This window comes from Thalassotalea insulae, from assembly GCF_030161395.1.
GTDB lineage: Bacteria > Pseudomonadota > Gammaproteobacteria > Enterobacterales > Alteromonadaceae > Thalassotalea_E > Thalassotalea_E insulae.
The window spans coordinates 402,738-460,408 of sequence record NZ_BSST01000001.1 but is presented as its reverse complement, the minus strand read 5'-3'; the positions used below and the strand labels follow the sequence as shown (position 1 = coordinate 460,408).

Below are 57,671 nucleotides of genomic sequence, written 5' to 3'. Positions count from 1 at the left end.
AACCGCGCATTTCATTGCTGAGCTTGCCAATAAATACCAAGTTAATATTTCTCGTATCGCTCATGGCGTGCCCGTGGGCGGTGAACTGGAATATGTTGATGGCAACACTTTGTCACACGCCTTATCTGGACGGAAACACTATAGTTTTTAGTGGATGAGATTTATTTGATTAGATTGTTTTTCGATTTTTTAGTTATTTAACATTTTGATTTTTCTTTTGATTTTAAATAGTAATGCAATAAACCGTATTTTATTCTCAACCTTAAGTTTTATTTAAGCTTGGATTTTTATAGTTAACATAACCTCGTAATTTAGGAGTCAGTTATGTTAACTACCCATGCAGCACACAATGAAACATGTGCATACAACTCTCGTAAAGTAACCTCAACTCCAGTTACCGTAGCGCTGGTTGCTCAACAGGACTCAGCCAGACAATCTGTTGAACAGTTTATTCTTCAAGGCTATCAAAAAGCATTTAGAGCCTGCTTTTCTGAATTTATGCCGCAACTTATTACCCTTACTAAAGGTAAGCATTGTGCGGCGCTAGGACTAAGAAACGCTCAACAACCATTATTTATTGAACAATATTTAGCTGCACCGATAGAAACATTAACACTGTTTAGTTCACAACAGGTAGCGCGCAGTCAAATTGTTGAAATCGGTAACCTTTATAGCAATGCTAAGCCGTTAACTTTACCCTTGTTTTTACTGACAGCAGTTGCCCTTTTTATCAACGAGCAACGCTATATGGTATTTGCTGGCACTGAGCAGGTACTGAGTTTAATTCAAAGTACCGGGATTACGCCGACAGTTATTTGCCCGGCAAAAGCTGAGTATATTCAAAATCGTGAAGACAACTGGGGACGTTATTACGAGACAAATCCGAATGTTGTCGCGGTTGATTTGCAACAAGTGGTCAAGGTGATTAACCGCACGCCTAGATATAGCAAAATGTTTGAGCAGCTTAGTGATGAAATCGCACAACTAAGTCAAACGTTATCGTTACATTTACCTTTTAAACATACAGGGAAGTAAAGCTATGTCGTTAATCGATAGTATTAAGCAACACCAACAAAAATCTGTTGCACTCAGTGAGGAGTCTAGGGCGCTTAATTATCAGCAATTGATTAGCGCGGTTAATGAATTGTCAGCATGGTTAGTAGCGCAGAAAGTCACTAATGTCGTTCTGATTGCTGATAATTCAATTGACTGGGTTTTAGTGGATTTGGCGTGTCAGGAAAGTGCTGTCTGTTTAACGCCGATACCGACATTTTTTAGTGGGCAACAGCAACAACACGTGTTGTCTTCGGTAAAGCCTGAATTAGTAATTTCAGCACAGGGTGATGGGCTCAATCAAGTTATAGATTTTCCATTGTGTGAGCTTAACGCTTTTAGGGTTAAACAAGTTGAAACGCCTTTGTTACCAAAGGGCACGACTAAAGTTACTTTTACTTCTGGTTCTACCGGGCAACCGAAAGGCGTCTGTTTAGATTATCAACAGCAGCTCAATGTGGCTAATGCCTTGCGTAAAACTATTGATATTGAGCAACCGTGTCATTTATCACTGTTACCTTTTTCGCTATTGCTGGAAAATATTGCTGGTATCTACGCGCCATTATTAGCTGGTGGCATTGTGAAGATAGCGAACGAGCACCAACGGGGCTTTAATGGTTGTCAGTTACAGTCAGTTGAGCGGTTATTAGCACTGATCAGCCAAAGTAACCCGAACAGTTTTATCTTGGTTCCTGAATTGTTGTTAGTGCTGATTGGCGCGAGTAAGCAAGGCTGGCAAGCGCCACAAAATTTAAGCTTTATTGCCGTTGGTGGTAGTAAAACGTCTGCTAGCGTATTAGCGCAAGCGAGGGAGCTTGGTTTACCCGTTTATCAGGGCTACGGTCTATCAGAGGTGAGTTCGGTTGTGAGCTTGCAATCACCGAAGCAAATGTTAGATAACGCATCCGTTGGTCAACTGTTACCGCATATTAATGCAGAAATCCGAAATGACGAACTGGTGGTGACAGGCAATTGCTTTCTTGGTTATCTCGGCCAGCCTGAAAGCTGGTGTCCACAAGAAGTGGCTACAGGTGACTTGATGTCTATGAAAGGGAAGCAGTTGTTTTATCAAGGACGTAAAAAAAATCTGCTGGTTAATTCTTATGGTCGTAACATCTCTCCTGAATGGCTCGAAAGTGAGCTACTTGCCAGTGGACTCTTTAGCCAGGTATTAGTGCTAGGGGATAATCAGCCCTACTGCGTTGCTTTACTGGTACCAGTTAACTCTGCGGTTAGTACTAATAGTGTGGCGCAATTTATTATGCAAGTAAATCAAGGCTTACCCCAGTATGCAAAGATCGAAAACTACCTTTGCCTAACACAGGCTTTTTCTCCGCTAGATAATTTACTGACTACTACCGGAAAGTTGAAACGCGCCAATATTGCTCGTTTTTACCAAAATGAAATTTACCAACTTTATCAACAACCGACATTGAGCGAGCAAACCGCTGCTTAAGATTATTCCTTTTATTTAACGTCGAGGCCGAATATGACACTTTATCAACGATTAATTAGCGAAACGCAAACCGAACGCGAATACTTACTATCTGCTCCTATGATAGTGCAATGTATGGAAGGCAGTTTTTGTTTGGACGATTATGTCGCATTTCTAACCCAAGCTTATCATCACGTAAAACATACGGTCCCATTGTTAATGAATGTCGGGGCTAAGTTAACTGAAGAGAAAGAGTGGCTCAGAGAAGCGGTTGCCGAATACATCGAAGAAGAACTCGGTCACCAAGAGTGGATTTTAAATGACATTCAGCATTGTGGTTTTGATAAGGAAACAGCACGTCATAGTCAGCCCTCTGCGGCAACTGAGCTTATGGTGGCGTATGCATACGACATGATTAACCGCTTGAATCCTTTAGGTTTTTTCGGCATGGTCCATGTGCTTGAAGGTACCAGTATCGCGATGGCGGATGCGGCTGCAGATAGTATTGAGCAAAAATTGCAGTTACCTAAACAGGCTTTTAGTTATTTACGCTCTCATGGTGCTCTTGATCAAGAGCATGTGAAGTTTTTCCAGTCTTTGATGGCAAAAATATATGACGAACACGAACAGCAAGTGATTATTCATGCCGCCAAACGTTTCTTTGTCTTATATGGCGATATTTTCAGAACCTTAAATCCACAACATGGTATTGCCAAAGCAGCATAGGAGGCAGAATGACACAAATAACTAAGTGTTTACTTACTGGCGCAACTGGGGGGATTGGTAAAGCTATTGCCCATAGATTAGCTAATGCCGGTTACTCTCTCATTTTGCACGGCAGAGACAGCAACAAACTTAAACAACTTCAACTTGAGTTAACCGGTACTCATGAAGTTTTGGCCTGTGACTTATTAGTTGCTGAGCAGCGTCAAAAGCTATTAACTCAGCTGAAACAGCGCGCGGATATTAGCGTCTTGATCAACAATGCTGGCATTAGCGCATTTGGCTTATTTGAGCATCAAGATAGTCAAGAAATAGCGCGACAACTGACCATGAACTTGACCATTCCAATGCAGTTAACTCATGCCTTACTGTCTCAAATAGAGTTTCATCAAGGCAGTATTATTAATATAGGTTCGGCATTTGGAGCGATAGCTTTTCCTTGTTTTACCAGCTACAGCGCAAGTAAGTTTGGCTTACGTGGATTTAGTGAGGCACTGTCACGTGAGCTGGCTAACCGTTCGGTTCATGTCGGCTACTTTGCCCCGCGTACTACCGCAACAGCAATTAATTGTGCACATGTTGATGAAATGAATTTTGCCTTAGGTAACAGTGTTGATAGTCCGGAATATGTTGCTCAACAATTATTGACGTTTATCACCAAAAAGCAAAAACGGATGAGTATTGGCTGGCCGGAAAAGTTTTTTGCTCGACTAAACGGATTTTTGCCTGAACTGGTTGATAACGCATTAGCTAAAAAATTAAAGGTAATTTGTCATTACTTGCCGCAATTGTCACTGACTCAAAAAAAGAGTCATCAACAACAGGAGTCATCAAATGAAATTGTTAAATAAATCACTATTATTTATAGTGTTATCTACGTTAATTAATGTTGCTGTTAGCGCGAAAGCTGATGGTTTAGATAATAATGAGTTATTAGATATTCAGCATAAATGGGCAGAGGTCAATTATCAATTAAGCGATAAAGCTCAGCTTAAAGGTTTTGAGCAATTGATTGCTCAAGTAGAAATATCACTGAAGCAGCAGCCAGATAATGCGGAAAATTGGGTCTGGCTTGGTATCATTCAATCAAGTTATGCTGGGGCGAAAGGGGGGCTAGGAGCTTTGTCTTTTGCTAAAAAGGCGAAAAAATCGTTAGAAAAAGCGCTGTCTATCAATGATACTGTCTTAGACGGTTCTGCCTATACCAGTTTAGGAACCTTGTATTATAAAGTGCCTGGCTGGCCAATCGGTTTTGGCGATGATGATAAAGCAAAAGAGTTGCTTGAGCGGGCATTAGTGTTAAACCCTGATGGAATAGATCCCAATTATTTTATGTCTGAATATTGGTTTGAAGAGCGCAAATATGAGAAAGCTAAAATGTTTTTAGAGCGCGCGCAGCAGGCGCCAACGAGAGAAAATCGCCCACTTGCCGATAAATCTCGACATTATGAAATTACCCAACTGATGGCTAAAATTGATAGAAAGTTAAAGAAAAAACATCATTAATACGCCCTAATAACAAAGAATAATGAGAAGAAACAGAGAGCATAGATGAGAGTATTATTGGTAGAAGACGATATCGCCTTAGCGCAAGGGTTACAGCAGTCACTAAGGAGAGAAGGCTATAGTATCGACTGTGTTCATGATGGAAAATCGGCATTGCTGGCTATTTCAGCAGGCTCGGTGGAAATGGTGATCTTGGATTTAGGCTTACCAGATATGGATGGTTTGCAGGTGTTAAAACAAGCTAAGGCGAAATATAAACAGCTACCAATCTTAATTTTAACTGCCAGAGACAGCTCAGATGATAAAGTCGAAGGGCTGGATTATGGTGCGGACGATTACTTAGTCAAGCCGTTTGACATGGCTGAGTTATTTGCCCGATTACGGGTGATTGAACGCCGCTTAGGTACCGCAGACAGTGCTCGAATTACTCACAATAACGTTATTTTAGATACTAAGGCGAATCAGGTTTTCCTTGATGGTGAGGCAGTGAGCTTTTCTCGTCGTGAATATATGATAGTGAAATCATTGATGGAAAATATTGGCCGAATACAGTCAAAAGAGCAGCTGGAAAATAAGCTTTATGAATGGGGAGAAGAAGTCGCCAGTAATACCATTGAAGTGCATGTTCACCATGTCAGGAAAAAGTTACCGAAAGATTTTATTAAAACGGTGCGAGGTGTCGGTTATATCGTGAGTAAGCGCTAGATGTCGATCCAGCGTTATTTGTTTTTACTGATCATTTCCATTGTTACGTTAGCAACGTTTGGTGCTGCTTTGCATGGCTATCGGGCAGCAATGAGTGAACTGGAAATGATCTTAGATCAGGAACTGGTGAGCCTTGCTCATTCACTTACCAGCGTTAAATCCACTGAGGTTGTAGTAAAGCAAGAAAATCAGACACCGTTTGCTTATCAGGTTTGGCAAAATCAGCAATTAGTCGTGCGCTCCAGCAATAGCCCTGAGATTCCATTAACTGGCTTTACTCAGGGCTTTGGTTATAAAAATTTTTTAGGTGCCCGTTGGCGGGTTTATTGTCAGCAATTTGCTCAGCGGTGGGTAATGGTGGCACAACGACAAAATCAACGTATTGTCTCTGCAGAGCGGGTGCTGTTGACTTCAATTACTCCCGTTGTGATCACTATCCCTTTGATTGGTTTGTTGGTACTGCTGGCGGTGAGGACAAGTTTGTCACCATTAAGAAATTTGTCAAAACAATTGAAAGCTAAGTCGGCGGATGAACTTGAGCCGGTGGCGTTGGTGAAAAACTCAAAAGAACTTGAACCTATCGTTGATACGATCAATTCTGTTTTGGCGCGATTGAAATCGTCATTTGCCCGCGAAAAACGATTAGCCTCTGATGCCGCTCATGAACTTAGAACCCCGATCAGCGTTTTGAATATTGCTGCTCATAACTTAGTTTCGTCGTACCAAAATAACAGTTTAACTACAGACTCATTTGAAGAATTACAACAAGGGGTTGAGCGTATGGCCCATGTGGTTGAACAGATCCTCGCACTTAATCGCACCTCACCTGAAAATTTTAATCATTGCCTTGTAGCACTTGATATCCAGTCTATTTTACAAAGTGTTATTGCTAAACTCTATGTTAGGATCGAAGATAAACAACAAACGGTGTCGTTAGACAGCCAATCATATTGGGTTAAAGGGGACGAGTTCTCTTTGCAAACCTTGTTTGAAAACTTGGTCAGTAATGCCAATAAATATGCTGGAAAGGGCTGTGAAATCAAGCTGTCGACACAGTTAAACGGGCAAGAACTCTGTGTCATAGTTGAAGATAATGGGCCTGGTATTGCAGTGGCGGAGCGAGAAAAAATCTTCGATCGTTTCTATCGTTTAGAGCAGGCCAGACAAAATACCGGAGTAACAGGGTGTGGTTTAGGGATGTCAATTGTTAAGCATATTGTTGAATTGCACCAAGGTCGCATTGCACTTGAACAGTCTGTACTAGGTGGGTTAAAAGTGCTGGTTTTTATTCCGCTAGCACAAGGGGCACAACGACAGAGCAATGGAAGTTAACATGCGAATAAATATCAGCACTCTTTTATTGTTTGCCGGCTTGTTATTGCTCAACAGTATTCGGCTGTGGGCAAAAGAGATCCCGGAATTTCATTTGACCTTGGAAAATCATTTATTTTTTCCGGCAGAAATTGAGATACCAGCAGGAAAAAAGGTCAAACTCATCATCTTTAATAAGGATGCCGAGGCTGAAGAATTTGATAGTTTTGATCTGAATCGGGAAAAGGTGATTTTTCCCGGACGTAAATCAACGATTTATATTGGCCCTTTACCACCGGGCGATTATGAGTTTTTTGGTGAATATAACCCGAATACAGCAACAGGAAAAGTGATAGTAAAAGGGGACTCTGATGCTGATTAATACGGTTATATTGGTGTTAAGAGACTTATTGCCACTGGCTATTTTATTGGTTTGGATAATGGCCTGTATCAACCCTTCGTTTATCTCATTTAAGCGCGTTATTGCTGTGCTGATGATCAGCATTATCGGCGGTATTATATTTTTTGAATTAGCCCCATATTTTAGCGAGAATTTTCAGGGAGCAGGGTTGGAACTAGCCTTTGCTGCGCTAATGTTAAGTTCATATTTTGCTTTACTTTATGCTAGTGTCAGCTCGTTGCACGGTGGTCAACATCAGCTAATGACCTACATAGGACTTTTTATTGGTTTATCTTGTCAGTTCATTATTAAAGGCACTTACTTTTTAATTTACTTTAATGGTTATATTAATCGCAGCACCAATGAAATGAGTCTATTACTTGGGGTGTTGGTTGCTGCTGGTATCGGCCTGAGCTTTAGTATCTTATTGTTCTTTCTCTTACGCTGGCTGGCGAATAATCATTATCGCATCTACTGGCAGGCACTGTGGGCATGCTTTCTCGCTGGACTGGTGGCGCAAATGGTGCATTTATTGTCGCAGGTAGACTTGCTCAGTGACAGTTCCGCGTTATGGAACAGTGGTTGGTTAATAGAAGACAGTTCTGAGTATGGCCATGTTTTTCAAGCGTTAATAGGCTATGAAGCAACGCCATCAATGAGCTATCTCATCATTTATCTAAGTGCGATAGCCCTTTTTTATCTGGGTAAATTTATTATGGGTAAGTATTCGTTTAACAAAGTGGCGGATGTCAGTGTAGGTAAGGTAGATAACAGATGAAGCAATTAATTTTTATCTGGGCTGTGTTAACGATTTCATTTCAATCTATTGCGGATGGGGTAGTGGTTGATAAAGTTTATTCCCCTCATTTGTTGCCACAAGAGCAGCGAGTTGAGTGGCGTTTTATGTCAAGACAGTCTGATACGAAAGGTAATCAGTTAGGGCAGCGGCTGGGTTATGGTTACTCGATGTCTGAGTATGTTACGGTTGAGCTCTATTTGTTAGGTGAGCGTGAACTTGATACTGATGATTTTGGTTTGGCAGGTTATGAATTTGAAACTCGCTGGATGTTAACCGATCAGGGGCAGTATTGGGCGGATTGGGGCCTGCTGTTTGAAGTAGAAAAAGAGCATATCAACGATAACTGGGAAGTAGCTACAGGTTTACTTGTTGAAAAAGAGTTTGGCAAAACCAGTTTAACGGTCAACTTATTTGCTATCTATGAATGGGGGCATACTCGCGAAAATGAGTGGGAAAGTGAAGCCCGTATCAAACTAAGGTATCGATATACACCAATGTTACAGCCAGCGATTGAACTTTATGCGGGGGAAGATTTTCTAGGCATAGGTCCTGCGTTTCAAGGGATACATCGATATAAAGGACAAAAACAGTTGAAATGGGAAGCGGCATTTATTAGCGAAATCACCCAGTCAGGAAAAGATCATACCTTACGTTTTGCCATAGAATATGAGTTTTAAACGTTAAGGGCACAGCTAAAGATTTACAAGTGTTTAATATGTTAGTTATTTTGGGTGGCAGCCTAGCTAAGTAAGTTACTGACGTATTAGCGACGGTCGCGAGCTTTTCTATTGCGGACTTTGAAAAGCGTTTTACTTTAGTCTGTGTTAGCGTGCTTGCACCTCACGTGTCGTAAAATTTTATACCTGTGGAGTTGTCATCCATTACATACCATTCCATTCTGGAGCAACCTGACGTTAAAGTGAACTGTGCAAGTTGTCCAAGTGCTTTAGCAGCAATGCCTTGTCGGCGAAATTCAGATTTAATATAAATCGCCTGCATAAATAGTTCTCTGGTACCAAAAAAAGTGGCAAATTTCCAGCTATGAATGACAAATCCGGCAATGATATTATTGCAGGTGATTAGTTTGGCAAACGCAATGGGGGCTTGGAGAGAATGTTGGTTAATCACTGCTTTTTGCTAATTGATACGTGCTTTATATTGTCGCTTTCTGCGAGCGGGTAAATCAGTGCTAGTAAAATATCTATCATCTATTTTGTTTTTATATTTAGAATCAAGTCCGGCTATTGCTTGGGAGTATTCTTTACAAATTGGCGCGAAGCCATGAAAATGTTATTTTTGGAAGCTGTGATACCAACACCTGCCGAGAGTCATACTGCGATCAACAAACAGTGTTGCTAATAGAGAAAATTTAAGTAAAAGATTAAAAATTTATTATTTGAAGCCTAATTGCGCTTGAATTCAGATCTGTTATCCCCATATTTCTATTTATCCTAAGGTTTTACCTTATCAATTCGTAATTTTAAGATATTCAGATAGGAGATGGCTCAGATGTCTGAGACAGGTCAAAAAGAAGTTCATGGCTTTCAAACTGAAGTAAAACAATTACTTCAATTAATGATTCACTCACTTTATTCCAATAAAGAAATTTTCTTACGTGAATTAGTATCCAATGCTGCTGATGCGTCGGATAAATTACGTTTTCAGGCATTATCAAATGCTGATTTATTTGAAGGCGATGGTGATTTACGTGTTCGTGTTAGCGCAGATAAAGACGCGAATACTGTCACTATCTCTGATAACGGTATTGGTATGACTCATGACCAAATCGTTGAGCATTTAGGTACTATTGCTAAATCTGGTACTGCGGAATTTTTCTCTAAGCTGTCGGGAGATCAAGCGGCTGACTCACAATTAATTGGTCAGTTTGGTGTTGGTTTTTACTCTGCGTTTATCGTTGCTGATAAAGTGACCGTACGCTCTCGAGCTGCTGGCGTACCAGCCTCAGAAGGGGTGGAGTGGCAAAGTGAAGGGGAAGGTGAATTCACCACCTCAAAAATTGAAAAAGCCAATCGTGGTACCGACATTATTCTTCATTTAAAAGAAGATGAAAAAGAGTTTGCTGATGACTGGCGCTTAAAATCAATCGTCACTAAATATTCAGATCATATTTCCGTAGCGGTTGAAATGTTAACACCTGAAGTACCTGCGGTTGAAGCACAAGAAGAAGTGAAAGACGAAGAGGGTAATGTGACTACCCCTGCGGTTGAAGCACGTGATGCGATACCTGCTAAATGGGAAGCGGTTAACAAAGCAACAGCGCTTTGGACGCGTGAAAAAGCTGATGTTAGTGAAGAAGAGTATAAAGAATTCTATAAGCATGTTTCACACGATTTTGCCGATCCATTATTGTGGGAACACAACAAGGTAGAAGGTAAAACAGAGTATACATCATTGCTTTACATTCCAAGCAAGGCACCGTTTGATTTATATAATCGTGAAAAACAACATGGTTTAAAACTGTACGTGCAACGCGTTTTTATTATGGATGATGCTGAACAGTTTATGCCAACTTACCTGCGTTTCGTTAAAGGTTTATTAGATTCTAATGATTTACCGCTAAACGTATCGCGTGAAATTTTACAAGACAATAAAGTGACACAAGCAATTCGTAAAGGTTGTACTAAACGTGTACTTAAAATGCTTGAAAAATTAGGTAATAAGGACAAAGAGCAATATCAAACATTCTGGAATGAATTTGGTCAAGTACTAAAAGAAGGTCCGGCAGAAGATTTTGCTAATAAAGAAGCGATTGGAAAACTGTTACGTTTTGCATCAACGCATGAAGATACGCCTGAGCAAAATGTATCATTGACTGACTACATCGAGCGGATGAAAGAAGGTCAGGATAAAATTTACTATGTGGTTGCTGATAGCTTTGAAGCAGCGAAAAACAGCCCGCATTTAGAAGTATTCCGTAAGAAAGGCATTGAAGTGTTACTAATGTCTGACCGTATTGATGAATGGTTAGTCAGTCATTTAACTGAGTTTGACGGCAAGCAGTTGCAATCTGTTGCTCGAGGCGGTTTAGACTTAGGTGAGATGGAAGATGAAGAATCGAAAGAAGCGCAAGAAAAACTTGAGCAAGAATTCGATACTGTCGTCAAACGGATGAAAGAAGCGTTAGGCGATAAAGTTAAAGACGTAAAACTATCAAGCCGTTTAACAGATTCACCTGCGGTTATTGTCACCGCTGATGATGACATGAGTATTCAGATGCAAAAATTGATGGCATCGGTTGGTCAGGATGTTCCTGAATCTAAACCAATTTTTGAGATCAATGGTGAGCACGAATTAGTTAAACATGTTGCCGATGAGCAAGATGATGATAAATTCAAACAATGGGTTGACGTGTTATTTGAACAAGCAACATTAGCAGAACGTGGCAGCTTAAAAGATCCGGCAAGCTTTGTTGCACGTTTGAACCAATTGATGCTGAGCTTAACAAAATAATATTGTTAGCTGAAAAAAGTCACTATTTAAACCTCGGTTTAATTAGACTTTAGTAGAAAAAAGGGGCTTTTTGCCCCTTTTTTGTTAGATGTTCATAAATGTGACTTGTTTGCCAAGTTGTGACTAGGTATAGTGTGGCACCTTAAATTACGAATTACAGCTACTCATTTGGCGGTTGAATTTTTCAACATCTTTAGCACAGTTTAACAGCCAAATTAGTATATAAAATAGAAAGGCGAGACAATATGCGCATTATTCTTTTAGGTGCTCCGGGCGCTGGTAAAGGCACTCAAGCACAATTTTTAATGGCTAAATATGGCATTCCACAAATTTCTACTGGTGATATGTTACGAGCAGCAATTAAAGCGGGTACTGAGTTAGGCAAAAAAGCGAAAGCAGTAATGGACGCTGGCCAGTTAGTTTCTGACGAACTGATCATTGGCCTCGTTAAAGAGCGTATCGCTCAGGACGATTGCCAGGGCGGCTTTTTATTGGATGGCTTTCCTCGTACTATTCCACAAGCGGATGCAATGAAAGAAAACGGTGTTGCTGTTGATAGCGTTATCGAATTTGATGTACCGGATGAAGTGATTGTCGAACGTATGGCAGGGCGCCGTGTACATGCCGGTTCTGGCCGTGTTTATCATGTAGTCTATAATCCACCCAAAGTGGAAGGTAAAGACGATGAAACAGGCGAAGAGTTATCTATTCGTCCTGATGATGAAGAAGCAACCGTACGTAAGCGTTTAAGCATCTATCACGAGCAAACAAAGCCATTGGTTGATTACTATAAAGCGGAAGCACAGGCGGGCGCTTGTCAATATTTAACCATTGACGGCACACAACCGGTTGAACAAGTCAGTACGCTGATAGCGGAAAAACTTGGCTAGTTGCTAAAAAGAAATAAATATTAAAGGCTTGCATCTGCAAGCCTTTTTTATTGTCTGCGCTCGTGTTAATTTGAACGCAGGTTTTGCCTGCTATTAATTGAGGAACCGCATGGCACAATTATCAATTACTGGTCTTTATTTATCTTTATTGGGATTGCTTTATGTCGTATTGGCACTAAAAGTTGTTAAATTACGCACCCATTTTAAAGTTGGTATTGGCGACGGTGGCCAGGGGGCATTAGCAAGAGCAATTAGAGTGCATGGTAACTTTGCCGAATACACACCGATCGTTATATTGTTACTTGCCTGTGCTGAATTAAATGGCAGTCATCCAATGATTATTCATTTTGTTGGAGCCGCTTTTTTTATTAGCCGGATCATACATAGTATTGGTATTACCAAGTCTCAGGGAGTCACCAGTTTTCGCAGCTGGGGCATGATTGTTAGTTTTCTATCGATAATAGTACTAGCGCTTGAAAATATTCGACTGTTTCTGTTTGCATAACGGTGATAAACCATTCATTAAGCTATGGCTTGCACCATAGAAATATGAGGAATGCCATCTTCTAAATACATTGCAGAGCACGTCTCAAAACCATGCTGTAGGTAAAATTTTTCTAAATGCTGCTGGGCGGAGATTTTAATTGCTTGCTGAGCGAAACGTTGCTTACATAGATCAAGCGCCTTTTCTATCAATTGATGGCCTAGGCCTGTCCCGCGCGCTGATTCTGCTACGACAACACGACCAATAGCCGGGTGTGTAGGATAGGCAACTCCTTTCGCTAATATGCGTAAGTAGCTGGTCATTTCATTTTGTTGGTAACAATAAAGGTGCAAGGTTTCCGGGTGGCGATCTAAACCGTCTAGCTCAGGGTAATAACATGCTTGCTCAACGACAAAAACGTCAACACGCAGTTTTAACAAATCGTAAAGTTCATCTGTAGTGAGTTCAGTAAAGGTTTTAATTTGCCAGCTAATATCTTGTGCCATAAAAAAAGTTAAATAAGCAATAATTGCTTATTTAACCATGTATTATAATACTTGTATAGTGGAATTAGTCAGCGTTAACCTATTGCAATACCTGTAAATAACCGCTGTAACTTTTACCTTCTAAATAGGATAAAATTTCGCGTTTATAGTCAGCAATATTAATTTGCGGGAATTCTTTTGCCATAATTCCTTGCAAGGCTTCAGGCGCTGCAAACAATATATAACCGAGTGGTAAAAACTTAGGATTAAAATCTTTCCGGTAAACAATCGTTCTAATTTGTGAGGGTGAATAATATGCCTGTTGACCATAATGTTTGATCAACTGAGGTAATAATTTGTTGCCGTATTTTTTTAGTGACCAATAGGTAAACATAAGCTATTCCTTAGCTGTTAAAAACAAGTCCATATAATAGGGCGCATATATTACCGTTTTGTTAATTGAGAATCAACGATTGTTGACAATACTGCGGCCGTTAGCGAGCAAAAATACGTAGTTTAAGAAGATTGGTATTAGTTATTTATTTGTAAAATATTGAATTTTTCTCGCACCTAACAGTTGAACCAAGGTGCGAGAAATTATTGGTTAAAGTAAAAGTTAAGGGGGGCTATGTTTTATTATGGCGTTGCTGCAATACAGTCATCACTTCGCTGAGTTCGATGTTTTGATCTTGTAATAGCACTAAGGTGTGATAAAACAAATCTGCACATTCCCCCAATAAGTCATCTTTGGTTTCCGCAACGGCTGCTAATGCGACCTCGACGCCTTCTTCTCCTACTTTCTGCGCTATTTTGGTCGTGCCTCGGCCAAATAGTTGTGCAGTATAACTATTTTCTGGGGCATCATTTTTACGTTCAGTTATTACTTGCTCTAATTGACTGAGAAAATTTTGTTTGGTTAACTTTTGCTCAGGAAAGCAAGACTCAGTGCCTAAATGACAGCTTGGCCCAAGTGGCTGGCAAGCAATTAGTAAACAGTCGCTATCGCAATCAGCAATGACTTGTTTAACGATTAAAAAATTGCCTGAGGTTTCACCTTTGAGCCAAAGCGCCTGTTTCGAGCGACTAAAGAAGGTTGCTTTACCTGAAGTTAACGTTTGTCTTAGTGACTCGCTATTCATATAAGCTTGCATTAATACTGCGCCGGTTTTGTGGTGCTGAATAATTGCGGGCAATAAACCATTCATTTTCTGCCACGCTAATTGCTCTATATTTTCTTCGGTGACTAACATAATCGGATCTCAATATTGTGTTGTTTTAACGTTTGTTTTAATTCACTGATGGCAATAATGCCTTTGTGAAAAACACTGGCAGCAAGCGCACCATCTACGTCTGCTTGCTTAAATACATCGCTAAAGTGCTGCATTTCGCCTGCACCACCAGAGGCAATTAATGGGACTTGGCATATTTGACGCGCTTTTTTAAGTTGCACTAAATCATAGCCCTGTCTGACGCCGTCCTGATTCATACAATTAAGTACAATTTCACCCGCGCCACGTTGTTGTACTTGCTCTATCCAGTCAAAGGTCGACCAGGTAGTTTGCTGGCTGCGGCTTTCATCACCAGTGAACTGATATACTTGATATTCTCCGGTGGATTGATCAAAAAAGCTGTCGATACCAACTACAACGCACTGTTGACCAAAAACATCTGCCAGACGAGAAATTAACGTCGGATCACGTAACGCGGGGGAGTTAATACTGACTTTATCTGCCCCCATCATTAAAATTTCTTTCGCGTCCGTTTCACTTTTAATCCCCCCGGCGACACAAAACGGAATATCGATTACCTGGGCAATACGACTGACCCAGCTTTTGTCTACCACTCTATCATCTGAACTGGCAGTGATATCGTAAAAAACCAACTCATCCGCCCCGGCTTCAGCGTATTGTTGTGCTAGTGGCACGATATCGCCAATAATTTCGTGATTACGAAACTGTACCCCTTTGACTACTTTACCGTCCCTGACATCCAGACAAGGAATTATGCGTTTGGCCAGCATGCGATCGCCTCCTCTAGTGTGAATTTACCTTCGAGTAATGAGCGACCCAAAATGACACCTTTTACCCCGGTTGGAATTAACGCTTTGATATCCGCTAAGCTGCCAATACCGCCAGAAGCTTGCCAGTGAATTTTTGGATATTTCTGACAAAGTTCACGATATAACTCGACGTTAGTGCCGGATAAAGTACCGTCTTTGCTAATATCGGTACATAAAACGTGCTTAACACCTGCATCTTGATATTTGCTCAGTAACTGCTCCAGATTAACACCACTGTCTTTAAGCCAGCCATGGGTTGGCAGTGTTTTATTGCCATTGGCATCAATTTTAATATCGAGAGCGAGCACTATTTTTTCACTGCCATAAGTCATTAACCACTGGCGTACTAACTCTGGTTGTTTAATCGCTAAACTGCCAATGACAACGCGATCTGCTCCTAGCTCTAATAGCTGTTTAACATCTTCTTCACAGCGTACGCCACCACCGACCTGAATGATCATTTCAGCATGATTAACCAGACTTTTTAATGTTTTCAGTTGACGTTGATTACTGTCTTTTGCGCCATCGAGATCAACAAAATGCATCACTTTTGCACCGGAAGCTGCATAAGCTTGCTGACGCTCTAATGGAGAGTATTGATAATTGGTTTTTTGCTGATAATCACCCTGAAATAGGCGTACCACTTGACCGCCAATTAAATCGATTGCTGGGATCATCATAATTGTAATTCCTTAGCTGATAATGTCAGAAAATTCTTAATAATTTGGCTACCGATATCGCCGGATCTTTCCGGGTGAAACTGGCAGCCGATAAAGTTATCTTTGGCAATCGCGGCCGAAAATTCAGCGCCATATTGGCAACTGGCAATGGTATATTCGCTTATCGGCGCCCCATAACTATGAACAAAATAAACATAGTCACCGTCTTTTATGCCATGCAATATCGGATGTGGCTGCTTTATGGCTAAGGTATTCCAGCCCATATGAGGTAATCGTAAGCCTTGAGCGTTTAACGGCTTGACCTCAGTTGGGATCAAATTCAGGCATTGAATCGCTGTATTGTCGCGATCCGTGACTCGTAACCCTTCTAAAGAACAACGCGTCATCAGTTGCATACCAAGGCAAAAGCCTAACACTGGTTGAGTTAATTGCTGTAAGGTGTTAGTCAGCTGTTTCGATGTGATATTTAGCATTGCGTGTTTGGCACTGCCAACACCAGGTAAAATCACCTTATCTGCATCTCGAATTTGATCGTTATCATCTGTAATAAGTGCCTGAAAGCCTAAACGTTCGATGGCAAATTTTACTGAAGATAAATTGGCACATCCGGTATCGACGATAACGATTTTTTGCTGCTTTATCCCTGTCATAATGCACCTTTAGAGCTTGGCAAAACATCACCACTGACAGCAATAGCTTGTCGTAGTGCACGGCCAAAAACTTTAAACAAGCTTTCTACCTGGTGGTGACAGTTTCCTTCTGTGGTAGACAGGTGCAAAGTGATCGCCATGGCATCAGCTAATGAGCGAAAAAAGTGTGACACCATTTGTGTTGACATCTGGCCAACCTGATTGTCGGTGAATGTTGCATCAAACGCTAACCATGGGCGTCCTGATAGATCGAGCGAACATTCTGCCCGACATTCGTCCATTGGCAGCACAAAACCAAAACGGCCAATACCACGCTTATCGCCAAGTGCTTGCTTTAGCGCTTGTCCAAGTGCTAAAGCCGTATCTTCAACACTGTGGTGCTCATCAATGTGATAATCACCATCGACAGTTACTTGCATGGAGAACCCGCCGTGGGTAGCAATTTGTTCGAGCATGTGATCGAAAAATCCTAAACCGGTGTGAATATTAACCTCACCGACTTTATCGAGGTTAATCGCCACACTGATATCGGTTTCTTTTGTTGTGCGAATGACCTTAGCCGTGCGGGGCTGAGTGAGTAATTGCTCGGCGATTGCTTGCCAGTTATTTGTTACTCTGTGGTATTTTATGCCGGGAATACCCATATTGGCAGCCAGCTGAATATCGGTATCACGGTCACCGATGACATAGGAGTTGGCAAAGTTAATCTTACCTTGTTGCAAATAGTCACTGACCAAGCCTAACTTAGGTTTGCGACAACTGCAGTTATCTTGTTCAAAGTGCGGGCATAATAATACCTCATCAAAGATCACTCCTTGCGAGTTAAATAATGCCATCATTTTATTGTGCGGCAGATCAAAGTCAGCTTGTGGGTAGCTACTGGTGCCAAGTCCGTCCTGATTAGAAACCATGACCAGGCGGTAGCCCTTTTTTTGTAACTTCAACAACACAGGGATCACGTCAGGCTCAAACGCTAATTTCTCCAAACTATCTACTTGTTTATCGCTGATAGGTTCCTCAATCAAGGTGCCGTCGCGATCAATGAATAATATATTTTGTTGGGATTGACTCAGTGCCATATTAGTTCTCATTCTGTAAAATATTTTGCGTGTTTTTGCGATTAGCAAATGCCATGGTAATTGTTTGTTTAAGCTTTAATAATTCATCATCACTGCCAATGCTGATCCGTAGGCAGTTGGTCAGGTTTAACTGCGCCGATTGGTCGCGAATTAAAATGTCTTGTGCCACTAATGAATTAAAAATAAAGTGTTTTTCATCAGTAGATGATGTTTGAAACAAGATAAAATTGGCGTCACTGGCAAATACCTTAGTGCACCAGTCTTGATTTTCCAGCCAATCTGCTAATTGCTGGCGTAAAAAATTGCTTTGCTGAACCCGGGTGTTCATTTGCTGTACGCCAGATGCAGCCAAGTTGCTACTAGCTATTTCCGCTACCGGTAAAGCAATAGGGTAGGGAGCGATCACTTTACTTAACATCGTAATAATGTCAGCGTTTGCTAGAGTAAATCCACAACGCAACCCTGCGAGTGCAAATGCTTTAGATAAAGTACGTAAAACGACTAATTGTGGATACTGTGCAAGCCAGCTGGCGACTGATTGTTCTGGGCTGAATTCAATATAGGCTTCATCTACGACTACCACTGCACTATCACTGAACATATCCAGCGTCGCCTTTATCGATGAAGCAGATAGCAAGTTGCCTGTTGGATTACCTGGGGAACATAAAAATACCAGTTTCGCTTTGCCTACTTGTTGTGCCATTGCGTCTAAATCGAGCTGGCAATCTTCAGTTAACGGCACCTTGATAATACCGGCACCGTGATTTTCTGCACTGATGCTATACATGCCGTAAGTTGGCGGACAGATCAGAATATTATCTTGATAGGCGGTACAAAAAGTACGAATTAATAATTCGATACCTTCGTCGGCGCCGCGGGTGGCAAGAATATTTTCTCGTGCCAGCTTGCTATATTCACTATAGGCGGAGATTAAATTTTCCGGTTGAAAGTCTGGGTAGCGATTAATGCAATCACTATTAAGTTGATAAATACCTTGGCCAGACGCTTCATTAGCATTGAGCCAGATTTTTTGCTTAACCTCATTACCACCAGAGTATAATCTGCGTGCCGATTGATAGGGCACCATATCAATTAATTCTTTTCGTGCAAGTTGCTTGGCTACTGACATCGAGAATTCTCCCCTTGCTCATCAGACAGGCGAATCGTAACCGCCCGTTTATGCCCATCAAGTCCTTCGGCATCGGTCAGTTCAATAATACAAGGAGCAATATTCGCTAGGCCTTGTTTGGTAATGTGTTGTACGGTATAGCGACGTGAGAAGTCAGCTAACGATAGACTGGAAATCACTTTAGAGTAACCATAAGTCGGCAATACGTGGTTGGTGCCACTGGCGTAATCTCCGGCCGATTCCGGCGTATAGGCACCGACAAAAATAGAGCCGGCGTTGCGTAGATTTTGCAGTAAGCTTTGGGCATTTTCTGTTTGAACAATTAAATGTTCAGGACCGTAACTATTAGAAATAGTAACGGCTTGTGATAAATCTTCTGTTAAGATCAAGCGGCTCTGGATTAATGCTTGCTCGGCTATTACTTGGCGTGACAGCGTTGTGATTTGTGTTGCCAACTCATTATAAACTGCGTCGATTAACGATTTACTGTCAGATAACAAGATCACTTGACTGTCCGGACCGTGCTCTGCCTGAGAGAGTAAATCAGCAGCAACAAAGCTAGCGTTGGCATTAGCATCAGCGATCACTAATACCTCTGAAGGGCCGGCTGGCATATCGATAGCAAAGCCAGGTACTTGCTGCGCCAACTGTTTCTTCGCTTCGGTCACATACTTATTACCCGGGCCAAATATTTTATTAACTGCCGCTATCGTTTCAGTACCAAAAGCAAGTGCTGCACAAGCCTGAGCGCCGCCAATGGCATAAATTTCGTTAATGCCACATAAATCTGCTGCAGCTAATACTTCAGGAGCTAAGTTACCGCTTTTATCGGGAGGGCTGACTAACACCACCCGCTGACACTCTGCAAGCTGTGCTGGAACGCCAAGCATTAAGACCGTTGAAGGCAAAGGTGCACTACCGGCAGGGATGTATAAACCGACACTTTCTATTGCTTCAGTTTTTAAGGTACAAACTACACCAGGTGAAGTTTCGACTGTGATATCTTCAGGTTTTTGTGCTTGATGGAAACGCTTAATTTGCTGATAGGCAGCATTGATTGCATCAAGTCTTGCTTGACTTAATGACGCTTTAGCTACGGCGATTTGTTCATTAGTGACTCTCAGGCTTTTCAGATCACAGCCATCAAAGCGCTCAGTTAAATCAAACAGCGCACTATCGCCTTTTTGTCTGACGGTATTAAGAATATTACCTACTTGGGTCGCCAGCAGTTCACTTTCGGCAATCGCTGGTCGTGCTAAGGCGTTTATTTGTTCCTGTGGCGATAATGCTGCCCAGTTAATTGTTCTGATCTTCATAGCTCTACTATTAACCCATCATTTTTTCTATTGGCATCACTAAGATAGAGTTACAACCTAGTGCATTAAGTTTTTCCATGGTTTCCCAGAAAAAAGTTTCAGTAGCTACTACGTGTACTGCCACTAAATCATCACGACCTGCAAGAGGTAAAATAGTGGGGGTTTCCGAACCTGGCATTAGGGCGCACACTTCTGAGATCTTATCTTTTGGCGCGTGTAGCATAATGTATTTGCTTTCTTTCGCTTTCATTACTCCCTGAATACGCGGCAATAACGTATCTAAGATACTTTGTTTTTCACTATTAAGTGGTGTTGCTGTTTGGATCAGTGAGGCTTTTGAACGGAAAATTTCTTCAACTTCCACTAAACCATTGGCTTCAAGTGTGGCACCGGTAGAAACCAGATCACAGATTCCATCGGCTAAACCAACACGAGGTGCGACTTCTACCGAACCTTTAAGCAAACAAAATTCGATATTAATGCCATTTTCTTTGGCAAAGCGATTCAATAATTGTGGATATGTAGTGGCAAAACGTAAGCCATTCAAACTGTCTATGCCTTGGTAGTTAAACTCTTCTGGCATAGCTATCGACAAGCGACAGCCACCAAAATTCAGCTGTGTGGTTTTAAAGTATTGTGATTTTTGCCCCATTAACTCACGCTCTAACGCAGTTTCTTCTAAGGTGTTATCACCAACAATACCGAGATCACAGACGCCATCCATAACTAAGCCTGGAATATCGGAACTGCGCACTCGCATTATGTCGATTGGCATATTGGCGACATGAGCGAGTAAGCGTCGATCCGAAACATTGAGCTTTAAGCCACAACGTTTAAGTAATGCTTGGGTATCGTCACTTAAGCGACCTGATTTTTGCATTGCGATGCGTAGGCGTGTTTCAGTCGTCATCTTTTTTTCCTATTAAAAGTTAAATCTTGTTGTTTAAAAAAGTGTTTACTCAAAATTCCTGTATATACAATTCTCTCGCCCTAAAAAGCGAAAAACCCCCGAAAGAGGTGGACTCTTTCGGGGGTTTTAGAAACTACTTTTATAAACGCCGCTGAAAGGTCCATAGCCCCTCAGCGAACAAACCTGAGTGGCTAATCCGTATGATGGTGATGATGATGGATAACAGTCAGGTTTATTGTCATAATTTGCTCTATATATCAATTAGCAGTGCTAAGTATGTAAAAATAACTTGACGAAGCAATTGGTAATTCCGTCGGTTATTTCTTAATTACTATTTACATTACTGATAATTTGCTAGTGTAGCAAGTATTAAATGTGATTGTTTTATGACAATATCGTCTAATAGATAAACATTTTGTTATCGGCTTATAAAATGTTGGCACTTGCCGATACAAGGTTATCATCAGGAAGTAATTTGATAAGGTCTCAGGTGATTAGATGGATATTTTTACTACAGCGTTAGCCAAGATAAGAGCAAACCCGATCAGGCCAGATAAGCTTAGGGTTAAGGCGTTACGTAAAGAGTCGGCAACTAACGAGTTGACGGATGATATTAATCATCTTGAAGATCACCAGTTGTATTTTATTGATGAGAAAACTCATCAGCAAAATAAGGGAAAACAGCAACAAACTAAGCCTCAACAAACAGAAGAAGGCGTTAAGGCGAGTGAAGACGTCATTTTGCATAAACAAGATATTTTGCACCCTCAGCCAGCAAAAGATAATGACGATGATGAAATAGAACACCTAGATATTTTTATTTAAGTAAAATTTATTCATTACGAAGTTTTTAGTATTAAATGTTGATTAACAATTAAGCTACTGATATAACAAGAAGAAGCAAAGGAGGCATGATGCTGATTCAAAAGTTATTGAGGGTAGAATACTTACAGTCAAATCAATCAAGTATTAAATCTTGGTTGTCATTAAATTTAGTTGCTAACCTCATAAAGGCTGTCGTTGTTGTTTTTATTTTGCTGTACCTTACAGCTAGATATCAGCAATATAATGCAGAACAAAATGCCACTGAGCAGCTGTTAACATCGCCAAAGGTCAATGATATCTACTTTCTTGATTTTCGTTTGATTTCCGATAATTTGCGGCCAAATGAAAAATATCGTGTTGCTAAAATCTTTGATATTACCGGTGATATCGTAACTTTGCGTTATGGCGATTTATTGTTTGCTAACAAACATTCGGCAGAAGATAGCGTCAGGTTTGGACAATTACGTTACCAAGATTATTTTCAACCAGAACGTATTAATCTTACTGTTCAAGAACTGCAGCAGTGGCGAGCTAAGGAAGCTATTTACCTGGTGAAACGTCCTAAACTGAATAAACTTTTTGGTAACTATGTTGGGCCTGTGAATCAAAGCCAGCCAAGTATGCAGTTTATCCAAGGACGCCGTGAATATTATACTGGACGAGCGCATCTGGCTAATAGCCTTAGTGAAACTAGTATTGAAGATGCCTTTTATTATTTTGAAAAATCTGCCACATTGGGTTATTCGCTAGGGCAAGTCAGTTTAGCAGAGCTTTATTTAACCGACGAATATGGCCATGATTTAGAATCGTCTTTGTATTGGTTGGAACGGGCGGCTTTACAAAGTCATAAGCCAGCAATATTGAAGTACGGCATCATATGCCAACAAGTAGAAAACTGTAACTTAGGGGATTTTTATCAGATGCTGATTGAAAATGGCGTCAACCTTAAGGTCAGGGAAATGCCGGTAAAATTGATGCCAGCCAGTGTGCAGTGATTAGGTGGTAACACCGTAATTATCACTTTCTTTCTGCCGACGGGCTTATATAATAGCGCCATCTTCGTTTAATAATAAGCCCTATGTCGCCGGTCGAACACGCCTTTTCTCAACATGGTATTCTAGCTAAAGTCCTAACAGGCTATTCACCAAGACAAGCACAACTGGATATGGCGCTTGAAGTTGAATTGGCGATCAAACAGCAGTCATCTTTAGTGGTAGAAGCGGGGACAGGTACTGGGAAAACTTTTGCTTATTTAATCCCTGCGCTGCTCTCTGAAAAGAAAGTGATCGTTTCAACGGGTACCAAAAACTTACAGGAACAGTTGTTTCATAAGGATATTCCTCTATTACGCAAAGCGATGGCAACCAATGCCCAAATTGCTTTATTAAAGGGGCGTGCTAATTATTTATGTTTATATCGACTGGAATTATATCGTCAGGAGCGCGGCCAATTAGATGCCGCTATGCTGGCCGATTTTGTTAATGTCAGCAGCTGGTCAACATCAACTCATAGTGGGGATATAGGTGAGTTAGTCAATGTCGCGGAAGACTCTGCTATTTTTCCTTATGTCACCAGTACCTTGGATAACTGTCTCGCGAAAGATTGTCCACATATTGAAGACTGTTATCTAGTCAAAGCACGTAAAAAAGCGATAGATGCGGATGTGGTTGTGGTTAATCATCATTTGTTTTTTGCCGATATGGCATTAAAAGATACTGGTTTTGGTGAATTGATCCCCAAGGCTGACATAGTCGTTTTTGATGAAGCGCATCAAATACCAGATATCGCCAGTGAGTATTTTGGTGAAGCGTTTTCTTCACGGCAAATTCTTGATCTATGTTCAGATGTGTTACAACTGTTTCATACCAGCTTAACCGATGTTAAACAGCTTGGTAAAGCGGCTGAAAAATTGCAAAAAACGGCACAGGAATTCCGTTTATTATTTAACTATGACCCTGAACGGGGCAACTGGCGAGAAAAATTACGGCATCCCGCGATTGCTAGAGCATTTGGTAATATAAAAACAGACTTAGATTTTTTATATCAGGTGATCAAGTTATGTTTATCGCGTAATGATGCCATTGATAACTGCTTTGAGCGAGCGCTGGCAATTTTAGCTAAGTACGACATTATGGCGAATGTTGAACAAAATGGCATGAGTTTTTGGTATGAAACGACCCGTCGACATGTCGTATTACATTTAACACCATTAAGCGTTGCCGATAAGTTCAGTGAATTTATTCAGCAATCGAATGCTGGCTGGGTGTTTACCTCTGCAACGATTGCTGTTAATGAAGGTTTTACTCACTTTACGGAGCAGTTAGGCTTAACTGATGCACAAACGCTACTAGTCGATAGCCCGTTTGATTACCTTAATCAGTCGCAATTGGTGGTGCCTCGATATTTACCCGATGCCAATCAAAAAGGGCGGGCGCAAGCATTGGCGGATCTAGCTCAGCCATTAATTGAAGCCAGTCATGGCGCCTGTTTTATGCTGTTTACCAGTTATCGGATGTTAAATCAGGTTGCAGATATTTTAGCTGAACAAATTAGTAACCCATTATTAGTGCAAGGACAAATGAGTAAGGGGAAGTTGCTGGAAGATTTTATTACGCGCAGTGATGCAGTCTTATTGGCGACAGCAAGCTTTTGGGAAGGGGTTGATGTTCGGGGAGATAAATTAACCTGTGTCATCATAGATAAGCTGCCATTTGCCTCTCCTGACGATCCTATGTTACAGGCCCGTAGTGAAGATGTTCGCCGCCAGGGCGGAGATCCATTTAGTGAAATTCAGCTTCCGCAGGCCATTATTGCGCTTAAACAAGGTGTTGGTAGATTAATTCGCGATGTTACCGATCAGGGAGTCATGGTAATATGCGATGATAGACTAGTGAATCGCCCTTATGGGCAAATGTTTTTAAAAAGTCTGCCGGATATGCGTCGTAGTCGAGATATCAATAACGCGAGTACGTTTTTAACGTCACTTCATGCGCATAGTGAACAAGAGCAGCATATATAGAAAGAATTTATGGTAAATTATTTAGCAATCGATGCATCTACAGAAGCCTGTTCCGCGGCGTTAATGTTTAATGGGCAGTTATATCAGCAGTTTGAGCTTTGTCCTCAGTCTCATAGTTTAGTGTTATTGCCTATGGTGGATAAGTTACTCACTCAGGCGGGATGCCAGTTAACGGATCTGGATGGCTTAGTGTTTGGTCAGGGACCGGGCAGCTTTACCGGCGTACGTATCGGTATTGGTGTGGCACAGGGATTAGCGTTTGCCGCTGATCTACCTGTGGTTGGCGTATCAACATTACAGGCGATGGCACAAGTCGCTTATCAGCAGCATCAGCAAACTGAAGTGATTGCCGCAATTGATGCCCGAATGTCAGAGGTTTATTTAGGCTATTTTCGATTAGACGCAAATGGCATCATGGCACCTATTGTTGAAGAAGCGGTTTTACCCCCTGAGCAAGTTCGTCATTATTTAACCGAGCGTGATCTGTTAGCAGATGATACTAAGCCTTATGGTGTCGGTACTGGCTGGGATGCTTATCAGGAAAAATTAGCGGGTTTGACGGTCAATCAGACCAGTCCTGAGGTGTTATATCCTCATGCTGAGGCTATGCTCACTATTGCTGAAGCTGATTTTGACAACGGAAACGCCGTTAGTGCAGAGTTGGCACAACCTGTGTATGTAAGAGATACTGTGTCATGGAAAAAGTTACCGGGTCGAGAATAACACAGTATTATTTTGTGATTTGGTAAAAGTTTGATAGATTTAATATATGCAAGTTAATAGCGCCAGTTCATTTACGCCACAAGCAGCGAGTTCTTTAGCCGTTGATAATCAAGTGCGGGTCAATGAAAATAATGACAGATTAACGGCACGTCAACAACAGCAGAAAACGCCGCAAAAAAGTGCTGAGCAGCAACGAGCTAATCGTCTGGATATTGACGAACAGGCAATTGCCATCGTTGAGCGTGAACAGCAAAATCTGTCGGTAAATAATCAGGCGTCAAATAGTTCAAATACCTCTTATGATCAACCCTCTCAGGCAAATCAAACGGCGGTCTCTACCTATCAATCAGTGGACAATATAGTTAAACGCGAAACCATTGAGCAAGCGTTTGGTGTTGATTTATATGCCTAATGGCTTTCGTTGTGCTGATACAATATTGTAGTTATGTCTGATATTACAACTTCCGAGACTATGAAGTTTAGTGAAAAATATCGCTTTGCTATAGTGTTAATTATGGCGGCGTTCATTATGCAAATCCCTTATCTTTCTATCCCACTAAAATGGTTTGAAAGCTACTTTCATGAAATGAGTCATGGTTTAGCTGCCCTGGCTACTGGTGGCAGTATTGTCAGCATTCAGTTATTCCCTAATGGCGCTGGGCTTTGTACAACTCGTGGCGGTAGCAGCTTTGTTATTAGTTTTTTTGGTTATGCTGGTGCCAGTTTATGGGGCATGATCATTTATCGGGTGGCTGCAATGCATCAGCGAATGGCGCAGTTATTCAGCGGTATCATCGCCTTAGTGATTATTATTACTATGGTATTTTGGCTCGCTGATTGGTTAACTTTTGTTATTTTATCCGTGTTGCTGACAATAGTGTTGCTAAAGTTCAAATTGAAAAACTTGAATTATTTTCAATGGTTGTTACAAATAATTGCTGCAGTGGTGTTGCTTAATAGCGTCAAAAGTCCTTTATATTTAATTGATGGTCGAATGCTAGGAGATGGCGCATCGTTGGCGCAGTTAACCTTGATACCTGAGATTATCTGGGTAGCAATATGGTGTGCTTTAGGCATGTTAGCGATTTGGACATTGATGAAAACTAAAATTTAACTGCGCGGTCTTATAGTTAGAATTGCGATTAAGAAGAACATAGTACGAGGAAGATAATTATGTTGAAAAAATTGATAGGGCTATCAGTGGTTGCATTGTTCACAACTGCTTGTGTGCATATTCCTGAGTCAGTAAGAGTAGATGAATCAACACCATTAACAGAATTTTATCAAGTGCGTGATAATGCTAAATTACATTTAGGTGAAATGGCCCGTTGGGGAGGGGTCATTGCAAAAGTCGAAAATCACGCTAATAACACTATGTTGGAAGTGGTTAATTTTGAGCTTAAATCATCAACTCGCCCGAGTGTAAAAGATGAAACTCAAGGGCGTTTTCGTATTTATTATCATGGCTTGTTAGACCCTGTTATTTATAAAGAAGGTCGCAGCATTACCGCGTTAGGTAAAGTTGCGCCGTCAGAGCAGGGGGTGATAGGTGAGCATGAGTATTTGTACCCTGTGCTAAACGCCAGTGCAGTGCATTTATGGAAAAAGGTACAGAAAGTAGATGCTTATGTTTTTCATCAGCCTTTCTGGTATACCCCATCGTTATGGTACTACCCTAGACCCTACTACGGCGGGCGATATTATTATGCTCAACCAAACGTTAAGGCTAAGGCAAAAGCCAAGAAGTAATTATCGAGTATGAGTAGTACTGATAGATTGCGGGAAGTCAGTTTTGATTTAAGGGAGTTGACGTTATCCGGCTTAGCAAAAGGCGACAGTAATGCGCCTTTAGTATTATGTCTTCATGGCTGGCTCGATAATGCGGCGAGTTTTACGCCGTTAATGCAGACATTAAATGACTATCAATTGATCGCGCTTGATTGGCCGGGGCACGGTCATTCCGAACATCGTGGTCAGGACGCTCATTATCATTTTATTGATTATGTCTATGATCTTTTGCTGTTGTTTGAAACGCAGCAATGGCCAGCTATTGATATTGTCGCTCATTCGATGGGTGGCATGATTGCCTCTGCTTTTGCCGCGGCATTTCCTGAAAAAGTAAAAAGTCTGACATTAATAGATTCAATCGGTTTTATTAGCGCTAAGGCCGAACAAACCACTGAGCAGTTGCGCTCAGGTATGCTCAGTCGGTTAAAATTAAAAGGTAAGCGCAAACCTGTTCATCCATCATTGGAGTCGGCGATTACTGCGCGCAGGCAAGTATCAGATTTACGTTATCAGGACGCAAAACTCATAGTGGAACGAGGACTGGTTGAATATTTGGGCGGTGTTACCTGGCGGGCGGATAGCCGTTTACGAAATACATCTCCTTATCGACTGACACTTGAGCAAGCGAAGCAATTTATCAAGGATATTCAGGCACCGGTGCAACTGATTTATGGTGATCAGGGGCTGGTGCTAGTTGAGTATGGATTAGCTGAATATGGTCCTTTATTTCAAAATTTTATCGCGCATCAGTTACCTGGCGGTCATCATATTCATATGGAACAAGCGGAAAAAGTAAGCAGCTTGATTCAGTCATTTATTGAAAATGCTGTTGAAGTTTAATCATTATCTCAACTCGGTTTGAGCAGTATTTAATAAGTTGAAATATAATAAGTTTATATTTTTTATCATCTGTAATTAGATCATTTTGCTGAACGCAAGGCAAATTTACACACTAGTTGTGGCTCTACTACAAGTGAATTTAATGCAGAAGTCAGTAAAAATAGTAGCTATAGAAAGATTTATTAAGCTGACTTGAGGTTAATTATGCAACAAAAGCGTCAAAAGACGGTAAAAATGATAGACATTAGACCAGTATTGAAGTAAAACTTCCAAATTCAAACATCTGTTTAAAAAATTAGGCGCTATCATTAAAGCTAAGATCTTTGTGATAGAAAAATAATTAAAATCACATCGCGTGAATACCGTCTAAAGTTAAAGTTGCAAGTATAAAGAGGAGAGCAAAGTGCAGAGTGCTGAGCGAAAGATTTGGTTGGAAAAAAGTTATCCCCCCGGCGTGCCATTTGAAATAGACCCAGACAAATATTCCTCTTTAGTTGAGTTGTTTAATAAATACGCAGGCATTTATGCTAATCGTGCTGCGTTTATTAACATGGGAGTTGAGATCAGCTATGCCGAATTGGAGCAACAAGCTAAAGCATTTGCTGCTTACTTACAACAAGAGCTGGGATTAAAAAAAGGCGACAAATTCGCGATTATGGTGCCTAATTGCTTGCAATATCCAATAGCTTTATTTGGCGCATTACTAGCAGGTTTAACGGTAGTTAATGTTAATCCTTTATATACCGCACGTGAGCTTGAACATCAGCTCAATGATTCAGGCACCAAGGCGATGCTGATCATTGAAAACTTTGCCCATACCTTAGAGCAAGTAATTGATAACACAAAAGTTGAACGAGTTATCTTAACCTCGTTAGGCGATCGTCTGGGGATGATTAAGGGCACTGTAGTAAACTTTGTCGTTAAGCATGTTAAGAAAATGGTGCCGTCATTTAAACTGGCGAAGACCATACGTTTTAATCAAGTGATCACTAAAGGCAGTAGCTTACCTTATACGCCAGTATTACTTAATGGCGATGATTTAGCGTTTTTACAATATACCGGTGGCACCACAGGCGTCTCGAAAGGGGCTATGCTTACTCATCGTAATATGGTGGCAAATCTGCAACAAGCAAAAGCAGCGATTAAACCTCAGCTTGAAGAAGGTAAAGAGCTGGTAGTCACGGCATTACCGCTTTATCACATCTTTGCATTAACCGCTAATTGCCTGACGTTTATTACCTTAGGTGGTACTAATTTACTGATCACTAACCCTCGTGATATGCCGGGTTTTGTTAAAGAGCTAGCCAAATATCCATTTACCGCATTAACCGGGGTGAATACTTTATTTAATGGCTTACTCAATACGCCAGGTTTTGATCAATTGGACTTTAGTCATCTCAAAGTATCATTAGGTGGCGGTATGGCGGTGCAGCGTCCGGTGGCAGAACGCTGGGAAAAAGTCACCAATACTCGTTTACTTGAAGGATATGGCTTAACTGAATGTGCACCACTAGTTACTTTGTGTCCTTATAATCAGCAACATTACACAGGTAGTATTGGTTTACCGGCGTCTTCGACCGATATTCGTATTGTTAAAGAGGATGGTACAGATGCTGCTGTCGGCGAGTCAGGGGAAATGTGGGTCAATGGTCCACAAGTGATGGCAGGTTATTATAATCGTCCGGAAGCTACAGCTGAAGTACTGAAAGATGGCTGGTTAGCTACTGGGGATATCGCTGAAATGGATGAAAACGGCTTTTTCCGCATAGTTGACCGGAAGAAAGATATGATAATAGTCTCTGGTTTTAATGTTTTTCCAAATGAGATTGAAGAAATTATTGTCAGCCATGATAAGGTACTAGAAGCCGCAGCCATTGGCGTGCCACACGAAATTTGTGGTGAAGAAGTGAAAGTCTTTGTCGTTGCTAAAGATAAGACATTGACCCAAGAAGAAGTCATCGAGCATTGTCGTGAAAACCTCACTAACTACAAAGTGCCAAAGCATGTTGAGTTCCGTGATGAACTGCCAAAAACTAATGTCGGTAAAATCTTGCGTCGGGAGTTGAGGTGATTTTAAATCAGTTTTAGTTATGATAGAGCCGAACAGTTAAGCTGGTCGGCTTTTTTAGTTTTTAGGGCGCATAGATAGGGCATTTACCTTTGATTTATCGTGGTAATAACAAGTCCTGAAGTGATAAAAGTAAGCCCCGCACCTATATTTAACCCAGACACTAGTTTAGGGCGGTTTTGCAGCCAGTGGGTTAACTGAGATGCGAATACGCCCATTAAGCTAAAGCCAATGGCCGTTAATATGGCAAACCATATGCCATAAGCTATCATCTGGGCGGTAATCGAGCCCAATTCTGGATTAACAAACTGAGGTATAAAGGCTAAAACAAACATACCTGGTTTAGGGTTAAGGGCGGCCGATAAAAAGCCGGTTGAGAAAATTGTCTTTAATGGTTGTTTTGTCGCTGGCTCAAGTGAAAATAAATTTTTTGCCCGTAATACTTTAACTCCTAACCAAATCAAGTAAGCCGCACCGATAAACTTAACCAGATAAAACGCAAATATTGATGTTTGTATCAGTAAGGTTAAACCAAACGTGGCGGCGAGTACATGAAATAGAATCCCGGAGCCGGAGGAAAGCCCTGAAACGAGCGCGGCTAACTTGCCTTGGCTTAAACCTCTACCTATAGCAAGTAAATTGTCCGGGCCAGGGGAGATTACTAATAACAAACAAGCCGCGGTGTAAGTAATAAATACGTCGAGTGGAAACATCCTTTTCTCCTAACTATTAATTGGTAATTTAGTTATCGGTTGGCCGGTTGCGGCATAATAAGCATTGCAAATAGCCGGTATGGTTGCCGGTACTACTTTTTCACCAACACCTGAGGGGATTTCCGCACTTGGCATAATAAAGCAGTCAATTTGTGGAATATCAGGCATACGTGGCAGTCGATAATCATGAAAATTACTTTGTTCAACTTGCCCATTGCTTATGGTAATTTTATCATATAGCGTTAATGACATGCCGAAAACTACCCCGCCTTCCATTTGGTTGAACACTAGGTCGGGATGAATAATTCGACCGAAATCTCCTACACTAATGACGCGATGCAATTTAGGACGGTTGTTGATGATTGAAAGTTCAACTATTTGTGCGTTGCAGGCGTAGTAATTTTCCTCGGGATAATTTTCTTCAAATAGCGCACAGCCAAGAAAATGACCTTTGGCTAAAGGCTTACCCCAATTGGCCAGTTGTGCAGCTTTTTCCAGAACGGCTTTTGCTCTGTGGTTGTTAGTTAACAAGGCTAAGCGGTAATTCAGTGGATCTGTATTACTGTATGCTGCCAGTTGATCGATAAAACATTCTCTGACAAAGCAGGAAGTGGAATGGCCGATTGAACGTAAGATTCCGACGGCAGGTCCTTTAGGTTCATTGTCGGTATAAGCATGGTTACTGATATTTGCGATATTGTAGGGCGAGCTGTCGATACCGGCAAAGGTCAGGTAATCAACCGCTTCCACTGTGTTGTTTACTTTTGGGTATTGATAAAACTGTAATATTGACGGGCCAGCCGCCTGCTGGCTTAACCCTGTTAATTCCCCGTTAGCCGTTAATGCCGCTTTTGCTTGGTAGACGGTTGCAGGTCGTAACATATCATAGCGAATATCATTTTCCCGGTTGTAAATCAGTTTGACAGGTTGAGCTGCTTTCTTGGCGATTAATACCGCGTCGATAATAAAATCGCGATAAGATTTTCTGCCAAAGCCGCCGCCAAGTAGAGTGACATTTACCGTGACTTTTTCTTTTGGTAAACCGAGTAACTCACTAACATCTTGTTGAACTTTATCGGGCGCCTGTGTCGGTGCAAAAATTTCGCAATGCTTATCGCTAACAATAGCCGTAGCATTGAGAGGTTCCATGGTGGCATGTGCCATATAGGGAGTTTCAAATTGTGCTTCTACAATGTGTTCAGCTTCAGCAACAGCTTGAGAAAAATTACCATTTTTATTGACTGTGGTGGTATTTGCTAGCTGATTTCGATATTTATCCATAAGAGCGTGACTGGATATTTTTGAATAACCGTTAACTGACCAGTTTACTTCCAGCTGCCTGGCGGCCTGCTGTACATGCCAGAAGTTATTACCGATAACGGCGAGTCCTGCTACCGTCGCTATTATTTCTACTTTGGAGGTGTTAGCTGGCGCACGCCAATCTATCAGCTTTGCGTCTCTTACCGGTGGTTTAATTATAGTGGCGATTTTGGCACCATTAACATTGACATCAATACCATACTGCGCTTGTCCAGTGACTTTATCTGATAGTTGTAGTTGAGGAACTGATTTGCCTATCAGAGTGAAATTTTCTGGAGATTTCAGTTTAGCATTTTTCGGTGCTGGTAATTGTGCTGCTATTTTAGCTAGACGACCAAAGCTGATTTTAAGTCCATGTGGGCCATAAATGAAGCTTTGACTGGCTTTACACTCCGATTGCTTAACTTGCCAGCGTTGAGCCGCCGCAGCTATTAATAATTGTTTAACTCGGGCGCCTGCCATTCGGGCAAAGGTCCAGCCACTATGGATACTGATACTGGCGGTAGTGGTTTGAATGCCGTATTTATCTTCATCTGCCTTGGCTTGCTCAACCCTGATCGATTGCCAATCTGCTTCGAGTTCTTCCGCGATTAGCATTGGTAGTCCAGTTAGTATGCCTTGCCCCATTTCCACTCGGTTAAGTATGATGGTGACATTGTTATCGGCGCTAATGTGAATTAACGCGTCTAATTCATGCCATTTCGATAATGTATTTGGTGACAGTAATTGCTGAGAATTACTTTGTAACGAAAAACCAAAGAGCAAGCCGCCACTCGCTAACGCACTTAGCTTTAAAAAACTTCGTTTATTCATTTTTATTTACTCGGTAAGTTTGCTAGCGCTGTGTTGTATTGCTTTGCGTATGCGTTGATAAGTGCCACAGCGACAAATGTTACCGGACATACTGTGTTTGATTTCTTCGCTATTTGGCGCGCTATTTGTTATTAACAAAGCGGTTGCTGACATTATTTGGCCTGATTGGCAATAGCCACACTGCGGTACGTTTAGCGCTTGCCATGATTGTTGAACCTTTCGACCAACAGGCTTATCATCGATGACTAGCGTGTCAATGGCTTCTATGGTGGTGACTTGTAGGTTTTCAATTTGTTTAATTGGCGTGATGCAAGAACGGATAGCCTTTTTATTAACTAAGACGGTGCAGGCGCCACACAAACCTTTGCCACAACCAAACTTAGTGCCCGTAAGTTTAAATTCGTCACGTAACAGCCAAAGTAATGGCATATTACTATCAATGTTCGTTTGTAAGTTTTTACCATTAAGAGTGAAGTGAATCAAAAGCGTTATCCTTGGCTGTACCAGTATTTAAACTGTGACAAAGGATAACGATTATCTTGATTTATTTTAAATGAGTAATTTTCAACGGTATGAAAATAATTCATTCTTTTATTGTATTAAACCGATAGTAATGACATCAGCCAATGGCGTATTAAAGTGATGTTAGCATCTTTGGCTCGCTTTTTATGGTAAGAGAAGTAATAACCATCTTGGGGGAAACTAACATACTTATCTGATAACTTAATCAGCTGCTGGTTTGCTAATTCCGGCTCAATTAAAGATTCCCCTAATAGGGCAATACCTTGGCCTGCTAATGCTGCTTTTAATATCAGTATGCTATGGCTAAATTCTTGCTGCTGTTTTTGGGGAAAAGTGACATTTTGCTCTTCTTGCCACTTTTTCCACGAACCGCCGCTTGGCAAATCGATAAGCTTAATGCTGTCATCTTGTAAAAGTGATGACAAAGTCGCGCCTTGCGGGCAAAGCGCAGTGCTAAATACCGGGAAATATCGTTCTTTTTTCAAGCAAATACATTGATAGGCCAAATCGTTAACTGGTTTGTCAGATAGTATAATGTCTAGGCCAAGCCCTGTTTCAGGTTCTCCTCGCTGTAACATTTTTAGCCGTAAATCAAGCTCTGGTGTTTTGGCGAGTAATTCATTTAATGCTGGTGTTAATCTATGTATAGCAAAGGCACTATACACGCCAAAATGTATACAAGGGTCTACTGTTCCTTGAATGGTGCTGACGGCATTTTCGATAAGAGACAGCCCTTGATTTACTGCAATTGCTAACTGTTCTCCTTGTTCTGTTAGTTCCGTTTTATTCGCGCTTCGAATAAATAATTTACAGCCAAGAAAGTTTTCTAGATTTATGATTTGATGGCTAACAGCACTTTGAGTGAGCGATAGTTTAATCGCGGCCTCACTAAAATTACTTGATTTTGATGCGATAGCAAATACGCTGAGTGATTTTAGTGGTGGCAGTGCTTTAGGATTAAGCATGTATCTGAATTACTATGAATAATATTAATGATTGTAGCGTTCGATAAAGCTCATGGTCAATGTTAATAGTCTTAGTATGTCATATCTTCAGTAAAGCGTGTGCCAACTCTGTGTCGGCACTTATATAGTATCTTTTATTGATTATTGTGCTTTTAATACTTGTCCGTTAACGCCTTTACTGTCGTCTGCCATTAAATAAACATACAGTGGCATAATTTGTTCTGCTGTTGGCAGTTTACTTTGATCTTCTGCCGGATAGGCTTTAGCACGCATTGGCGTTGCAGTGGCCCCCGGATTAATTGCATTTACCCGTAGGCTAGATTCATCATATTCGTCTGCGATCACTTGCATTAGACCTTCAGTAGCAAATTTAGAAACGCTGTACGGCCCCCAAAAAGCACGACCTTGGCTGCCAACTGTTGAGCTGGTAAATATTAAAGAGGCAGACGGCGCCTTTAATAGCGTTGGAATTAAGGCTTGCGCCATCAAATGCTGTGCCGTCAGGTTGACCTGAATTACGTCATTCCAAACCTGTTCATGAATATGAGTATAAGGAGTGAGTTCACCTAACATAGACGCGTTAAATAAGGCACCGTCGAGTTTACCAAATTGGTTTGCGATAGTTGCCGACATATCGATATAATTTTGTTTGGTCGCGCCTTTGAGATCTAATGGAATAATGGCAGGTTCAGGCCCCTCATTTGTAACTATTTCGTCATAAACGTTTTCTAATTTTTCAACGGTTTTACCAAGTAATATTACTGTAGCGCCTAACTGTGCATAGGTAAGTGCAGCTTGGCGACCTATACCGTCACCGGCGCCGACAACTAGTATGGTTTTATTGGATAAGCAGTTTTCTTTAGTAGTGTAATCAAACATAAAAATGAAAAATTATGGAAATAATAATTATATTCTACTTGCTGCAAAATAAGCTGGCGAGCAAAAGTTAGCGAATATGCGAGAAATTTGGATAAAATGTTAATAATGCGAAAAAACCACTGGCACATCTAATCATCTTGGGTTAAGTTTAACTGGTCATACTTGTTAAAAATTCATAAAAATAATGAGTGATCTATCAAGTAAAAAATAGCAAAGAATAAAGACTAGTATCTGGGGAGAAAGAATGAAAAAGCTAGTGCTAAGTATTGCAATTGCTTCAACTTTAGGGTTGAGTGCCTGTGATAGTGAAACCGTCAAAGATGTAAAAAAAGAAGTTGTTGAAAATGGTCCTGTGGTAATGGAACCAGCCCGAGTGGTATTTGATCCGGCTAAAGGAATTGCTGGTTTGTCAGTGCCCAATGATTTAGTGTTTCAAGGCACAAAAGACGGGACACTTGAAATACCTGTTGAAGACCCAACTAATGGTGCCGACCCTTTTGTTGCTGCCAGTGCATTAGACGGCTGGTCAACAGCGCAACCTTTTATCCTAAATATTGATTTTCCAGAAGATCGTTCTTTAGATGCCAGTAGTGTATTAAATGCTGAGTCTGTTCGTATTTTTGAAACCACTATGGGTGGTGATGCCAGCGATGCTGATTGTGCAACTGTCGAACGTGGTCTGGCGTGTAAAGTGGTCAAAGAATTAGTGTTTTCGCAAGATTTTATAACTCAGCCTTCAGGTAATGCGATTGCGATAGTACCGTTAAAACCACTTAAAAGCTCAACAACTTACGTCATAGCGTTAACGAATAGTTTGCAAGATAATTTAGGGGAAGCAGTTGCCGGCTCCAGTACGTATGAATTAATGCGTCAGGATATAACAACTCATCCTTTGGGCGATGCTAGTCAGCTTGGCTTACAAGCGGTTATTAATAGTTATGAAAAAGCCGCGGTAGGTGCTGGCGTTGAAAGTGACTCTTTAATTTACACTATGGCGATGACCACCCAGTCTACGACAGATGTTTCCTATACCTTAAAGAGTTTAATGGCGAATAATTTACAGCAGAACATAGTGCCTAGTATTAGCATGGCTGATACGGGTATGTCGGTAGCTGATGTGCTGGACGGGCAAATTCCAGCTGAAACAGTACCCTTATATTCAGCGGCTAATTATATGAAAGGTAGCATTACCTTACCTTATTATTTAGGCGTACCAACCGCGGATAACTTATTGGCACCAGTGAATACCTGGTGGACAGGCTTATGTGATTCAGGTGCGATGTTAGCGGGGTTAGCTGCAGCTGATCCTACGGCTATTCCAACAGAAGCGGTTAGTGAAACCGATGCTATGTGTATGGCTATTTCTCAGGCGAGCGGTTTAGCCGCGCCGGGATTACGCGATATTGGTATCGACACAGAGCGTAACTTAACGCGTTATAATCCGGTGCCAAAACAAATGGCGATGATGCCAATTGATGTGCAGATGACAACGCCAGATTTAGCTTGGGCGAATCCTGTGCGAGCAAGCTTAGGTATGGAGCCGATAGCTGAGCCAGAAGGTGGTTGGCCTGTAGTGATTTTACAGCACGGTATTACCAGTTATAAAGAAGTGATGCTGGCTGTTACCGGCATGTTATCGGTTAATGGTTTTGCAACTGTTGCCATTGATCATCCATTGCACGGCAGCCGCGGCTTTGATTTAAATGGTGATGGTGTTGACGAGATTAATGCAACAACTGCTAGTGCTTTACATTATGTCAATTTGGCCAGTATGTTAACCATGCGTGATAACACCCGCCAAAGTGCGATTGATATTGTTGGTTTACGTTTAGGGTTAAATTTCTTCGGTGGCGTCGATAGTAATGGCAACCCGATAAATATTAATAGCTCTGAAGTACACTTCTTAGGGCATTCCTTAGGCGCTATTTATGGAATGAATGCAATCGCTTTAGCAAATACGCCATTAGCACCTCAGGTTGACCCATTATTTCATATCACCAGTAGTGTACTTGCCTCTCCCGGATTGATGTTAGCGAATTTTGGTATTGAATCACCGGCATTTGAGAATTTAATTAAGTCGAACTTAACTTATGAATCATTGCCTGAATTTAAAGCCTTTGTCGATACTAACTACCCTGATGGCTATACCCAAGAGCAATTAAATGCCTTGTATGAAGGTTTTTATGCCAGTTTAACCGATGCTCAGCGCGCGGAACTTGATGGTGTCTTTGCACAATTCACCTTGATTTCACAAACTGTGACAGACTCTGGCGACCCGATTAACTATGTCAATGCATTAGCGGCAACTCAGACTCCAACCTTGTTGTTTGAAATTATTGGTAATGGAGGTGATAACCTGTCAGATCAAGTAGTTACTAATACTGCACCAAACACTCCTCTTGGTGGTACAGAGCCAGCAATTGCGCTATTAGGTTTACCTGGTGTTAATGAAACGACACAAGGCTCAGGTGCAGTGAGATTTGTTAATGGTCATCATAGTTCATTATTAGACCCTAGGTCGAATGATGCGTCACCTGATGCTGAGAAAAGCGCCCGTGTGACACAGGAAATGCAATCACAAATGGCGGCTTTCTTTGCCACTAAAGGTCAAATGATCATGGTGAATGATTCTGAAGTGATTCATTAATCGATAAAGTAAACTCGAACAAAATTAAGCCTTCAATAATGAAGGCTTTTTTTATGGAAATTGATCCCCATTTACTAGTAAGTTAATAGTTGAAATAATTGCCTATGGAGCGTGGTTTTGGAATTTTTATATGAATACGGCTTATTCTTAGCAAAAGCGGTGACCTTTGTTTTAGCGTTTGCAGCGATTGTTGCCGTGATCGCATCTTCTGCGATGAAGCAAGGAGCTAAAAAGGGAGAGCTAGAGATCACAGATATCTCAGAGCAACTCAAAGACATTGAAGATGAGATGACTCATCACTTGCTGACGAAAGAACAGTTAAAAGAAAAAGAAAAGCAGGATAAAAAAGCGGCGAAAGTGAAGGCCAAAGCGGATAAAGCTGCCGCAAAAAAAGCAACGGGGCAAGACGAGCCTGCGCACGAACCTAAGCTTTTTGTCATTGACTTTAAAGGCAGTATCGACGCCAAAGAGGTGTCAGCGCTCCGCGAAGAAGTCACCGCGATTTTATTAGTGGCAACAGAGAAAGATGAAGTATTAGTGCGTTTAGAAAGCGGTGGTGGCATGGCACATTGTTATGGCTTGGCTGCATCTCAGTTAGATAGACTTCGTCAAGCTAATATTCCGTTAACTGTAGCGGTTGATAAGGTTGCTGCTAGTGGCGGTTATATGATGGCTTGTGTTGCGAATAAGGTGTTATCTGCGCCATTTGCGATTTTAGGCTCTATTGGCGTTATTGCTCAAATTCCTAACTTTAACAAAGTGTTAAAGAAGAATGATGTCGAGTTTGAACAGTTAACTGCGGGTAAGTTTAAGCGGACCTTGACCATGTTTGGCGAAAATACGCAAGAAGGTCGAGAAAAGTTCATTGAAGAAATAGAAGAAATGCATGACTTATTTAAAGGTCATGTTGTTGAGCATCGTCCGACATTGGATATTGAAAAAGTGGCAACAGGTGAAACCTGGTCTGGTAAGAAAGCGATAGAGATGGGCTTAGTGGATGCGATCATTACCAGTGATGATTATATTTGTCAGGCGAGTAAAAACAGCAAGATCATCGGAATAAAATACGAGGTGAAAAAAGGTTTAGCAGAGAAACTTTCAAAAGCGGCATCGCTATCGGCGGAGTCTTTTCTTGGCAAGCTATGGCAAAATAACCGTATTTTTCCTAGCTAACATCGGTAGTGCACAATGAAAGCATCGTTTTGGCATGCCTGCTGGGAGCGTAATAGTTTAGGGTTTCACCAAACGGCGTTTCATCCTTTTTTGGCGCAATATTTATTGCCACGAATAACGGCGGAACATCAATCGGTATTTGTGCCGTTATGCGGTAAATCGGATGATATGGTTTGGCTTGCTGAGTATATGGAAGTTGTTGGCTCAGAGTTAAGTGATATTGCATGTCGTGATTTTTTTGCTGAAAAACAATTGCCGGTTACGCTAACTGAACATGGTGGGTTTAAGTGCTATCAACATCAAAATGTTAGCTTATGGCAGGGGGATTTTTTTCAGCTTGAGGCAAAGTCGTTTCGGCCATTTGACTGGATTTATGATCGCGCGGCATTGATCGCTTTGCCTCAGGAAATGCAACAGGTCTATGTCGAACATTTAACTTCTTTTATGGGGCCTGAAACGACACTATTTTTGATCAGTGTTGAATTTCCACAGCAGGAGATGTCAGGACCACCATTTGCGGTAGGTGCTGATGAGATAAATAGCTTGTTTGCCGATTTTGAAGTTGAATGTCTTACTCGGCATCCGCTACCCGATAAAGTGTTTGCTCAACGGGTATTTGACGTTAGCTATTTAACTGAAACACTTTATATTATTCGACAAAAAGCCCGTTAATTTTACGGGCTTTTTGTTATTTATTCTTTAACTAAAGTGTTTGTAACTTATTTAGCAGTCGATTAAATTGCAGGCTTTGTACTTTATCTACAATTGGGGCGAGTTTATCTAGCCCTTGCTCAGTAAAGCCAGATACCTGATAGTGCAGAATAATTTCGGTGTGATAGTTATCTAAAGGGGTAAATGACCACGACATGCCACCGTGAACCCCCAGCATTTGCAGTGGCCCTAATCCGCCTATCAGGCGAATTTCTTTATTAGGTTCAACATAAGAAACCGTCATATGCAGCGCCTGTTTATCACCGTTTATTTCACAAAAGCAACTGCCTACTTTTGGCGTAAGTGATAACTTCGTTGCATCACCAAACCAGGTGTGATCACTGTGCCACCATTGCCCAATATGGATAAATTGCTGGTATGCTTTTTCTGGTGTAGTTTTTACTTGCTGTACTAGTTTAATGATAAAACCATGTTTATCACTACCGAGCACTTCAGCCCAGCTTTGCATACTAACGAATAAAGATAACAGCGAAAAAATTATTGTCACCTGTTTCATAAATTACCTTAAATTGGGATCACTAAAAACAACTATTAGTATAGAATAGGTTGATAGCTAATCGATTAAAATCAATAAGTAGCACATATTTTATGAAAAAAATTACAGTAAACGGAACTGAGCTTACTCCTTCTAAAATTGTTTGCATCGGTCGTAATTATGTCGAGCATATAAAAGAACTTGGGAATGAAGTGCCACAGGAAATGGTGGTATTTAATAAACCGAATTCGGCACTATCTTCTCAGTTAAATGCTTTTGCTCAAGAAACACTTCATTATGAAGGTGAAATTTGTTTTGTCGTCCAAGGTGGGAAGTTTACGGCCGTTGGCTTTGGTCTGGATTTAACTAAACGAGAGTTACAGAGTAAGTTGAAGGAGAAAGGCTTACCCTGGGAACGGGCAAAAGCATTTGACGGCTCTGCAGTATTAAGTGATTTTGTCAGTATTGCTGATACGGATATCAATCAAGAGTTAACACTCAGTTTATCTATAGACGACGTTGAAATACAGTCGGGTGGTGTCGCTTTGATGATGTATAAGCCAGCGGCTATTTTAGCAGAGCTTAGTAGTTTTATGACATTAGTCGATGGTGATATCGTGATGACGGGCACACCGAAAGGGGTGGGAGAAGTGCGCTCTGGTGCAAAATTTACCGGCCAAATTTTATTGGCTGATAAGGTGCTGGTTGAACAAAGCTGGCGTGCACGATAATAGCAATTGAATTAGATATTTATTTCAATTGCAATAACTTTATGGCGTAGGGCTAATGGCTGTTGAACGCATCATTAGCTTTGAAAGTTAGGTTAAAGATAAGTTGTTAAATTAGTATGTCGGAAGGAAGCCGATTAATCGCTACTGGAAATAAGATCGAAGCCGGCAAGTTCAGGGATTTGTTGTATCAACTGTGCTTCTATGCCGTTTATTTCTTTGAGTTTGTCGCAAAATTTATCCGCTTGGGCTTCTAATGCATTAACTTTACTGCTCATTTCTAATTCTAATTCACTCCCCATTTGTTCTATGCGCTGTTCAAAGCTATAACCTGGTTCCTGCTCTTTGGCTCGTTCATGGTTTTCAATGGCTTCGCCAACGGTAAATAAAATGCTGCCGATAGATTCAGTGATCAATGATTCGATTTCTTTTTCAAATTGATCAGCAAACATTTCCCCAAAGTCGTCGAACTCTTGTGGCGCGATATAAAAGTTTTCCGCACTTTGATTGAGGCGCATACGTAGCTGCCATTTTAGCTGTTCAAATTTTTTCTGTAACTTTTGATGTGAACTGCTGTTCTCTCCGGTGACACCGGCGATCACTTTATTTATTGCCTTTAAACCGACATCAACCCCTTCAATAGCCAGAGAAACGATTTCAGGAAATTGCTGCCGAATATCACTGGCATATTGGCTAAGTGTTGCCTGTTGTGATGACGATAAGGGCACTTCTCGCCCTTGAATAAACAGCTGGTTATCATGGTTGATTTGGATATAGGTGATGCCTTGTTCAAGCACACGGATATGAACCGGGTCGATTACTACGCCATAATTGATATTAATGTCACATTGCTCTGCGTGCGCAAGTGGTAGGGCGAGCAAGCTAAATATTGGCAGTAGCGCACGAGTTTTTAGCAAAATATTTTTGGCTGTCATTAGGTATTAACGATTGGGTCTATGATCACTTTTCGTTCTTTATAGCGCATGCGGCTCGGTCCATACTCACGTTTAGTTTTTTCGTGATATTTACCAACATATAACTGTACGCCATGATAAATTCTTTCAGTGGCTTCAATATAAACAGCCATCATATATTGATTAATTTCTTCTTCCAGTAATTCTTTATCGTTGAGATAACTGCCCATTTGAGTTGCGTGGTGCTTGTAGGTTGACATTAATTTATCACGTAATTCCGGATTAACTTTATCTTTCGGTAGTTTTTTCAGTTTATCCAAACCAGCTTTCATTTCATTGGTTTTTGTTGATTCTGCTTCAATCAGTGTTTCCAATTTTTCCATTTTTTCATGCAGGTGTTCTAATTGTTCGGTGAATTGTATAATCGTAGTACTGCCAGCTGTCGCACCTACCGTACCAGCATGGACAGAAGTGCCAGCTGAAATAAAACCTGCTATTAACTTGCCGTTGGCTTTTTCTTCAGAGCCAAGCCATAACCTTTCTTTCACCGTGATAATGCTATGCATCAGTTGATTTTCAATGCGTAAGTTCTGACAGCTAATGTCCGCATATTGACAATACTTCGCATAAACGCTGCCTTGCGCCTTGATATTAACGCTCATCACTATATCTGATGCTTTTAAGTCTTCAACATCTTGTTTTTTACCGATAATACCGCTACCGATAGTGATATCGCCACCAGCCTCAAGGAAGGCAGATTCAACAAAGCCACCTATGGTGATATCGCCACTAGCGATGACTTTCATGCCTTCACAAACGTCACCGTCAATGATGACACTTCCTTCAAATTCTATATGACCGGTGCTAACGTCGACATTTCTAATTTTATAAACTTCATCAACTTCCATGCCATTTTCAATAATACGTGGCAGCCCGACTCTGGTTGATACTAAAATGTGATTATTTTTTGGGCTTAATACCGTGCCTTCGCCGACTTTAAGTTCAATGTCTGTACCTGGAGTCGGTTCAAGAGGAGTACCTGTGACGGAAAACCCTTTGGTGCCTTCGGTTGGTGGGATTTTTTTAGCAAGAGGATCACCGATTTTTACGCAGATAATATCGCCTAAATCGCGCATATCAACTGAACCGTCTTCACGTTCTTTCGGCTTTAATATTCGATCTTGAGCACTTTCGACTAAATGTTTAATTTTACCATCTTTACCATTAATCGGTTCTTTACCGTGAGCAATAGGGCCTTTAACGATAGAACCTGCTTGTTCTCTGGCGGCATGTTGTGCCAGTTTCACCAGTTCTTCTTTACTAAAACCCTTGGTAACTCCAGCTTTTTGTGCGGAATGTAAGATAGCTTTTGCGGTTAAATGTTTGCCACCTAGCGCAGTAGATATTTCGGCAGATGCTGCCATCTCATCCTTATCAATTTCGATAGAAATTTGTGCGTCACGCCTTTCTAAGATTTGATAGCGAATTTCACGGCCCGTTTGCTTTGCCTGTAGCGGTTTTAATACGCTGTTTAACTCAGCAATGGCGTTTTTGATATTGCCATTATCAACATATAAGTTTTTATATTCAGAAGCGGCGATCAGTTCGTGAATAGTTGCTTCTGTTATTGTGGTATTGTCTTTTACCGGCTGCAATAAAAGATCAATGTTGTTTTTTTGGTTTGGCTCTAGAATTGCTTTAGTCACGGATAAAATCTCTTAGTTACTACTGGATACTAAATGTAGCTATCTTGATGTATTCGGATAAAATTTGGGGTGTTAACTTTGGAATAATCAATTTTATATTCCTTGTTATCAAGCGCCTGAATAAATACTAAGGTTTTTTCTTCACCAAATACTTCGATTGCGCCTAAATCCACTACCTCTTGGTACGCCTTTTTGGCATCCGATTTTTTTTTCGGTACAGGGCCTTTATAAACGCCAATGCCTCTGTTACTCACAATCACTACGGGATGAGCACCGTTAATAATGAGTAAGTCAAATTTTCTAATTTTATGAATTATTGTGTTTCTACCACTGGTGATGAAATTTTTTTCGATCAAAATGTGCTCCTAGGTAGTATAAGGTTATATATTTAACTGCTTGTTAATAAAGGAAAACCCAGTTTATTTCTTTATTTAACTCAGCCATAAATTCAACCAGGCTAGATTGCCATTCTATGACTTAACAATTACTACTGATTAAATATATTATTCCGCCTATCTACAAATATATAAAGTTTTGATTTACTACGCAATAAATAACAACTAACTAAATGAAATAGTTCGTTGCCTCTAGAGAAAATGGTCAATTAGTTAATCAAAATAAAACGGCGTCTGCGGGCTATTAATGAGTTGCCGTCTGATTAAATCCAGTGCTCTGTTAGCAACCATTAGCTGAAAGTACTCGCGCTTGCCTTTAATGCAAAAATAATGGCTGTTAAGCTGATGTTGATTACCCCAAGCAAGCCACACGGAACCTACTGGCTTCTCAGCTGTACCACCATCAGGTCCAGCAATACCAGAAACTGCGATAGCATAATCGGCATCTGCTTGCGAAAGGGCGCCTTGTGCCATTTCCAGCACGACCTGTTCACTCACTGCGCCGTGGGCTGTGAGTGTCTTTGGTGATACATTAACCATTTTAGTTTTCATTTCATTTGAGTAAGTAACAAAACCCGCTTCAAAGGCTTTTGATGAACCGGCAATATTAGTGAGCAGGCTGGCTATCATGCCACCAGTGCAAGACTCTGCCGTTGTAAGTGTCTTGCCTTGTGCGGTTAATAATTTAATCACATGTTGTGCCATGGTTGGCATATCATTATCGATTGTCGTTAGAATATGGTCTCCTAACAGCTCAAAAAGTTTTTCTTGCCAATGCTGCAATAACGGTTGTGCTTGTTGTTCTTTGATTGATAATTTGAGTTCTAACATAGGGGAGGCGGCTCTAAAACCCAATAGAACTTCAGCCGGCCATTGAGGAAAAGCTTGTGTGATCATTTGCTGTAGCTTTGCCTCACCTATGCCAAACACCTGATAGCGCTTCACTTGATAGTGAACAGAATGTGGTACTTGTTGCTTAATTTTAGCTATGATTTGTTGCTCAAGCATGATGGCTAACTCTTTAGGCACTCCAGGGGTACAATAGATGTCACAGCCCTGGTAATGACAAGCAAAGCCGACGGCGCTACCTATGCTGTTATCAATAATACTTGCACCAGCAGGTAACATCGCTTGTTTTAAGTTTGCCTGATCTAGTGTAATACCTCGCTGCTGCCCCCACTGAGTTAGATGTTCGAGTGCCTGCGGATGCTGTTGTAAGTGAGAGTTCATTGCTAGTGCTAACGCTTGTGCGGTCAAGTCATCAACTGTTGGGCCTAATCCACCATTGATAATGAGTATATCAGCCTGCTCACTGATAGATTTTATTTCATTGGCTAGCATGTTTAAATCGTCTGCCACGGTAATTTTACGACTAATGGTTAATCCAAGTGGTAATAACTGCTGGGCAATCATGGCAGAATTACTATCGACGATATCTCCGGTCATTAATTCATTACCGGTTAATAAAAGCTGAATATTTAATTGAGTCACAATTATCCTTTATTGTTTTTATTTAATTATTTTTTATTTTAAACCTTTTTTTTACTTACTGTAACTAATGCTATAACCAATGAACTAAACCGTGATAGGTGGATATATGTATAAGAAAAAAATATTGTTTTTGTCAGTTCTGTTATTCAATGCTTCTGCATTTGCTGATGTTAGAGATGAAATTGTCAAAACGTTTGAGGTAAGTGAGCAGGCGGAGTTTCGTCTAGAAAATATTAATGGTGATGTAGAAGTTAATGGCTGGGATAAAAATGAGATCAAAGTGCAGGCAATATTAATTGCCGATGATCAGGATGATTTAGCACGGATCACCGTTGATATCGACGAAAGTTCTCGTGGCGTTAGTGTTGAAACTCGTTATAAAAAATCCTCACAGTGGCGAGATCATAATTCAGGCTCCGTTGATTATGTCATTTACCTGCCAAAAGCGGCAAAATTAGCTGACATTGAGTTAGTGAATGGTTCTTTAACCGTTGAAGATGTACAGGGAGAAGCAAAATTTAAATTAGTTAACGGCTCTATTGCCGCACAAGGCTTAATGAATGACAGTGAGATCAGCTCAGTAAATGGCAGTATTGATGTTAGCTATAGTGCAGCTTCACCTCAGTTAAATGATATTCGCATTGATACGGTCAACGGCCAGGTAGAGCTGAATTTACCAGAAAATATCGGTGCTGATGTTGATATTGAAACTATGCATGGCAGTATTCGAAATGACTTTGGCTTATCCGTGGATAAAGGTAAGTTTGTTGGTCGTAACCTTCATGGCACTATTGGTTCAGGTGACGTTAACATCTCAATAGAAAGTGTTAATGGTGGGGTAAGGTTGTTAAAGCGCTAGTATTTAGTTGTCATCAATTACAAGCGGCTATTAGCCGCTTTTTTAATGCATGTAACTATGGAATTCGCTATGATCTGAAGATAAAGAGGATTAAGTAGTCGTTAGCATGAAGTTTTTAAGACAGCAATTAGTCGGGTCTTGGTATCGAAGTGATGTTGATCAGCAAGGATGTGTTCATACTGAGTATGCTCAGGTGTTAGATGATGGCAGTTATGAATTTAGCTTTTCGGTGCATGATCAACAAGGTGAAATAGTGCAGCAATCGCTGGAATTAGGTGATTGGGGACTGGTTGGTGATATTCATTTTACTATAGCTAAGGCAGAATATATTGATAACGAAATGTATGCCAGTGATTTAGCTGATCCGGATAACTATCATGCCTATAAAGTGTTGGAATTAAATGAGCAAATATTTAAATATCAGCACATAGTTAGTGAAGAAGTGTTTATCCTTAGGCGGGTTATTGATAAAATTGCTCACTGCTAAATATTGATAAAAGTACGTCGAGTGATTAATTGATGTACTTGACGACGAAATAAATAAAATAATGACTGAGAATATTGATGAAAGATTTACGTTCAGCAAGCCTTATTACTGCAATTAAAACCCCTTACGATGCTAACGGTAATATTGATTTAGCCACTTACGATAAATTAGTGAATGAACAAATTAATGCTGGTGTTGATGGTATTGTTGTTGGTGGTACTACAGGAGAAGGGCATTTATTAAGCTGGGAAGAGCATTTGATGCTGATTGCTCACAGTGTTCATCAATACAGCGATCAGTTAGCGATCGTCGGTAATACCGGTAGCAATAATACCCGTGAAGCGATGAAAGCAACGGAAAATGGTTTTGCTATGGGAATGGATGCAGCGCTGCAAATTAATCCGTATTATGGCCGAACATCAAAAGCCGGCGTCAGTGAGCATTTTAAAAAAGTACTGTCTATTGGTCCTGCATTTATCTATAACGTGCCTGGCCGTACTGGTCAGGATCTAACCCCCGATATTATTGAGCCGTTAGCCGAGCTAGAAAACTTGATTGGTGTGAAAGAATGTGCTGGGAATGAGCGAATTGCTTATTATGAACAGCGCGGCATCGCCTGTTGGTCAGGTAATGATGATGAAAGTCATGATGGCCGTCATCAACATGGAGCTCATGGTGTAATTTCGGTTACTTCTAACATAGTGCCTAAATTAATGCGTCAGTTAATGGATAACGAAAGCAATGAGCTTAACGCGAAATTACAGGGACTGATGCAGTGGTTATTTTGTGAGCCTAATCCGATTGCAATTAATACTACGTTAATGATGACTAAAGCTGTTGAAGCAAATTTCAGGTTGCCCTATCGTGCGTTAACGTTAGCTCAACGTCAGCAAGGCTTTGAGTTGCTTTCGGCGCTTGAGCCAACTGATTGGGTCGGTGAACAGTTAACCTTGATGGCTGATAGTGACTTTTCATACACACCTTAGTTTTTATTAAAGTTTAGCATAAACAATAGCTGCCAATGCTTTGAAGCTTGCAGTTATTGTTTATTTTGTCTCGCACTTACTGGCCGATATTTTGGCGGCTATGTTGCTGAGTGCTGGGCGTAATGATTCTGGCAGTAAAAACTCTTGTCTTTGCTGAGTCAGTGGGCAATCAAAAGATAAACTTATCGCGCATAGCTGTAAATCGATACCTTGATAATTCTTGCTTTTATCACCATGAAAACGATCACCTACAACAGGTAAGTCAATACTTGCAGCATGTTTGCGGATCTGGTGTTTACGTCCGGTGGCTATTTTTACTTCCTGCAAACTTAAGTCGGATTTTTCATCATATTCTTTTTGATAAAAGATACTCAATGCTGGTTTGCCATCTATTGGCGTGGTGACTTGCTGCCCATTCGCTAAATAACTAGGGTTGAGTTGACCATGCACTATGACGTGATAACGTTTATCTAAGTTGCGTTGTTCAAATAGTTGGCTGAAGGCTTTGTTGGCTTTTTTATTATGCGCGATGATGATAAGACCTGAGGCTGCCCGATCTAAACGGTGGACGATAAATGCTGGTCGTTGGGGTTCTAGGTGACTTTCTACCCAGCGACTAATAGTACAGTGGTCGCTCCATTTTGAGCCTTGGCACAGCATACCATATGGTTTATACCAAATACTGTAATCTTGTTGATCTGATACCAGTATAGCCGGCGTGGGTTGTTGTGAGAGCACCTTGCTATCATAATAAAAGTGCAGCTTATCTTTCGCGTTTAATGGCTTTTTAATCTTTCTAATACGCTCGGTTTTATTGCCGCGAGTTAACCATAGGGCGCCTTTTTGAATGGCTGATTTTATTTCATTGATACTAAGGGAAGCATTCGTTTTTAAGCCATGGTCGGTTAAAAGTGAAATAATTGAATTTTCGGCTGTTGTTACTGGAATATGCCATTCAAAGTGGATCATTTGAGTTACTTTATTGGTTTACTGGTATGTAAGTGGCGCTATTGTAGCTAACTTACAATGAAAAGGTAAAAATAACATGTTCAATTATCATAATAGGTTATAAACTTAATACAGATTAATGAAATGGATACGGCTATGGAACGTGATTTAACATTATTTCCTGATGATAATAATGGCAATGCCTTGTGGCAAATGCTGCAAGATGGTGATGATTTATCTGCAGCGCGAGAGATAGAGTTCTCGGTGATTTTTCCCAATCAAGAATTAGCGCTAAAATTTGGTCATTTATTACTGGAAAACAATCAGAAACTGTCCTTTTGTGCGTATCCAGACAGTGAAGAATTTCCTTGGGAAATTACCGCTTATCCTGAAATGGCCGCGAGCTATGAAAATATTAGTGCTTATCAGCATTTATTAGAAACCAGCTCGGAGCCTTTACAGGGAAAGTTTGATGGTTGGTATTGTGCATCAAACAACAAGTTTACATGTTAGTTGGAACAGGCAGTAAATGACTGATATTTCACAACTAACTTCGTTTGCCAAATTAACGAGTAAATCGTTTCATCAACAAAAAAACTTTATTAAAAAAGTATTGATAGGAAAGGTCACTCATTGTCCTCAATGCCAGCATCCATTGGATATCTACTTAACTGATAATGGTGAGTCATCGATTCGCTGTAAAAAGCGCTGTACCGATATTGAACTTGATTGCAGTTAGTCGGGATGAATTCGCTAAGCTTATTATTCGATTAGAAAACAGGGTGGGATTTCCACCCTGTTTTTTAACGCACTAAGTTATTACTATTATAGAAAAGTAGTAATTTGGTCGATGGATTTTTTTACCTGTGCATGATGGGGCACAGTGGCATCTTCCGCTGGGTAACCAGCGATCAGCAACATGTAGGCACGTTCGTTTTCTGGTCGCTGACATATTTTACTCAAAAATGACATTGGCTTAGGAGTGTGGGTCAGGGTGACTAGGCCACAGGAATGTAATGCATTTATCAAAAAGCCTGTCGCTATTCCAACAGATTCATGGACGTAATAGTTGGTATTATTATCATCTGCATGAATACCGCCTTTTTTCTGGCTAAAAATAGCAATTAACCAGGGAGCGTGTTCTAGATAGGGTTTATTGGCATCCGTACCAAGAGGTTTTAGGGCATTTAGCCATTCTTCACCAGCCCGACCCTGATAAAAACTTTGTTCGTGTTGTTCTGCTTGCTCTCTGATCTGTTTTTTTACATCATCACTGTGAATTGCGACAAAATGCCACGGCTGATGATTGGCACCACTGGGCGCTGTGCCTGCTGCTTTAATGCAATTTTCAATGATTTCTTTCGGGACCGGGCGATCGCTAAAACTTCTGATGGTATGGCGGCGTTTGATTTCTTGATAAAACTGCTTTGAACGAGCGATCATTTCATCTACTGGGTATTCAATATAGTCACTTAATGGTGACGCATCATGTAATTGCATAGCTTATTTTAAATAACTTCAGTTTAAATTTGGTAACAGCATAATAGATTTTAAATTATGTTGCAAGTGCAACAAGTTTGGCTTTTGTTTCATTCATCTGTCTTATTATCTTTACGCGGAAAATGCTGAATTAACTGATATCTTGCTCACCTGAGGGAGCGTTGTTCTATTAACTATCTGGTTAATCTATTGATAATGATATAAATGCTAAAAGGTACTAATTCTTGCTTAGCTATTTAATGATTGAATTTTCATATAGGACCATTGGCTAAGTATAATTTGTTCTTATTAGATTTTTGCTTATTAGGGAAAATTACCTAAGGTTTATTCTTATCAGGTTAGTTTAATAACCTAGGAAATAAGCTATGCGTAATTTTCAGAATATTCTCACGCTTGTCCAATCCTCATCAGATGGATTGGTTGCGGTAAAAAAATCACTATTTTTAGCAAAAAGAAATCATGCTCAATTGACCGTTTTATTCGTCAAGCCGAAAGTCAATTATTATTCGAAGTGGTTAATGCATCATGAGCAGTTAACAAATATGACGTCTCATGTGAAAGATATCATGGAGCTTGCTAATCAGTACGGTATTTCGGCAATGGTCAATATTGTCAATGATAATGAGGTTGCTCATGCTGTAGAACAGCAACTTGAACATGATTCATATGATTTATTGGTAGCGGAACATAATACACCACACTCTAATTTCTGGCCGTTTACCAGTCATAAGGAAGAGCATGAGCTCATCGATGTTAGCCAAGATGCGGTTTTATTTGTTGGTAGCCATGACTGGCATCAGCATGGTCATATATTAGCTGCGGTTGGCACGGATGAGCACTCCATTGTACACCAGAAATTTAACCAGAAAATTATAGAAAAAACCGATGTGATGGCGAAATTATTGTCAAGCGACTGTCATTTTGTTAGTTGCTATTCAAAAAGTTGTCAGATTTCATTTGAGCAAAACAAAGTAAACTCTGATGAATACTCTGAACATTTACGACACCTGGTTGAGTTGGTTGAGCCTTATCAATTATCAGTTGATAAATTACATATTGAAGAAGGTATTGTTGATGATGTATTACCACATCAGGCGCAGAGCTTAAATGCCAATATGGTGATCATCGGTTGTAATGAACATCGGGGCTTGCTTGCCGACATTAAGGGCCATGCTATCGACTATGTCATGGATAAATTGCCTTGTGATATTTTAGCCTTACAGCCAAATGCTGTTCATTAATCACATTTATTAACGGATAAAAAAACCGAGCAAGGCTCGGTTTTTTATTGAATTTTACTTGCTTGCGATATTAGCCAACAAATTTTCTTGCGTTGCGGAACATTCGGACCCAAGGTGAATCTTCTAACCATTCGTCTGGGTGCCAAGAGTTTGCTACTGTTCTGAAAACCCGTTCAGGGTGCGGCATCATTATTGTGACTCGACCATCGCTGGTGGTTAATGAAGTGATTCCATCAGGTGAACCGTTAGGGTTCGCCGGGTAGGTTTCCGTTACTTCACCATAGTTATCAACGTAGCGCATCGATACTGTGCCAGAATCATTTGCGGCAGCGATTGCTTGCTCTGATTTGAATTCTGCATGACCTTCACCATGAGATACCGCAATTGGCATACGTGAACCTTCCATGCCTTTAAAGAAGATCGATGGACTTTCCTGAATTTCAACTAATGAGAATCGCGCTTCAAAACGTTCTGATTTATTCTGAACAAAGTGTGGCCATGCGTCACTGCCAGGAATGATTTCCTTCAGATTTGATAACATCTGACAACCGTTACACACCCCTAAACTAAAGGTATTTTCACGATGGAAAAAGGCTTTAAACATAGCTTTAGCTTTGGCGTTAAATAAAATAGATTTTGCCCAGCCTTCACCAGCACCTAAGACGTCACCGTAAGAGAAACCGCCACAAGCGACTAAACCGTTAAAATCAGCTAGATCAACACGACCTTCAAGAATATCTGACATATGAACATCAATAGCGATAAAGCCTGCACGGTCAAATGCCGCTGCCATTTCAACATGAGAGTTAACCCCTTGTTCACGTAATATGGCTACTTTCGGGTTGTTACCGCTTTGGGCATCTTTAGCGATCAAATCGGCAACGATATCTTCGTTGATATCAAAGGTCAGTGCTGTATTTAAACCGGGATCTTCTGTATCAAATTTAACATCGAATTCTTGCTGGGCACACTCTGGGTTATCACGCATTGCTTGCATCTTAAGCGTTGTCTCCGCCCATACGGTTCTGAAATAGGTGCGAGAGTTAACTAACACTTCTTGATCATTACGAGTAAAGCGAATCATATCATCTTGATTAATGCGGCCTATGTCAGTGCATAAGGCTAAAATATCGTGCTGTGCTAAAATCTGATGGATTGCTTCAACATCGTCTTCACGAATTTGAATAACTGCGCCAAGTTCTTCGTTAAACAATACTTCTAAATCAGTACCTTGAAGCTTGCTTAGATCAATATCTACACCTGTATGACCGGCAAATGCCATTTCTGCCACTGTGGTAAATAAGCCACCGTCACTGCGGTCATGGTAAGCGATTAACATTTCTTCGCGGACAAGAGTTTGCATCGCATTGAAAAAGCCTTTTAAAATTTCCGCATTATCAACATCAGGGGTTTCTTTACCCAGTTGCTTGTAAACTTGCGCTAAACAAGAGCCGCCTAAACGATTTTTGCCGCCGGATAAGTCAATAGCGACAATACGGCTGTCGCCTTTGTCTGTTCTAAGTTGTGGAGTCACTGTTTTACGAATATCTTCTACACGGCCAAACGCGGTGATAATTAATGACAAAGGAGAGGTGACCGATTTTTCGACCCCATCTTGTTGCCATTGAGTTTTCATCGACATTGAATCTTTACCCACTGGCACGGTTAAGCCTAGTGCTGGACAAAGCTCTTCACCCACAGCTTTTACTGCTTGATAAAGCCCGGCATCTTCACCTGGATGGCCAGCTGGCGACATCCAGTTAGCAGAGAGTTTAATGCGATTTAAATCACCTATGTCAGTACCAGCCATGTTGGTTAATGACTCTGCGATGGCTAAGCGGGCAGATGCTCCATAGTTAAGTAAGGCAACTGGCGTGCGTTCACCCATAGACATGGCTTCACCATGATAAGAATCAAGTGCTGCTGCAGTGACACCACAGTTAGCTACAGGAACCTGCCACGGGCCGACCATTTGGTCGCGGTTAACCATACCGGTTACTGTACGGTCACCAATGGTAATTAAAAATGTTTTTTCAGCGATAGTCGGTAAGCGTAATAAACGATCAGCAGCATCCGCAACAGTTACTTCGCTAAAGTCTAACTCATCACCCGCTGTTGCTACCGATTTAACATCCTTGATGATCTTAGGTGTTTTACCTAATAAGACGTCGAGAGGTAAATCAATTGGCGTATCTTTTTCTGTACCAGCAAAGTGCGAATCAGTAACGGTTAAATGCTCTTCTTCAGTGGCGCGGCCAACAACGGCGAATGGTGCTCGTTCGCGTTGACAAATTTTTTCAAAAACAGCAAGCTGCTCATCAGAAACCGCTAATACATAGCGCTCTTGTGATTCATTACACCAAATCTCATGTGGTGCCATGCTACGTTCATCATTAGGAACGTTACGCAGTTCAAAGTTACCACCACGGCCGCCATCTGAAACTAGTTCTGGGAAGGCATTTGATAAACCCCCTGCGCCGACATCGTGAATAAATAGGATAGGGTTGTCATCACCTAGTTGCCAACAGCGGTCGATAACTTCCTGACAGCGACGTTCCATTTCTGGGTTTTCACGTTGCACTGAGGCAAAATCTAAATCTTCTGCTGATTGACCAGATGCCATTGAAGAAGCAGCACCGCCACCAAGGCCGATATTCATTGCTGGGCCACCTAAAACTATTAAGTTAGCGCCAACATTAATTTCACCTTTTTGTACATGCTGATCACGAATATTACCTAAACCACCAGCAATCATAATCGGCTTGTGATAACCACGAACCTCTGTGCCGTTGAAAGAATTTACTTGTTCTTCATAGGTGCGAAAATAACCGGTAATCGCCGGACGACCAAATTCGTTATTAAATGCTGCGCCACCTAGTGGGCCTTCTACCATGATGTCTAAGGCACTAACAATGCGATCCGGTTTACCAAAATCAGTTTCCCAAGGTTGTTCAAAGCCTGGAATACGTAAGTTTGACACAGAAAAACCGACTAAACCTGCTTTTGGTTTTGAGCCGACACCGGTTGCCCCTTCATCACGAATTTCTCCGCCAGAACCAGTAGCTGCGCCTGGATAAGGTGAAATAGCTGTCGGGTGGTTGTGAGTTTCAACTTTCATCAAGATTTGAATATCTTCATGGTGATAGCCATATTCTTGCGTTTGTGGATCAGCAAAGAAACGACCGCCTTCAGAACCCACCATAACAGCAGCATTATCTTTATAAGCCGATAAGACGTAGTCTGGATTAACTTCGTGAGTATTACGGATCATTTTAAATAATGATTTTTCTTGCTTAACACCATCAATTGTCCAGTCAGCGTTAAAAATCTTATGACGACAATGCTCAGAGTTAGCTTGAGCAAACATGTAAAGCTCTATGTCATGTGGGTTACGGCCAAGTTTTGCGAAGTTATCTGCAAGGTAGGTAATTTCATCTTCGGCAAGTGCTAGACCTAATTCAATATTGGCTGTTGCTAATGCTTCACGACCGCCAGTTAATACATCAACTGAACTATATTCACCTGGCTCAGCTGTTGCGAACAATGCTTGTGCGTCATTGAAATCAGTAAAAATAGATTCCATCATACGATCATGAATAAGGTTATTTAACTGTTTTTCTTGAGCGGTTGAAAGTGTGTCGCTCGTTACATAGTAAGCAATGCCGCGTTCTAAGCGTTCAACTTTAGCTAAACCACAATTGTGAGCGATGTCGGTAGATTTTGAAGACCAAGGTGAGATAGTGCCCGGGCGTGGGGTGACTAATAATAACGTGCCTGCTGGTTCATGCTCTTCAATGGTTGGGCCGTAGGTTAATAATTTGGCCAAAACATTTGTTTCATCATCGGTTAATGGTGCAGATAAATGAGCAAAGTGGGTAAACTCTGCATAAATGTTTGTCACAGGAAGGCTAAGTTCAGCACACTGATTTAAAAGTTTTTTAATACGGAAATCAGATAACGCTGGAGCGCCACGAAGAGTTTGGATCAACATCGCCATTTGTTTACTCACTAGTAAATTAAATTAGGGGAAAAAATCGCGCGTATTATAGTCGAGTTAGACTGTTTTGATAAGTAAAATTAATAGCTTGTTTACACTATAATTAAAAAATGTCTTTATCTAAAAATAAAAGCAAGACACAATAAGCGCTTATGAAGCATGTTTTATTTAATATTTTAAAAAATAACGTTTTTCTTGTTATCGCAATTTTTTTAAGCGTGATGTTGCAGGCGTGTCAGACCGAGCAGCAAGGGGCGAGCCTGGCAAAAATAAAATCACGTGGTTATGTCAATGTTGGTACCCTTTATGGTCCGACAAGCTATTATGTTGGTGCTCAAGGAGATACAGGTTTTGAATATGAGCTGGCAAAAAAGTATGCGGATCATTTAGGGGTAAAATTAAAAATTTCAGCCAGTTACAGTTTAAATGATTTATTTGAACAGCTAGAAAGTGGCGAAGTTGATTTTTTAGCAGCCGGTTTAGTAGTGACTGATAAACGGTTAGCTAAGTATAAGTTTGCTCCCAGTTATAATGACATTAGCCAAAAGCTAGTATTTAAACAAGGGAAAGTTAGGCCGCGTAAAATCAGTGATCTCGATGGCAAGTTAATGGTGACGGCAAATTCCAGTCATGTGGAAAATCTTGAGCGACTAGCTGCCAGTGATGCGAATTTGTCTTGGCAGGAAAATGACGAGCTAGACAGTGAAGAACTGTTACTGCAGATCCTAGAAGAAGAGATCGATTATACCATAGTTGACAGTAATACGTTGGCGGTCAGTCGCCGTTATTATCCCGAAATTAGCATAGGTTTTACCATTAAAGAAGCCGAGCCTATGGCTTGGTTAGTGGCGGATAATGGCGATGATTCAATTCTTGCTAGTTTAATTGAGTTTTTTGGACAAGTGCATCATAACGGCACTTTATTAGCGTTAGATGATAAATATTATGGTCATGTTGAGCAGTTTAATTATGTCGATACCCGGCTTTTCATTAAGGCGGTGGAAGATAAACTGCCGAGATATCGCAACTTGTTTGAAAAGTATGGCCAGGAAATCGACTGGAAGCTGTTAGCCGCGATTAGTTATCAGGAATCTCACTGGAATCCCAGAGCACGATCTCATACCGGAGTCCGTGGGATGATGATGTTAACGCTGCCAACGGCGAGACAAATGGGGATCAAGAGTCGCATTGATGCAGAACAAAGTATTCGTGGCGGAGCAAAATACTTTAAGCAAATGATAGATCGTATGCCAGCACGGGTACCTTATCCTGATAGATTATGGTTTGCCTTAGCTTCTTATAACGTTGGTCTGGGTCATTTAAATGATGCGCGAAAAATTACGCGTCAGCAGGGGGGAGACCCCGATCGTTGGGTTGAAGTCAAAGAACGCTTACCTTTATTGAAGCAAAAAAAATATTATAAAAAAACCAAGTATGGTTATGCTCGTGGTGATGAACCCGTCAATTATGTTGAAAACATTCGCCGTTACTATGACACATTGAACTGGATGGATAATAAGCAGCAAGAGCTAGAGCAGCAAAAACTGGAACAGCTGGAATTAGAGCGTCAACAGCAACAAGAACAACAGCCGTTACCGCCGATAATTATCGAGCCAGAGCAAGAGGTAGGTGAAGCGCAAGAGCTTGTTATTGGTTCTTAAAGTTACGTCAGCTTGTTAAGGTTTGAACTTACATCTACTATTATTGTCATAAAGTAGTCATATTTTTTTGTCAAAATGAGGCGAATTAACAAATAGCTAAATAAAAACAAATTTACAAAGAGGTAAATAAATAATGGTAAAAGGACGAAAAATTTCACATTCCACACAACG

At 40.9% G+C, this 57,671-nt stretch carries 58 protein-coding genes and 1 other annotated feature (1 of these 59 only partly in view); of the genes, 34 read left to right on the top strand and 24 right to left on the bottom strand.

The window, feature by feature from the left end; translation table 11 throughout:
* The 11 genes from recR to QQK06_RS02125 form a co-directional block, all read left to right on the top strand.
* Positions 1 to 151, top strand: the 3' end of a protein-coding gene (gene recR, locus QQK06_RS02175; protein WP_284242935.1) for a recombination mediator RecR. The gene continues 455 nt to the left of window position 1, outside the view; only the last 151 of its 606 coding nucleotides appear in the window; its start codon lies beyond the left edge, outside the window; it ends in the stop codon at positions 149 to 151.
* A gap of 173 nt (positions 152 to 324) precedes the next feature.
* Complete coding sequence (locus QQK06_RS02170; RefSeq protein WP_284242934.1) at positions 325 to 1,035, top strand: thermostable hemolysin; 711 nt, start codon at positions 325 to 327, stop codon at positions 1,033 to 1,035.
* Between the two features lie 4 nt (positions 1,036 to 1,039).
* Entirely contained in the window at positions 1,040 to 2,509 is a 1,470-nt protein-coding gene (locus tag QQK06_RS02165; protein ID WP_284242933.1) for an AMP-binding protein, read from the top strand.
* A 33-nt stretch (positions 2,510 to 2,542) separates the two neighbouring features.
* Positions 2,543 to 3,214, top strand: a complete 672-nt coding sequence (locus tag QQK06_RS02160) for an iron-containing redox enzyme family protein (protein ID WP_284242932.1) — start codon at positions 2,543 to 2,545, stop codon at positions 3,212 to 3,214.
* Between the two features lie 8 nt (positions 3,215 to 3,222).
* A complete protein-coding gene (locus tag QQK06_RS02155) occupies positions 3,223 to 4,062 on the top strand; it encodes an SDR family oxidoreductase (protein WP_284242931.1) in 840 nt (279 codons plus the stop codon).
* Positions 4,046 to 4,717 (top strand): tetratricopeptide repeat protein, encoded by a 672-nt coding sequence (locus QQK06_RS02150; protein WP_284242930.1) that lies wholly within the window; start codon positions 4,046 to 4,048, stop codon positions 4,715 to 4,717. The genes QQK06_RS02155 and QQK06_RS02150 overlap by 17 nt, the downstream gene beginning before the upstream one ends.
* A gap of 45 nt (positions 4,718 to 4,762) precedes the next feature.
* Positions 4,763 to 5,422, top strand: coding sequence for a response regulator (locus QQK06_RS02145; protein ID WP_284242929.1), 660 nt, complete (start codon positions 4,763 to 4,765; stop codon positions 5,420 to 5,422).
* Positions 5,423 to 6,754, top strand: a complete 1,332-nt coding sequence (locus QQK06_RS02140; RefSeq protein WP_284242928.1) for a sensor histidine kinase — start codon at positions 5,423 to 5,425, stop codon at positions 6,752 to 6,754. It begins immediately after the preceding gene.
* A 1-nt stretch (position 6,755) separates the two neighbouring features.
* On the top strand, positions 6,756 to 7,115 hold the full coding sequence (locus tag QQK06_RS02135) for a cupredoxin domain-containing protein (RefSeq protein ID WP_284242927.1): 360 nt from the start codon (positions 6,756 to 6,758) through the stop codon (positions 7,113 to 7,115).
* Entirely contained in the window at positions 7,105 to 7,911 is an 807-nt protein-coding gene (locus QQK06_RS02130; RefSeq protein ID WP_284242926.1) for a hypothetical protein, read from the top strand. The genes QQK06_RS02135 and QQK06_RS02130 overlap by 11 nt, the downstream gene beginning before the upstream one ends.
* The gene (locus QQK06_RS02125; protein ID WP_284242925.1) at positions 7,908 to 8,609 is read left to right on the top strand and encodes a hypothetical protein; all 702 of its coding nucleotides are present in this window, start codon (positions 7,908 to 7,910) and stop codon (positions 8,607 to 8,609) included. The genes QQK06_RS02130 and QQK06_RS02125 overlap by 4 nt, the downstream gene beginning before the upstream one ends.
* A gap of 163 nt (positions 8,610 to 8,772) precedes the next feature.
* Here the strand turns inward: QQK06_RS02125 and QQK06_RS02120 are convergent, their stop codons facing one another.
* On the bottom strand, positions 8,773 to 9,060 hold the full coding sequence (locus QQK06_RS02120; RefSeq protein WP_284242924.1) for a GNAT family N-acetyltransferase: 288 nt from the start codon (positions 9,058 to 9,060) through the stop codon (positions 8,773 to 8,775).
* Positions 9,061 to 9,441: 381 nt separating this feature from the next.
* Between QQK06_RS02120 and htpG the strand changes: the two genes are divergently transcribed.
* The 3 genes from htpG to QQK06_RS02105 all read left to right on the top strand — a co-directional run bounded on the left by htpG (position 9,442) and on the right by QQK06_RS02105 (position 12,798).
* The gene (htpG, locus tag QQK06_RS02115; RefSeq protein WP_284242923.1) at positions 9,442 to 11,403 is read left to right on the top strand and encodes a molecular chaperone HtpG; all 1,962 of its coding nucleotides are present in this window, start codon (positions 9,442 to 9,444) and stop codon (positions 11,401 to 11,403) included.
* A 245-nt stretch (positions 11,404 to 11,648) separates the two neighbouring features.
* Positions 11,649 to 12,293: an adenylate kinase gene (gene adk / locus QQK06_RS02110; protein WP_284242921.1), complete on the top strand. Its 645-nt coding sequence runs from the start codon at positions 11,649 to 11,651 to the stop codon at positions 12,291 to 12,293.
* A gap of 109 nt (positions 12,294 to 12,402) precedes the next feature.
* Positions 12,403 to 12,798: an MAPEG family protein gene (locus QQK06_RS02105; protein ID WP_284242920.1), complete on the top strand. Its 396-nt coding sequence runs from the start codon at positions 12,403 to 12,405 to the stop codon at positions 12,796 to 12,798.
* Positions 12,799 to 12,815: 17 nt separating this feature from the next.
* Here the strand turns inward: QQK06_RS02105 and QQK06_RS02100 are convergent, their stop codons facing one another.
* The 10 genes from QQK06_RS02100 to hisG all read right to left on the bottom strand — a co-directional run bounded on the left by QQK06_RS02100 (position 12,816) and on the right by hisG (position 21,085).
* Positions 12,816 to 13,283 carry a GNAT family N-acetyltransferase gene (locus tag QQK06_RS02100; protein ID WP_284242919.1) on the bottom strand — a complete coding sequence of 156 codons (468 nt, stop codon included), beginning with the start codon at positions 13,281 to 13,283 and terminating at the stop codon, positions 12,816 to 12,818.
* A gap of 79 nt (positions 13,284 to 13,362) precedes the next feature.
* Positions 13,363 to 13,656, bottom strand: coding sequence for a DUF6559 family protein (locus tag QQK06_RS02095; RefSeq protein WP_284242918.1), 294 nt, complete (start codon positions 13,654 to 13,656; stop codon positions 13,363 to 13,365).
* A 232-nt stretch (positions 13,657 to 13,888) separates the two neighbouring features.
* Complete coding sequence (gene hisIE, locus QQK06_RS02090) at positions 13,889 to 14,512, bottom strand: bifunctional phosphoribosyl-AMP cyclohydrolase/phosphoribosyl-ATP diphosphatase HisIE (RefSeq protein WP_284242917.1); 624 nt, start codon at positions 14,510 to 14,512, stop codon at positions 13,889 to 13,891.
* On the bottom strand, positions 14,506 to 15,282 hold the full coding sequence (hisF, locus tag QQK06_RS02085) for an imidazole glycerol phosphate synthase subunit HisF (RefSeq protein WP_284242915.1): 777 nt from the start codon (positions 15,280 to 15,282) through the stop codon (positions 14,506 to 14,508). Before hisF ends, hisIE begins: the two co-directional genes overlap by 7 nt.
* A complete protein-coding gene (gene hisA, locus QQK06_RS02080) occupies positions 15,264 to 16,001 on the bottom strand; it encodes a 1-(5-phosphoribosyl)-5-[(5-phosphoribosylamino)methylideneamino]imidazole-4-carboxamide isomerase (protein ID WP_284242914.1) in 738 nt (245 codons plus the stop codon). The genes hisF and hisA overlap by 19 nt, the downstream gene beginning before the upstream one ends.
* Entirely contained in the window at positions 15,998 to 16,651 is a 654-nt protein-coding gene (hisH, locus tag QQK06_RS02075) for an imidazole glycerol phosphate synthase subunit HisH (RefSeq protein ID WP_284242913.1), read from the bottom strand. Before hisH ends, hisA begins: the two co-directional genes overlap by 4 nt.
* On the bottom strand, positions 16,648 to 17,730 hold the full coding sequence (hisB, locus tag QQK06_RS02070; RefSeq protein ID WP_284242912.1) for a bifunctional histidinol-phosphatase/imidazoleglycerol-phosphate dehydratase HisB: 1,083 nt from the start codon (positions 17,728 to 17,730) through the stop codon (positions 16,648 to 16,650). Before hisB ends, hisH begins: the two co-directional genes overlap by 4 nt.
* 1 nt (position 17,731) lies before the next feature.
* The gene (hisC, locus tag QQK06_RS02065; protein ID WP_284242911.1) at positions 17,732 to 18,859 is read right to left on the bottom strand and encodes a histidinol-phosphate transaminase; all 1,128 of its coding nucleotides are present in this window, start codon (positions 18,857 to 18,859) and stop codon (positions 17,732 to 17,734) included.
* Positions 18,850 to 20,175, bottom strand: a complete 1,326-nt coding sequence (hisD, locus tag QQK06_RS02060; RefSeq protein ID WP_284242910.1) for a histidinol dehydrogenase — start codon at positions 20,173 to 20,175, stop codon at positions 18,850 to 18,852. Before hisD ends, hisC begins: the two co-directional genes overlap by 10 nt.
* 10 nt (positions 20,176 to 20,185) lie before the next feature.
* Entirely contained in the window at positions 20,186 to 21,085 is a 900-nt protein-coding gene (hisG, locus tag QQK06_RS02055; protein WP_284242909.1) for an ATP phosphoribosyltransferase, read from the bottom strand.
* 86 nt (positions 21,086 to 21,171) lie between these two features.
* Positions 21,172 to 21,301 (bottom strand) — a sequence feature (His leader region).
* Between the two features lie 282 nt (positions 21,302 to 21,583).
* Here hisG and QQK06_RS02050 point away from each other — a divergent pair.
* From QQK06_RS02050 to fadD, 9 genes are all read left to right on the top strand, one after another.
* Positions 21,584 to 21,910 carry a hypothetical protein gene (locus QQK06_RS02050; RefSeq protein ID WP_284242908.1) on the top strand — a complete coding sequence of 109 codons (327 nt, stop codon included), beginning with the start codon at positions 21,584 to 21,586 and terminating at the stop codon, positions 21,908 to 21,910.
* An 86-nt stretch (positions 21,911 to 21,996) separates the two neighbouring features.
* Complete coding sequence (locus QQK06_RS02045; protein WP_284242907.1) at positions 21,997 to 22,905, top strand: SEL1-like repeat protein; 909 nt, start codon at positions 21,997 to 21,999, stop codon at positions 22,903 to 22,905.
* 83 nt (positions 22,906 to 22,988) lie between these two features.
* Complete coding sequence (yoaA, locus tag QQK06_RS02040) at positions 22,989 to 24,929, top strand: DNA repair helicase YoaA (RefSeq protein ID WP_284242906.1); 1,941 nt, start codon at positions 22,989 to 22,991, stop codon at positions 24,927 to 24,929.
* Between the two features lie 9 nt (positions 24,930 to 24,938).
* Entirely contained in the window at positions 24,939 to 25,652 is a 714-nt protein-coding gene (gene tsaB, locus QQK06_RS02035; RefSeq protein WP_284242905.1) for a tRNA (adenosine(37)-N6)-threonylcarbamoyltransferase complex dimerization subunit type 1 TsaB, read from the top strand.
* A 46-nt stretch (positions 25,653 to 25,698) separates the two neighbouring features.
* A complete protein-coding gene (locus tag QQK06_RS02030; protein WP_284242904.1) occupies positions 25,699 to 26,064 on the top strand; it encodes a hypothetical protein in 366 nt (121 codons plus the stop codon).
* 33 nt (positions 26,065 to 26,097) lie between these two features.
* A complete protein-coding gene (locus QQK06_RS02025; protein ID WP_284242903.1) occupies positions 26,098 to 26,766 on the top strand; it encodes a M50 family metallopeptidase in 669 nt (222 codons plus the stop codon).
* A 59-nt stretch (positions 26,767 to 26,825) separates the two neighbouring features.
* Positions 26,826 to 27,401 carry a Slp family lipoprotein gene (locus QQK06_RS02020; protein WP_284242902.1) on the top strand — a complete coding sequence of 192 codons (576 nt, stop codon included), beginning with the start codon at positions 26,826 to 26,828 and terminating at the stop codon, positions 27,399 to 27,401.
* A 9-nt stretch (positions 27,402 to 27,410) separates the two neighbouring features.
* Positions 27,411 to 28,280 carry an alpha/beta fold hydrolase gene (locus QQK06_RS02015; RefSeq protein WP_284242901.1) on the top strand — a complete coding sequence of 290 codons (870 nt, stop codon included), beginning with the start codon at positions 27,411 to 27,413 and terminating at the stop codon, positions 28,278 to 28,280.
* A 403-nt stretch (positions 28,281 to 28,683) separates the two neighbouring features.
* Positions 28,684 to 30,351, top strand: coding sequence for a long-chain-fatty-acid--CoA ligase FadD (gene fadD, locus QQK06_RS02010; RefSeq protein WP_284242900.1), 1,668 nt, complete (start codon positions 28,684 to 28,686; stop codon positions 30,349 to 30,351).
* Between the two features lie 83 nt (positions 30,352 to 30,434).
* Here fadD and QQK06_RS02005 read toward each other — a convergent pair whose 3' ends face one another.
* From QQK06_RS02005 to QQK06_RS01985, 5 genes are all read right to left on the bottom strand, one after another.
* Positions 30,435 to 31,061, bottom strand: a complete 627-nt coding sequence (locus QQK06_RS02005; protein WP_284242898.1) for a LysE family translocator — start codon at positions 31,059 to 31,061, stop codon at positions 30,435 to 30,437.
* Between the two features lie 9 nt (positions 31,062 to 31,070).
* Positions 31,071 to 33,194, bottom strand: coding sequence for a xanthine dehydrogenase family protein molybdopterin-binding subunit (locus QQK06_RS02000; RefSeq protein ID WP_284242897.1), 2,124 nt, complete (start codon positions 33,192 to 33,194; stop codon positions 31,071 to 31,073).
* A gap of 6 nt (positions 33,195 to 33,200) precedes the next feature.
* On the bottom strand, positions 33,201 to 33,677 hold the full coding sequence (locus QQK06_RS01995) for a (2Fe-2S)-binding protein (RefSeq protein WP_284242896.1): 477 nt from the start codon (positions 33,675 to 33,677) through the stop codon (positions 33,201 to 33,203).
* A gap of 116 nt (positions 33,678 to 33,793) precedes the next feature.
* Positions 33,794 to 34,681, bottom strand: coding sequence for a LysR family transcriptional regulator (locus QQK06_RS01990; RefSeq protein ID WP_284242895.1), 888 nt, complete (start codon positions 34,679 to 34,681; stop codon positions 33,794 to 33,796).
* Between the two features lie 141 nt (positions 34,682 to 34,822).
* The gene (locus tag QQK06_RS01985) at positions 34,823 to 35,560 is read right to left on the bottom strand and encodes a YciK family oxidoreductase (protein ID WP_284242894.1); all 738 of its coding nucleotides are present in this window, start codon (positions 35,558 to 35,560) and stop codon (positions 34,823 to 34,825) included.
* 244 nt (positions 35,561 to 35,804) lie between these two features.
* Between QQK06_RS01985 and QQK06_RS01980 the strand changes: the two genes are divergently transcribed.
* From QQK06_RS01980 to tmpT, 3 genes are all read left to right on the top strand, one after another.
* Entirely contained in the window at positions 35,805 to 38,207 is a 2,403-nt protein-coding gene (locus QQK06_RS01980) for a VolA/Pla-1 family phospholipase (RefSeq protein ID WP_284242893.1), read from the top strand.
* 117 nt (positions 38,208 to 38,324) lie between these two features.
* Positions 38,325 to 39,380 carry a protease SohB gene (gene sohB / locus QQK06_RS01975; RefSeq protein WP_284242892.1) on the top strand — a complete coding sequence of 352 codons (1,056 nt, stop codon included), beginning with the start codon at positions 38,325 to 38,327 and terminating at the stop codon, positions 39,378 to 39,380.
* A gap of 15 nt (positions 39,381 to 39,395) precedes the next feature.
* The gene (gene tmpT, locus QQK06_RS01970; protein ID WP_284242891.1) at positions 39,396 to 40,052 is read left to right on the top strand and encodes a thiopurine S-methyltransferase; all 657 of its coding nucleotides are present in this window, start codon (positions 39,396 to 39,398) and stop codon (positions 40,050 to 40,052) included.
* A gap of 31 nt (positions 40,053 to 40,083) precedes the next feature.
* Here tmpT and QQK06_RS01965 read toward each other — a convergent pair whose 3' ends face one another.
* A complete protein-coding gene (locus QQK06_RS01965) occupies positions 40,084 to 40,608 on the bottom strand; it encodes an SRPBCC family protein (protein WP_284242890.1) in 525 nt (174 codons plus the stop codon).
* 92 nt (positions 40,609 to 40,700) lie between these two features.
* Between QQK06_RS01965 and QQK06_RS01960 the strand changes: the two genes are divergently transcribed.
* Positions 40,701 to 41,318 (top strand): fumarylacetoacetate hydrolase family protein, encoded by a 618-nt coding sequence (locus QQK06_RS01960; protein ID WP_284242889.1) that lies wholly within the window; start codon positions 40,701 to 40,703, stop codon positions 41,316 to 41,318.
* Between the two features lie 134 nt (positions 41,319 to 41,452).
* Here QQK06_RS01960 and QQK06_RS01955 read toward each other — a convergent pair whose 3' ends face one another.
* From QQK06_RS01955 to QQK06_RS01940, 4 genes are all read right to left on the bottom strand, one after another.
* The gene (locus tag QQK06_RS01955) at positions 41,453 to 42,250 is read right to left on the bottom strand and encodes a DUF2884 family protein (protein ID WP_284242888.1); all 798 of its coding nucleotides are present in this window, start codon (positions 42,248 to 42,250) and stop codon (positions 41,453 to 41,455) included.
* Positions 42,250 to 43,935 (bottom strand): flagellar assembly protein A, encoded by a 1,686-nt coding sequence (locus QQK06_RS01950; RefSeq protein WP_284242887.1) that lies wholly within the window; start codon positions 43,933 to 43,935, stop codon positions 42,250 to 42,252. The genes QQK06_RS01955 and QQK06_RS01950 overlap by 1 nt, the downstream gene beginning before the upstream one ends.
* 29 nt (positions 43,936 to 43,964) lie before the next feature.
* Positions 43,965 to 44,291 (bottom strand): hypothetical protein, encoded by a 327-nt coding sequence (locus tag QQK06_RS01945; protein WP_284242886.1) that lies wholly within the window; start codon positions 44,289 to 44,291, stop codon positions 43,965 to 43,967.
* 252 nt (positions 44,292 to 44,543) lie between these two features.
* A complete protein-coding gene (locus QQK06_RS01940; RefSeq protein ID WP_284242885.1) occupies positions 44,544 to 45,821 on the bottom strand; it encodes a CinA family nicotinamide mononucleotide deamidase-related protein in 1,278 nt (425 codons plus the stop codon).
* Between the two features lie 106 nt (positions 45,822 to 45,927).
* Here QQK06_RS01940 and QQK06_RS01935 point away from each other — a divergent pair, with 106 nt between their 5' ends.
* From QQK06_RS01935 to dapA, 3 genes are all read left to right on the top strand, one after another.
* Positions 45,928 to 46,680 (top strand): DUF4097 family beta strand repeat-containing protein, encoded by a 753-nt coding sequence (locus QQK06_RS01935; protein ID WP_284242884.1) that lies wholly within the window; start codon positions 45,928 to 45,930, stop codon positions 46,678 to 46,680.
* 106 nt (positions 46,681 to 46,786) lie between these two features.
* Complete coding sequence (locus QQK06_RS01930) at positions 46,787 to 47,167, top strand: hypothetical protein (RefSeq protein ID WP_284242883.1); 381 nt, start codon at positions 46,787 to 46,789, stop codon at positions 47,165 to 47,167.
* 77 nt (positions 47,168 to 47,244) lie between these two features.
* Positions 47,245 to 48,153, top strand: a complete 909-nt coding sequence (dapA, locus tag QQK06_RS01925) for a 4-hydroxy-tetrahydrodipicolinate synthase (RefSeq protein WP_431313628.1) — start codon at positions 47,245 to 47,247, stop codon at positions 48,151 to 48,153.
* Between the two features lie 60 nt (positions 48,154 to 48,213).
* On the opposite strand, the gene QQK06_RS01920 is transcribed toward dapA, so the two are convergent.
* A complete protein-coding gene (locus tag QQK06_RS01920; protein ID WP_284242881.1) occupies positions 48,214 to 49,122 on the bottom strand; it encodes an RluA family pseudouridine synthase in 909 nt (302 codons plus the stop codon).
* A 135-nt stretch (positions 49,123 to 49,257) separates the two neighbouring features.
* On the opposite strand from QQK06_RS01920, the gene QQK06_RS01915 reads away from it, so the two are divergent.
* Positions 49,258 to 49,614: a ribonuclease E inhibitor RraB gene (locus QQK06_RS01915; RefSeq protein ID WP_284242880.1), complete on the top strand. Its 357-nt coding sequence runs from the start codon at positions 49,258 to 49,260 to the stop codon at positions 49,612 to 49,614.
* Positions 49,615 to 49,630: 16 nt separating this feature from the next.
* The gene (locus tag QQK06_RS01910; RefSeq protein ID WP_284242879.1) at positions 49,631 to 49,840 is read left to right on the top strand and encodes a hypothetical protein; all 210 of its coding nucleotides are present in this window, start codon (positions 49,631 to 49,633) and stop codon (positions 49,838 to 49,840) included.
* A gap of 86 nt (positions 49,841 to 49,926) precedes the next feature.
* Here QQK06_RS01910 and QQK06_RS01905 read toward each other — a convergent pair whose 3' ends face one another.
* Positions 49,927 to 50,601, bottom strand: a complete 675-nt coding sequence (locus tag QQK06_RS01905) for a nitroreductase family protein (protein ID WP_284242878.1) — start codon at positions 50,599 to 50,601, stop codon at positions 49,927 to 49,929.
* 365 nt (positions 50,602 to 50,966) lie between these two features.
* On the opposite strand from QQK06_RS01905, the gene QQK06_RS01900 reads away from it, so the two are divergent.
* Positions 50,967 to 51,842: a hypothetical protein gene (locus QQK06_RS01900; RefSeq protein ID WP_284242877.1), complete on the top strand. Its 876-nt coding sequence runs from the start codon at positions 50,967 to 50,969 to the stop codon at positions 51,840 to 51,842.
* A gap of 70 nt (positions 51,843 to 51,912) precedes the next feature.
* Here the strand turns inward: QQK06_RS01900 and purL are convergent, their stop codons facing one another.
* On the bottom strand, positions 51,913 to 55,839 hold the full coding sequence (purL, locus tag QQK06_RS01895) for a phosphoribosylformylglycinamidine synthase (protein WP_431313627.1): 3,927 nt from the start codon (positions 55,837 to 55,839) through the stop codon (positions 51,913 to 51,915).
* A 152-nt stretch (positions 55,840 to 55,991) separates the two neighbouring features.
* Here purL and mltF point away from each other — a divergent pair, with 152 nt between their 5' ends.
* Positions 55,992 to 57,500 (top strand): membrane-bound lytic murein transglycosylase MltF, encoded by a 1,509-nt coding sequence (gene mltF, locus QQK06_RS01890; RefSeq protein WP_284242876.1) that lies wholly within the window; start codon positions 55,992 to 55,994, stop codon positions 57,498 to 57,500.
* Positions 57,501 to 57,671: the final 171 nt, after the last annotated feature.

Excerpts from the sequence above, each read along its gene's own strand:
- QQK06_RS02170 (WP_284242934.1), top strand. The coding sequence starts at position 325 with ATGTTAACTACCCATGCAGCACACAATGAAACATGTGCATACAACTCT.
- QQK06_RS02165 (WP_284242933.1), top strand. The coding sequence starts at position 1,040 with ATGTCGTTAATCGATAGTATTAAGCAACACCAACAAAAATCTGTTGCA.
- QQK06_RS02160 (WP_284242932.1), top strand. The coding sequence starts at position 2,543 with ATGACACTTTATCAACGATTAATTAGCGAAACGCAAACCGAACGCGAA.
- QQK06_RS02155 (WP_284242931.1), top strand. The coding sequence starts at position 3,223 with ATGACACAAATAACTAAGTGTTTACTTACTGGCGCAACTGGGGGGATT.
- QQK06_RS02150 (WP_284242930.1), top strand. The coding sequence starts at position 4,046 with ATGAAATTGTTAAATAAATCACTATTATTTATAGTGTTATCTACGTTA.
- QQK06_RS02145 (WP_284242929.1), top strand. The coding sequence starts at position 4,763 with ATGAGAGTATTATTGGTAGAAGACGATATCGCCTTAGCGCAAGGGTTA.
- QQK06_RS02140 (WP_284242928.1), top strand. The coding sequence starts at position 5,423 with ATGTCGATCCAGCGTTATTTGTTTTTACTGATCATTTCCATTGTTACG.
- QQK06_RS02135 (WP_284242927.1), top strand. The coding sequence starts at position 6,756 with ATGCGAATAAATATCAGCACTCTTTTATTGTTTGCCGGCTTGTTATTG.
- QQK06_RS02130 (WP_284242926.1), top strand. The coding sequence starts at position 7,105 with ATGCTGATTAATACGGTTATATTGGTGTTAAGAGACTTATTGCCACTG.
- QQK06_RS02125 (WP_284242925.1), top strand. The coding sequence starts at position 7,908 with ATGAAGCAATTAATTTTTATCTGGGCTGTGTTAACGATTTCATTTCAA.
- htpG (WP_284242923.1), top strand. The coding sequence starts at position 9,442 with ATGTCTGAGACAGGTCAAAAAGAAGTTCATGGCTTTCAAACTGAAGTA.
- adk (WP_284242921.1), top strand. The coding sequence starts at position 11,649 with ATGCGCATTATTCTTTTAGGTGCTCCGGGCGCTGGTAAAGGCACTCAA.
- QQK06_RS02105 (WP_284242920.1), top strand. The coding sequence starts at position 12,403 with ATGGCACAATTATCAATTACTGGTCTTTATTTATCTTTATTGGGATTG.
- QQK06_RS02100 (WP_284242919.1), bottom strand. The coding sequence starts at position 13,283 with ATGGCACAAGATATTAGCTGGCAAATTAAAACCTTTACTGAACTCACT.
- QQK06_RS02095 (WP_284242918.1), bottom strand. The coding sequence starts at position 13,656 with ATGTTTACCTATTGGTCACTAAAAAAATACGGCAACAAATTATTACCT.
- hisIE (WP_284242917.1), bottom strand. The coding sequence starts at position 14,512 with ATGTTAGTCACCGAAGAAAATATAGAGCAATTAGCGTGGCAGAAAATG.
- hisF (WP_284242915.1), bottom strand. The coding sequence starts at position 15,282 with ATGCTGGCCAAACGCATAATTCCTTGTCTGGATGTCAGGGACGGTAAA.
- hisA (WP_284242914.1), bottom strand. The coding sequence starts at position 16,001 with ATGATGATCCCAGCAATCGATTTAATTGGCGGTCAAGTGGTACGCCTA.
- hisH (WP_284242913.1), bottom strand. The coding sequence starts at position 16,651 with ATGACAGGGATAAAGCAGCAAAAAATCGTTATCGTCGATACCGGATGT.
- hisB (WP_284242912.1), bottom strand. The coding sequence starts at position 17,730 with ATGGCACTGAGTCAATCCCAACAAAATATATTATTCATTGATCGCGAC.
- hisC (WP_284242911.1), bottom strand. The coding sequence starts at position 18,859 with ATGTCAGTAGCCAAGCAACTTGCACGAAAAGAATTAATTGATATGGTG.
- hisD (WP_284242910.1), bottom strand. The coding sequence starts at position 20,175 with ATGAAGATCAGAACAATTAACTGGGCAGCATTATCGCCACAGGAACAA.
- hisG (WP_284242909.1), bottom strand. The coding sequence starts at position 21,085 with ATGACGACTGAAACACGCCTACGCATCGCAATGCAAAAATCAGGTCGC.
- QQK06_RS02050 (WP_284242908.1), top strand. The coding sequence starts at position 21,584 with ATGGATATTTTTACTACAGCGTTAGCCAAGATAAGAGCAAACCCGATC.
- QQK06_RS02045 (WP_284242907.1), top strand. The coding sequence starts at position 21,997 with ATGATGCTGATTCAAAAGTTATTGAGGGTAGAATACTTACAGTCAAAT.
- yoaA (WP_284242906.1), top strand. The coding sequence starts at position 22,989 with ATGTCGCCGGTCGAACACGCCTTTTCTCAACATGGTATTCTAGCTAAA.
- tsaB (WP_284242905.1), top strand. The coding sequence starts at position 24,939 with ATGGTAAATTATTTAGCAATCGATGCATCTACAGAAGCCTGTTCCGCG.
- QQK06_RS02030 (WP_284242904.1), top strand. The coding sequence starts at position 25,699 with ATGCAAGTTAATAGCGCCAGTTCATTTACGCCACAAGCAGCGAGTTCT.
- QQK06_RS02025 (WP_284242903.1), top strand. The coding sequence starts at position 26,098 with ATGTCTGATATTACAACTTCCGAGACTATGAAGTTTAGTGAAAAATAT.
- QQK06_RS02020 (WP_284242902.1), top strand. The coding sequence starts at position 26,826 with ATGTTGAAAAAATTGATAGGGCTATCAGTGGTTGCATTGTTCACAACT.
- QQK06_RS02015 (WP_284242901.1), top strand. The coding sequence starts at position 27,411 with ATGAGTAGTACTGATAGATTGCGGGAAGTCAGTTTTGATTTAAGGGAG.
- QQK06_RS02005 (WP_284242898.1), bottom strand. The coding sequence starts at position 31,061 with ATGTTTCCACTCGACGTATTTATTACTTACACCGCGGCTTGTTTGTTA.
- QQK06_RS02000 (WP_284242897.1), bottom strand. The coding sequence starts at position 33,194 with ATGAATAAACGAAGTTTTTTAAAGCTAAGTGCGTTAGCGAGTGGCGGC.
- QQK06_RS01990 (WP_284242895.1), bottom strand. The coding sequence starts at position 34,681 with ATGCTTAATCCTAAAGCACTGCCACCACTAAAATCACTCAGCGTATTT.
- QQK06_RS01985 (WP_284242894.1), bottom strand. The coding sequence starts at position 35,560 with ATGTTTGATTACACTACTAAAGAAAACTGCTTATCCAATAAAACCATA.
- QQK06_RS01980 (WP_284242893.1), top strand. The coding sequence starts at position 35,805 with ATGAAAAAGCTAGTGCTAAGTATTGCAATTGCTTCAACTTTAGGGTTG.
- tmpT (WP_284242891.1), top strand. The coding sequence starts at position 39,396 with ATGAAAGCATCGTTTTGGCATGCCTGCTGGGAGCGTAATAGTTTAGGG.
- QQK06_RS01965 (WP_284242890.1), bottom strand. The coding sequence starts at position 40,608 with ATGAAACAGGTGACAATAATTTTTTCGCTGTTATCTTTATTCGTTAGT.
- QQK06_RS01960 (WP_284242889.1), top strand. The coding sequence starts at position 40,701 with ATGAAAAAAATTACAGTAAACGGAACTGAGCTTACTCCTTCTAAAATT.
- QQK06_RS01955 (WP_284242888.1), bottom strand. The coding sequence starts at position 42,250 with ATGACAGCCAAAAATATTTTGCTAAAAACTCGTGCGCTACTGCCAATA.
- QQK06_RS01935 (WP_284242884.1), top strand. The coding sequence starts at position 45,928 with ATGTATAAGAAAAAAATATTGTTTTTGTCAGTTCTGTTATTCAATGCT.
- QQK06_RS01930 (WP_284242883.1), top strand. The coding sequence starts at position 46,787 with ATGAAGTTTTTAAGACAGCAATTAGTCGGGTCTTGGTATCGAAGTGAT.
- dapA (WP_431313628.1), top strand. The coding sequence starts at position 47,245 with ATGAAAGATTTACGTTCAGCAAGCCTTATTACTGCAATTAAAACCCCT.
- QQK06_RS01920 (WP_284242881.1), bottom strand. The coding sequence starts at position 49,122 with ATGATCCACTTTGAATGGCATATTCCAGTAACAACAGCCGAAAATTCA.
- QQK06_RS01915 (WP_284242880.1), top strand. The coding sequence starts at position 49,258 with ATGGAACGTGATTTAACATTATTTCCTGATGATAATAATGGCAATGCC.
- QQK06_RS01910 (WP_284242879.1), top strand. The coding sequence starts at position 49,631 with ATGACTGATATTTCACAACTAACTTCGTTTGCCAAATTAACGAGTAAA.
- QQK06_RS01905 (WP_284242878.1), bottom strand. The coding sequence starts at position 50,601 with ATGCAATTACATGATGCGTCACCATTAAGTGACTATATTGAATACCCA.
- QQK06_RS01900 (WP_284242877.1), top strand. The coding sequence starts at position 50,967 with ATGCGTAATTTTCAGAATATTCTCACGCTTGTCCAATCCTCATCAGAT.
- purL (WP_431313627.1), bottom strand. The coding sequence starts at position 55,839 with ATGGCGATGTTGATCCAAACTCTTCGTGGCGCTCCAGCGTTATCTGAT.
- mltF (WP_284242876.1), top strand. The coding sequence starts at position 55,992 with ATGAAGCATGTTTTATTTAATATTTTAAAAAATAACGTTTTTCTTGTT.